This is a genomic window from Amphritea sp. (assembly GCF_016744155.1).
In the GTDB taxonomy this organism is placed as follows: Bacteria; Pseudomonadota; Gammaproteobacteria; order Pseudomonadales; family Balneatricaceae; genus Amphritea.
On sequence record NZ_JADGEW010000006.1, the window covers coordinates 57020 to 114690 of the forward strand.

Consider the following 57671-nt stretch of genomic DNA (forward strand, 5'->3'; position numbering starts at 1 on the left):
AGCTAGGTTAGCGTTATACCGGGTGAACAGTGTAATCAGGCTTTTCTGATGGCATAAGCGGGAATACAACATTACATTGCCCGGTGCCCGAGCTTGGGAAGTACTCGGTCATGATCTCAGCTTCACCTTCATACTTATCCCAGCCCAGCAGGCCAAATAGCATAGCGGTGTCATGCATACCGCCTTCTCCGGAACAGTCTTCAGCGTATTTAGGCATGATATCAAGGAAGTCTTTAGTGCGACCCTGCTTCCACATATCCAATACCATCAGGTCGATCTCTTGATTCAGAGGACGGCTGATTTTGAACAAGTAGTCGCCGACAACTTTATTCGGTGGGATTCTGTGCGAGAGCGATCCACTCGCCAGAAAGGCAACCCGCTTGCCGGACTTCTTCACCGCATTTAGGATAGCTTCACCCACAACCTTAGACTCTTCCAGATCTGCGTCGTACATCCAGCCTGCGATAGAAACGACTTTTATATCTTTGTCGATCCCCATGTAGCGCAGTGGAACCAGAGTTCCGTACTGTATTTCCAGGGTGTCAATTTCATGATGGCAAAGGGTGGTGACACCGCTTTTGGTAGCCGTTTCAGCGATCAGTTGCCCTAGTTCAGGGTCGCCGGTATAGCTGTATTCCATATTGTTCAGGAAGTGAGGGAACTCAGTACTGGTGAATACACCGGACATGTCAGGCTTGGCGTTGATATGGAATCCAGCGTTTACCAGCCAATGGGTATCGGCAATAACAATGGTATCTACTTTACGCTCACGGCACAGATCACCAATCTTACGCAGACCTTCGATCGCGGCATCACGGATACCCTTTAGAGGGCCTTCCTGTTCAGAAATAAACATAGAAGGAACATGTGTCACTTTTGCTGCCAGTACTACTTCGCCCATAACTCACCTCAATTACTTGTTTTTTTGTTATTCGATTGTGCCGCTCCAAAAGCAAAGCCGTTTCGATATGAAGCGAGTATACGGAGGGTTGGCTGAGTGCCTTTGCCATTTAAAGCAAAGCTTTTACCATTTAAGACATTAGAGAGCGTTTCACCACAGAGGACACAGAGAGCACAGAGGAAGGGCTTCAGGAAAGAGCCAATGATTTACCTCGGTATTCTAGGTTGTGATATATGTGAGTAAGAGGTTTTCACCACGGAGAACATAGAGGAAGGGCTTGGATAAGAGTTAATGCTTTATCTCGGTGTCCTCAGTGTCCTCAGTGTCCTCTGTGGTTAATGATTTTTTATAGATAACGTGTTCTGAAAGCAGTGGGCGTCTCTCCGGTCCAGCGCTTGAAGGCCCGGTTGAGATGGGCCGGGTCGGAGAACCCTAGTGAGTAAGCGATCTGGGTAATGTTCTGCCGGGAATGTTGCAGGTACTTGCGGGCCAATTCTTCACGGATCTGGTCACGTAGTTTTTGAATCGTTGTGCCAGATTGGGTGAGTTTATATTGCAGGGTACGGGGCACGATATTTAACTCAGTAGCGACCGCGTCTAAAGTGGTTAGTCCCAGCGGCATCAGATCGATCAGTGTATTGCGTACCTGGCCGGCCAGGTCAGCCATCTGTAATCGTTGCAGATAGTCTTCTACCAGCTTGTCATTTTGTTCAGCCAGCAGACTATTACCCGTCGGCAGATGTTCATTGAGTTGCGCAGCACTTAACTCAAGGCCGTTATTGGGTTCACCAAAACTGACGGGGCATTGAAAATAATTTTCCCACAACTCAGGATTAGCCGGCGCTATGCGTGAGAATTTCACCGAGAGGGGAGAAAAGCTTTGATCAGACATATCGCGGAACATTTTGACTATCGCGCCGAGAAAATAATCGATTCCCTCAGCAACAACCAACGGCTGGTGGTCAGACTCTTTTATCTCCATCGAGAAAGCAAAACTATCCGGGCCTGACTTACTGAGTGACAGACTACAACCATCATTGAGTAACAGATCAAAACGAACCATTCGCTGCAGGGCATCGAACAAGCTGTTACTGGCCCATAGCGAAAAGCCCAGTGCATGAAACGTAGTCGGGCAGACATACCGGGCCACCTGTAAACCGATATCTTCCTGGCCTGTTTCGTTTAATGCCAATGCCCAAAGGGTACGGGTGTGGTCAGAACTGAAGCGCACATCGGTATCGCGCTTTTGCGAGATATCCACACCGGCAGCATGTAAGAGTTGAGCGCCGTTGTAGCCCAGCGAATCCAGAGCACGTCCGACAGCGACAGACCAGCCACCAACGACGGTTGATGATTGCTTACTATCGACTGCTGCAGATTGTTTCTGTCGGGTATTTTCGTCCATGCTCACTCTGTACCAAAAGGCCTTGAAACTGAGAGACTCAGTGTACCCCTAAGTTCAGATGAACCAAAGGATGGAAGCTGACGTTGAATGGTTAAAAATCAGCTGCGTTTATTGCCAGTTGCTCCGGAGTGAAGCGATAGATTGTCATCTCATCCACGCTATAAGCCCCCATGTTCCGATAGAAACTGATGGCGGGTTCGTTCCAGTCCAGGCAGCCCCATTCTAGTCGTTGGCATCCCCGCTGTAGTGCCAGTTTTGACAGATAGGCGATCATTGTTTTGCCAAGCCCTTTTGACTGAACAGGTTGATCGATAAAGAAACCATCAATATACAGCCCTGACTGCCCAGTGAAGGCCGAAGAGGTTTGGTAGAAATAGATAAATCCGACGGTCTCACCCTTAAGTTCGGCAAAAACCACTTCACCCTTTTTATCGGTCAGTAACCGATGAATGTCAGCTTCAGTGGCGGTTATTTTATCCAGCATCTTCTGATAAGCACCGAGTTTTCTCATGTACTCGACAACCAGACCTGCATCATCGGGCGTTCCTGGTCGTAATCGGCATTCACAATTCTTGGTTTGAATGAAATCCATATCGTTTTTCCTTAGTTAGAAATGTTGCCGAAAAACCCTTTAGATAAATCTGCTTGGCTCAGTCTGTTCCGGGGTGTCAATCCAGACGGGTTATAGCGAATAAACGATAGTGTTTCTAAACGATCGTTTTAATTGCTACAAATAGAGACAAGAGGTCCGGATAGTGTCGGGCCTCTTGTTTTATGGACTGCAAAAAAAGCAGCAATTTACCAGCGCAAAGGAGTGACAATTTTATGGAAACTTTTATAGCAAACAACGCCCAGCAAAACCACCTGCAAATTCCACCACAGCCAATAGCTCAACAGGCAATTCAGCAACGTCAAAGGCGTTATTGGGATGCCCGGGTGTATGAAGAAGTCCGTGGTGATAACTGGAGCAGAACAAGTGTTGATAACCGCATAGATTTACAGGGCTGGCTACCCTATCTGGATCAGCTCCCCCGTGATCCCTATGTAGATACCCGCTGGAAACGGATGTCCTGGTTCTATCTGGATCAGTCAGGTGAGCCCCGCGTGTTAGCCGGTTGTCCTATGGCGCAGGGTGGAGCCTTCAATGACGCTGATACTATGGCCGATAAAGTTCGCCATTACGCGCCCCTGGAAGATCAGTTTATTCAGCGGGATGATGTGAGTAGTTTTATCAAAGGCTGGGCCGATCTGTGGGATATTCAACCGGGTGAACCGATTCTGATGCAGATAAATGGCGTACGGGGAGATGAATTAACCGACCCATTACAGGGGCAGGGTATCCATAAGGATGGCAGTCAGTTTCTCAGTGTACTGGTGATCAATCGTGAAAACGTCAACGGTGCGACCAGCTCGCTATCGTTTGATAAGCAGGGTCGGCAAGAGATCATCTCGGCAGATCTGGCCCCGGGAGAGATTTTGCATATTAAGGACGATCAGATCTATCACAGTGTTAGCAGTCTGAAACCCCTGGATACCAGTCAGCCATTCGAGCGGTTTATCATCATTATCAATTGTCGTTTCAATGATCAGTTTCAGAACCGAATTCTAAGGGAGCATTTTCCTGGGGCGGTGTTGAATGAGTGGTAGGGCAGTAAGGAAAACAGGTCGGTAGAAAAATTGGTGTAAAAGGTGAATCTTGTGTTCGCCTTTTTTATCCTGGTAAACCACGGGTCAGTTGACCCGCTGTTTAAAGCTTAACGAGGCTCAGCTCTTTCGATACATATTCGGTAATTTAATATGGAACTGAATGGCCAGCGCTCGAAGAATAAACGCGACCAGAAAGCCCCCCATCAGGTCATAGCTGTAGGGCAGGTTTAAGGTATTGAGTATCAGATAGGTAACCGATCCGACCAGCATAGGGGTGATATATAGCTCTTCATTCATCAGTGTCAGGTTGCTGCCACAGAGCAAGTCTCGGGCGATACCGCCAAAGCTACCGGTCATAACCCCCATGCAGACCGCAATCAGGGGCGATGTGCCAAACTTCAGCGCGATCTCTGTGCCCACGACAGCAAACAGGGCAAGACCAACCGCATCCATCCAGATTAGTGCGCGTGTTCGCGAAGCCAGTTTAGGTGCAATAAAGTAGGTAATAGCTGAGGCGAGCAGGCAGATGATGATCCAGATAGGTTCACGGATCCAGAATACCGGTAGTTTACCTAGCAGCACATCGCGCAGAGTGCCACCGCCCAGCCCGGTTGCGGTGCCGATCAACATCAAGCCCAGAATATCCATTTTCTGACGTGCGGCATCCAATGCGCCTGAAACGGCGAAAACACCTACGGCAGATAGCCCCATGATGCTGATAACCGCAGTAATATCGAAAGGCATTAATTCGTTTCCTAAAGTGTGATTGGTGAGGCATAAAGGTTATGAAAGATGCGCTATATGTGGAGGCTGAATTATTTAGCATCAGGTTGTTATTTTAAGGGAGAAATCGATCAAGTGGGAGTGATCATTGTGATAGTCTAGCTGTATTTTTATGGTTACGGACGATCTGAATGAAACTCCTACATACGTCTGACTGGCATCTGGGTCAGAGTTTTTTTACCAAAAGTCGCAAAGCTGAACATCAGGCATTTCTTGCCTGGTTGCTGGAGCAGGTCGCTGCCCATGATATCGATGCTGTCATTGTCGCGGGCGATATCTTTGATACTGGCACGCCTCCGAGCTATGCACGGGAGATGTATAACCAGTTCATCGTAGCGATCAGTCAGCTGAATTGCACGCTGGTGGTATTGGGTGGTAATCACGACTCAGTATCGACCTTGAATGAATCAAAACAGCTGGTGGCCTGTCTTAATACTCATGTCGTCGCTAACGTTGTCCCGAGTGCCGTTACCGCCGAAGTAACAGACGACACTGCCAGATCTGCACCGGATCATAATCAAATTATTGAGCTAAAAAACAGTACGGGTGAAACCGGTGTTATTCTCTGTGCGATTCCCTTTATCCGCCCCCGTGATGTTATACAGAGTCGTGCCGGCGAATCGGGCCTTGAAAAGCGTCAGGCATTGGGCGAGGCGATTAAGCAGCATTATCATCAGCTGTATCAGGCAGCGCTGGCTGTCAGAGAAGAGAAACAATTGAATGTTCCTATCATCGCTACCGGCCATCTAACGGCTTTGGGCGTGAGTCAGTCAGACTCCGTACGCGATATCTATATCGGTAGCCTGGATGGTTTTGCGGCGGATGGATTTCCCCCGGCAGACTATATTGCTCTGGGACATATCCACAGGCCACAGGTTGTCGCCAAATCAGAGCATATCCGTTATAGCGGCTCGCCCATTCCACTGAGCTTTGATGAACTTAAAACCACAAAGCAGGTGGTGATAGTGGAGTTTGATCAGGCTGATCGGGTGGCTATTTCTCCCCTTGAAGTGCCACGGTTTCAGCCGATGGCCGTGATCAAAGGTGACCTCAGTAGCATCGAATCTCAGCTGAAAGCGTTTGACGCTAATACCAATGAAAGTGCGCCGCAGGCTAAGCCGGTTTGGCTCTGTATAGAGGTCGAACTTCAGGACTATCTTGCGGATCTACCCCAACGTATCCAGACACTGATCGAAGGCTTGAGCGTCGAGCAGACAGTCGATCAATCAGTAAGCCCGTCGGTTGGCTTGTCCTTTGAAGTATTGCAGCTGCGGCGTTCACGTAACACCGCTAAGCAATCGTTAACCCAGACAGCGCGTGAAACTCTGGCGGAGTTAACGCCCGATGATGTCTTTGCTAAGCGACTGGAGCTGGAGAACTTCGAAGGTGAAATAGAAACGTTGCGATTAGGCAGAATAAAGCAGCAATTTAAACAGATACTGTCGGAAGTTGAGAATCCGGAGCAGGGCGCATGAAGATATTAAGCCTGCAGTTCAAAAATCTGAACTCTCTGAAAGGCGAGTGGAAGATCGACTTCACTCAATCGCCCTTTGTGGATAACGGCCTGTTTGCGATTACCGGGCCGACCGGGGCGGGCAAAACCACCCTGCTCGATGCGATCTGTCTGGCGCTATACCATCAGACGCCCCGCTTAGGCCAGATCTCGGCGTCAACCAATGAGATTATGACCCGGGGCACCGCCGAGTGCTCCGCTGAAGTGCAGTTTGAAGTGAAAGGCAAAGCCTATCGTGCCCACTGGAGCATGCGTCGTTCCCGAGGTAAGGCCGATGGTAATCTGCAACAGGCGGATGTCGAATTGGCTGAAGTCGCTACGGGCAATGTGCTGGCGACCCAGATAAAGCAAAAAAACGAGACGATTGAACGTATCACCGGTCTGGATTTCTCCCGTTTTACCAAATCGATGCTGCTCTCCCAGGGGGAGTTTGCTGCTTTTCTGAATGCCAAAGAAGCCGAACGAGCAGAGTTGTTAGAAGAGCTAACCGGCACCGAGATCTATGGGCAGATCTCTGAGCGGGTGCACCTGCACTTTGCTGAGGCTAAGCAAAAGCTGGCAGAGCTGAACTCTCAGGCCAAAGGTGTGCAACTGCTCACTGATGAGGCTAAACAGCTACTCCAGGAAGAGTTAACCCAGCTTCAACAGCAACAGACTGAGCATAAGGCCAAAGTTACAGCTTCCAGTGCCCATTTAAGCTGGTGGCAACAGCAAGAGCGCGGGTTACAAGAGGTAGCCGCTAACACTGAGCGCTTACAAAAAGTTAAAGAACAGCAAACCCTGGCACAACCGGATCTGCTGCGCTTACAGCAGAGTGAACCGGCGGAACAACTGCGAACCCCTTTTACGTTACTGCAGGATGCTCAGCTACAGCGTGATAATAGCGAAAAGCTCTATAGCGAAAAGCAGGCATCAGAGCAGGGGGGCAAAGCGCAAATGGAGACCGCTGCGGCAACCTTCGATCAGCAGCGTGCATTGCTCGAAAAAACCAAGCAGCAGCATGAACATCAAGAGCGTCTGATCAATGATCAGGTGGTTCCGCTGGATCAAAAAATCTCTGCCGAGCAGGAAAAGCTGAGCGAAAAAAATAACGGGATGAAAGAGACCGTTTCGAAAAGAGATGCCAGTCAACAGCAGCTAATCTCGCTTAACGAGCAGATCAACACTCAAGCTCAAGAGCTCGAAGCGATTGATCAGTATCTGCTGCAGCACAAGGCAGACAGGTCGTTAAAACAGTACCTGGGTCAGTGGCAAATACAGGCTGAACAGATTCTGTCAGAAGAGGCTGGGTTAAACCAACTGATCAACAAAGAAGCAGGCCAGCAGGCAATGCTGACTCAGCAACAGGACGCACATGAAGCAGATGAAAAACTGTATCAAATGGCGGTGGCGGATACAGGCAAGCTAGAGCAGGTCTGGCAGCAGGCAAACGGTGCTTCTGTTGCAGCATGCGAGCAGGGAGATATCGAAGTATTAGAACAGCAACGGGAGCGGTTGAATACTGACTACACCCAGTTGCTTAAACTGCAGCCGCTCAGTCACCGCTGGCAGCAGCTTGATACAGAACGGCAGGAAAAGCAGGCAACCGAAAAGAGCGAGCAGGCCCGACAAGTAACAGTCAAGCAGACACGAGATCAGTTACGAGCCCAGTATAAAAAACAGGAGCAATTGGTCAGCGCTCTGAGCAAACTCGTTACTCAGGATGAACAGTTAGCTCAGTTCCGGGCCGACCTTCAGGCCGGAGAGGAGTGCCCTCTGTGTGGCTCCCATGATCATCCAAAGCTGACTGGCGATGTATCAGATCTGTCTCAGGCCATTAAAGACAGAGAGATAGCCGAGCAGGAACTCAGCGAGATTAAAGGGCAGGGGCAGGATACCGCTGCCGCACTGACCTCAGTTGAGCGTCATCTGCAGGAATTAGTGCAACGGTTAAGTGCGATAAAGACTGATCAGTCTGGTTTGGAACAGCAGTGGCAGCAAATCACAAGAGTTTTGAACCTCGGTTTTCCAATTAGTGATAGTCAAAGTCTGCAGCAGTATGAAGCAGCGGAACAGGTAAAACGGCAGCAATCTGCAGATGCGATTCAGCAGCTTAAAAAGCTGAATAAGCAAAGAGACGATGCCAAGCAGCAATGGGACAACGCACAGCGCAGTGCAGAACAACTGAAAAACAGGTTTGAGTTGAGTGAGCAGGCGATAACTAACCTCTCCAGGAGTCTGCTTGAAGTCCAACAAGATAAAGCCAAACGATCAGAGCAGATCATCACCCAGCGCGAGGCGTTTACTGCACAGCTAACTGAACAAGGCTATCACCCCCCTGAGGCAGAACAGCTACATGAATGGCTGAAAGCCAAACAGCTGGATGCGCAGCAATGGGAGGCGTTTAGCGGTAAGAAAGAACAGCTCTCTAGCCATTTTAGTCGCTTAAGTATTGAACAGACGCACTGCCAGAATCAGCTAAACGATCTTGAAAAACAGCTGACTCAGTTACAAGAGGAATGGGAGCTGCTGAGCCAGTCACTTCAACTGTTGAAAACTCAGCGTAGTGAGCTTTTTGGTGAGAGGGTTGTGAGCCAAGCGCGCGCAGAGAGCCAAATTCAAATGCAGTCTGCCGAGGCAACTCATAAGACAGCGCAGGAGAGCAGTCACCAGTTATCCAGTGCGCATAAAGCCCAGCTCGCAGAGCTGAACAACCAGCAACAAGCGCTTAAAACGTCACAAACCCGTCTGGAGGCGCGAAAGTCCAGCTGGTTAACCGCATTGTCAGAAAGCCCGTTCAGCACCGAAGAGGCATTCCAGCAGGCACTCTTGTCAGAGCCAGAACGCAAAACGTTACAAGATAAAAAGCAGCAATTGGATAGCGAACTCGCACAAGCTAAAGCATTGCTGGATAACGCAGGGCAAGCGCTGAAAGCCGTACAGGAAAATCCACTCGCAGCGGAATATCAGAAGACCCCCAAGGTGGATATCGAAGCGCAGATCAGTGAACTGAATAACACTGTTGAGCAGCTGGCAAGACGGGTTGGAGAGATTAGTAACGAGCTAACCTCAGACCAGAGCCGTCGAAAAGATCAGCAGGCGTTGTTCGATGAGATTGAAGCGTACACCGAGCATTACGATGATATTCAATACCTGCACTCACTGATAGGCTCACAGAAAGGCGATAAATTCCGTAAGTTTGCTCAAGGCCTGACTCTGGATAATCTGGTCCACCTGGCGAACCAACAGCTGGAACGTCTGCATGATCGCTACTTGCTGAAACGTAAACAAGATGCCGGGTTAGAACTCAGTGTATTGGATACCTGGCAGGGTGATATCGAACGGGATACCAAAACCCTCTCCGGTGGCGAGAGCTTTCTAGTGAGTCTGGCTCTGGCCCTGGCGCTCTCTGATCTGGTCAGCCACAAAACCAGCATCGACTCCCTGTTCCTGGATGAAGGCTTTGGCACATTAGATAGTGAAACACTGGATATCGCCCTCGATGCGTTGGATAACCTCAACGCCTCCGGCAAGATGATCGGTGTCATCAGTCATATCGAAGCGATGAAAGAGCGAATTCCAGTTCAGCTCAGAGTGGTTAAAAAGAGTGGATTGGGGATTAGTGAGTTGGGTACGGAGTATCGGGTAGCGTAGAGGGTTGTGGTTACTGTAGGAGCTGCTTTAGCATGCCCTCTGGGTACCAGCAGCGATTTTGGTATGACGATATACATTTGTTGATCATTCTTTATCGCGGTACTTCTAATCTTCTTTTTCCGCTCTCGCCGATCGGGTCAAGACCTTTCAACAGCTAAAGGTCTTAACAATCTAAAGCCGCACCACTGCTGGGTCGCTTCGCGACTTACCTGCGCGTTTCATTTTTCAATGGACGCGGGAAAAACTTGGTCGCTTCGCACCCTCAGGCAGTTCCCCGCTTTAGCCCATTGAAAAACTGCAATGCTCGGCTGCACAGAGGGAAATTGGGGCCGTGCTAAATTCTGATTTTGATTTCTAAGAGGTATATGAGCGCTAACTTAATAGCGAATTGTCTGTGAAGAAAAGCTATGCAATGATTAGGTCAACTAGCCAGGGAGATCAAATGGCGACCACAGGCTTAAGGATAGATGCTGAAACGTTGCAACTTCTTTACCAGTTCTTCAAACGATTAAGTGTCAGTGTTCACGCTTTAATATCGTATATTTTGTTGTTATATATTGAGGATAATTCAGAAAATGAGCTTTGTTTTAGAAAGATTTATCGCTGATTGTAAGTCAGCTGTAGAAGGGGATAAGCCGCAAGAGGTGATTGCTGAGTTAGTGCAAGGTGCTGTGCAAGATTATAAAGGGGTTATGGCGGCTATAGGGGAACCAAAGCGAGCTATGATTGAGAAACTGTATGTCTCGGATAGCCTGACAATTGTTAATGTGGTTTGGGCACCTAAGATGACATTAATGCCTCACAACCATAACACATGGGCAATTATTGGCGTTTATTCAGGGCGAGAAGATAATATTTTTTGGCGGCGTATAAAGGACGATAAGAATGGAAAAATCGAAGCGGCAGGTGCCCAATCGATAGCGGCGTGTGAAGTCGCAAAGTTAGGCAAAAATATTGTTCACTCAGTGACTAATCCTACGTCTGAATTTACCGGTGCTATTCACGTCTACGGCGGTAACTTCTTTGAAGTTGAGAGGAGTGAGTGGGATCCCATGAGTCTGAATGAAGCAGCTTATGATGTGGAGAAGGCGCTTGCGTTATTCGAGGCAGAGAACGCAGCACTGATTTAAGACCAGAGTAATGGGTTTCAGAGTACATCTATCGAAAGATTCGACAATCAAATGAATCAGAGCTTTTGAATTTTTCCTCCATTAGTTTTGCTGATTGGTCTTCATAGGCTGCGAAAAACTTAAAGGCCGCTCAATAGCGGCCTTTAACGTGTCTAACTTGGCCCAAATTACCAACGCCCTGTCGCTAAACTTCTGGGTGAGTATTCACCGAACTCAAATTGAAAAGGGAGTGCGTTTTCTATTCGCACGCCGTGTTCTAGTGTGAAGGTCCAGCCCCGTTCGGCGCCCTGTATATTTTTTATTTCCGGGTCATCCTCTGCGAGTATGGTTACGCTGCCGGTCAGCATCATCAGGTCACCGCTCTGGAAGTCGATAAATAACAGTCCGGCTTTGGGGTTGACGACAAAGTTGCCCAGCGTCATAAACAGGAAGTTACCCGAGAAATCCGGAATGGTGAGGGTGTCTCCCTGCACCTTGATAAAACCCGCTTGTCCGCCGCGATGAGAGACATCAACACCTTCAGTGTCAGGGTTGTCGTCTGAGGGGACGTAACTGGAGACAAAAAACGTATCGGCATCGGCGATCCAGCGCCGCGCGCTATCATCTAAGGTTGAGAAGTGAGTAATGTTTTTGTCGTTGATGACCGGCTGTTGGCGCTGAGTGTAGGTAACCGAGCGGGTCTGTATATATTGAGGGCAATTACCAAATGACTGATCAACGGATATTGAGAAACCGCTATCCGATGCGTGGCTGATATGGGCGTTCATCCGATTACGGCGGCGGGTAGGCAGTTCTATCCCTAACAGGCCTAATGGGGCACCCACCTGCAAATTGTTCTGTAGTGGATCACCTGTTATAGCCTGAGTCATAAATTCAAGTGCAGTCGGGCTGGGGGATGCGATAAATCCGGGTTTGCCTGCGATAACAGACGCCCATGGCCGGCCCTGTTGGTCAACACTACCGATGATCATAAAGGGCAGTTGTGAAAAAAACTGTCGATGCTGGTCCGGCATATATGAGCGGATAATCTGCCCACCGATACTGTCCATCCGTTCGCTCATGCCAGTACGGGCTTGCATCACCTTCTCACCGGTATGAAAAGGTGTTTGTGTTGCGTATCGGTTATCTGGAGTATGCATAGTGTCACCTGAGATACTGCTAGTGGCTGTTGTTAAGCGATTGGGCATTTCATAAGACCAGAGCCAACCTGGCTCAGATTCATCACTTTACATATGAACCTGAGACCGGCTAGAGCAGGGGATGCCAGTCGTAAGCGGTTAGGCACGCAATCCTACGTTCGTTGTTGGCATCGGTATAAAACCATCTTGTGCTTCAATGTTTTTAAGTAGCCGCTGCACATTGGGGTAAGCGTCCAGTGAAACATTGCCTTCGGGTGCGTGGGCCACATAGCTATAAATCGCAACATCCGCGATGCTGATGTTGTCGCCTACTAAGAACTCCCGGTTGTTCAGATGCGCTTCCAGCTTATTCAATACCTTTGTCGCCGTTGCCTGGGCAAAGTCGGGATCTATCGGCGCGTTAAAAACGGTAACCAGCCTGGCAGCAGCGGGGCCAAAAGCTATCTCACCGGCTGCTAAGGTTAGAAACTTCTGCACTTCAGCTTCCAGTACATAATCTTGCGGAAGGTAAGCGGGGGCGAACTTTCGCGCCAGATAGACCAGAATCGCATTTGAATCAGATATCACCACATCGGCATCTTTAATGACCGGTACCTGACCGGCGGGATTTAGCTTAAGAAACTCGGCTTGTTTGTGTTCGCCGGCGGGCAGGTCGACATTGATAACCTCATGGGGAATGCCTGCGAGACTCGCAAACAGAGTAGCCCTGTGTGCGTGGCCTGATAATGGGAAAGCGTAAATCTTAACTGTGTTAGACATTTTGTAACCTATCCGATGTGTTTGATGATGGAGTTAGTCTAGATAGGGTTCGCTTAATGGACAATATCCGATATTATTGAATCTTTATCTACAAAATGTAGATAGTGGGTCTGGTTTACTTGCCAGAGCTGTTTTAAGTGAAGGGGTTTTGAATTGGATACCATTGTTGGCATGCGTACCTTTGTTGCGGTAGCCCGGCAGCGCTCTTTCACCGCCGGGGCAAAGCAGCTCGAGATAAGCACTAAGCTGGCCAGTAAGTATGTCCGCCAGCTTGAGGAAAAGTTGGGGGCTCAGCTATTTCACCGGACTACCCGAAGTGTCACGCTGACTGAAACCGGAGAAGCTTACTTTACCCGTTGTGTGCCCCTGCTAGAGCAGTTTGATGAGCTGGAAGGCGTCGTGCAGACCCGACAGTCCACGTTGGCCGGGTCAATCAGGATAACGGCCCCGACAGGCTTTGGTAGCACGCATCTGGTCGATGCGGTAAGTCATTTTCAACCCTTGCACCCTGATGTCACCATTCAATTACAGCTGGCAGATCACTATGTACCTGTCGTGGAGGAGGGCTTTGATCTGGCCATTCGATTTGGCCCCTTGAATGATTCCAGTCTGGTCGCACGCAAGCTCATGGATATGCGTATGGTGGTCGCCGCATCGCCTGACTATCTCTCCAGAGTGGGAGAGCCACAGCATCCGGAAGATCTGTCACAGCACAATTGCTTACTGATGCGCATTAATGCGGACCAGAGTCGCTGGCCATTTAATATTGAAGGTGAGCCGGTATCGGTACGGGTGAGTGGCTCATTCCATGCGAACAGCCCGAAAGCGATCGCTCAGATGGGTGCAACCGGCCTGGGGATAATTTTTTGTCCACACTATGCGATTAAACCCTATGTCGAGACCGGTGAACTGAAAATTCTCTTCGAAGAGCAGGAAGCTAGCGTTATTTCGCTCTATGCGGTTTATCCTCAAAGTCGTCATCTTTCAGCCCGGGTGCGGGCGCTGATCGATCACCTTGTAGAAACCTTTAAAGCCGGGATTTGAAGCAGGCTAGCTGGAGTTGTCTGCGCAAAACACCAAGTTATCCCGCGCTCCTATGTGGCTTAGCCCGGTAATCTGAGCCATAAGGCCTGATGCCCGAAGGTTGGTAAAAGTCACTGAACCGAAAAGCATGAATTTTACTAAGGGTTAACCCTATCTTATTGGTTGAGTCAGTCTTACAATCTAGTGAATACGAAAAGATAGAGGCCTCCGGTGATTATTCGAAATCAGGACAAAATTAACTCCCCCGATACCATCAAACAACAGTTTGAGTCCCTGGGCTATATTTGTAGTGATGCTATTGCCACCTCGGTATATCTGGCGTGTCATCTTCAGAAACCTATATTGGTTGAAGGCCCCCCGGGTGTTGGTAAAACAGAACTGGCTAAGAAGACCTCTGATCTGTTGTCTGCCCCACTAATTCGCATGCAATGTTATGAAGGTCTTGATGAAGCCAAGGCGCTTTACGAGTGGAAGTACGGCAAGCAGTTGCTCTATACCCAGCTATTGAAAGACCAGCTAGGTGATGTCATGCGGGGTGCGAAAGGCCTGGATGAATCGGTTTCCCGTTTGCATCAGTTTGGTGACATCTTCTATTCCGATGAATTCCTTGAACCCCGTCCGCTGCTGGAAGCATTAAGAACGGAAGACGGCGCCGTTCTGCTGATCGATGAAATAGATAAAGCCGATCAGGAATTTGAAGCGTTTCTACTGGAGCTTCTGTCGGACTACCAAATATCTATTCCCGAGCTGGGCACGATAAAAGCGAAGTCTAAGCCACTGGTATTCTTAACCAGTAATAACACCCGAGAGCTCAGCGATGCATTGAAGCGACGCTGCCTGCATCTCTATATTCCCTTTCCGTCGAAAGCGATTGAGCAAAAGATTATTACCGCTCAGGTGCCTGAACTGAATGACAAGCTTAAGCATCAGTTAGTGGAGTTTATTAGTGAACTTCGGGATATGTCTTTGAAAAAGGCTCCTGCTGTGAGTGAAACAATTGATTGGGCCCGTGCGCTTTTACTCCTCAATGTCGACAGTCTGGATCATGAGTGGGTAAAGACGACGCTTAATCTGTTGCTGAAATTCCAAGACGATATCGAAGCAGTTGAACCCGAGATTCATAATCTTCTTAAAGTCGCGACAAAGGAAAATTAATCGACCCAAGGGTCGAGATTGATTATGCAAAAAGTATTAGGCGATTTCATACACGCACTGCGACAAGCCGGTTTGCCGATATCATCGGCGGAAACGCTGGACGGCTTAAATGCAGCTCAATTAGTCGGCATTGATAACGCGCCTCTGCTTAAACAGTCGCTGGGGACGACGCTGACCAAATGTCTGGAGCATCGACTGATCTTTGATCAGATTTTTGATCAGTTCTTCAACAGTCATAATCAATTCAACGCTGACTACGGGCATACTCCTCAAACTGCTGAGCATACAGACATAGCGTTACCCCCAATACCGATGCTTAGCCTGGAATCGTCTCTGGCGCAGCAGTTGATGAGCGGTGATGTCTCAGCGATGCAGGTAATGATTGCCAGTGCTGCCGCTGCGTCCGGTGCTCAGGAAGTTACCTTTATGACCCAGGTGCCGATGGTGACTTATCGGCTTATGCAGGCGCTGGGGGATGGAGCGCTACAACAGGAATTGGCTGAAATGGCCGATCGTGATGAGAGCAGTGCTGAACTACAGTTGCTGCGCCAGCGAAGAATCCGGTTGCAGCAGCATGTCCGTGACTACGTTGAACAGCAGTACCTGGCCTTTAATCAAAATGAGCCGAGCAAGCGACGCGAAGGCAATTTACAAAAAATTAGCCTGACCAGTATCGATCACCGAAACTATAAGCTTATGGGTGAACTGGTGCGTAAGGCAGCTAAAAGATTAGCGAGCATGCACAGTCGCAGGCGACGTATCACTAAGCGTGGTTTACTGGATGTCCGGCGGACTATCACTGCTAATGCCGCCTATGATGGCTTTCTGTTTCACACTAAGTGGAAATCAACCCGGGTTGAGCGACCTAAGGTGATGGTGATATGCGATGTCAGCGGCTCGGTAAGCAAAGTGGCGAGGTTTCTCCTGCTGTTTTTATACTCTCTGCAAGATGTACTGCCGAATGTTAGGTCTTTCGTGTTTTCTGCGAATATGGGCGAAGTTACCAGGCTTTTTGAACAGCATGATATGGACCAGGCACTGGCAGAAGTGATTCATAATTGGGGTAATAAGCCCACTCACTATGGCCAGGCTCTGGGCGACTTTGAAGAGATGGCGCTTGGCGATATCGATAATCGAACCACCGTTATTATGCTGGGCGATGCCCGAAATAATAATGAAGATGGCAATGTCGCTGTTTGGGAAGAGATCTACCGCCGTAGCCAGCGAGTACTCTGGCTCAACCCGGAAGGGCAGGTTAATTGGGATAGTGGTGACTCTATCATGCGCAAGTACGCGCCATTCTGTTCCCATGTCGAAACCTGTAACTCACTTCGAGATCTCAATAGAATTCTAGGGTCTGTTTTAAAACATGAGGCCTGAGCCTATCTTTAGGGCTGAATAAAGTTGGCTGGCAGGCCCATGCTTTACGTCATCTACAACTACTAAAATCATTCTTTGAAGCGTTGTCTAAGACTATTTTTTGTGACGAATACCCTTTTTGGGGTCTTATGGATGGCTGCTTCAGGTTATCTATCGACCTAAAGTGGAGATAGTTTCAAGTCAAACACGTAGATGTAGTGGAGTCATGAGTGAACTCAATACGAATCTTCCCCATGTGCTCTTTGGATAGTCAGTTATCATCCCTTGCAGTGACCAACTTCATGATAAGCACATGAATATCTTTTCTTTCACATTCAGACAGAGGCGATAAAAACTCTTCATTGCACTCCCTAGCTACTTCTGTAGCCGCAACCTCTAACTCCCGGCCTTTATCTGTTAAGAAAATCTGATAAGCCCTTCTACTAGTCGGGTGTTTTTTTCTCTCTACCAAACCTAAGGCTTCTAAAGAATCGAGCACCCTAGTAGTTGTGTAATTTGCGGTGTTGCAACGGGCTGCAAGCTCTACCTGAGTTAGTCCTTCCTCTTCCCACAGGGCAAAAAGGGATGGCCAAAGGCCGAGATTTAGCCCTACCTTTTTCAACTTTTGATCAAAAGAAGATGCCATCTGCCCTCCCAACACTGCAACCAGCCAACCAAAACTCTGATCTCTGGGTAACCGAGCTTCTTTCTTACCTTCCATTACTCACATCTCCACAGTAACCGTATCCAAATCGAGCTGCCTGCATCATACGTTCAAAATATTAGAGTGTCTAAAATGCATCTGTTGCATTTGCAACTATTGCGAACGCATGATAGTTTGCACTAATTGATAGCGCAGTACAAATTGATGAGGCTGCTCTGGAAAGAGAGATGTCCGATGACATCAGACATTTAGCCACACAGGAGATGAACCATGAAAAAATCAATAAGCTATCTGCACCGCATAGCGGGTGTGTTTGCTTTTCTTATTATCTTGAGTTTTTTTAGCAGCACACTGATTACTGAATTGATGGGTGATCAGGCAATGATCCTGACAGTTAAAACAGTTATTTCGTATGGTGTCTGGATTCTTATTCCTTTGATGATGATCACAGGCATATCTGGAATCAAGATGGCCCCAAAAGCTAACGCCGGCCCTATTGGAAATAAGAAAAAAAGGATGCCTTTCATCGCGTTAAACGGACTGCTGATTTTATTGCCTTGTGCGATATATCTACAGCATCTGGCAAGTTCTGGCAGCTTTGATACGACTTTCTACACTGTCCAGGCAGCAGAGCTTATTGCTGGCTTTATCAACTTAGTACTAATGTCTCTCAATATCAGAGATGGTATTCGGGTCGTAAGAGCCAAAAAATAATGCAGGGTCATAAAAGTAAGCTTCCCCAGAACCCATTAACAACCTACATAAACAGTGAAGAAACTAGAGCGTCCAAAGCTCTTCAGCATATGTAATAGGAAATAACACCATTAGAGGAATGAACAAAATGCCACACTTTAAAGAGCTAGATAAGATGGTAACCCTTGCGGATCAGATGGAAACCGAGGAAGGCCCGATAGTCCTAGTCAACGTATTTACCGTGGATGCGGTAGACGAAGATGCGTTGATTAAGGCGTGGTCACATGATGCGGATTTCATGAAGGCTCAACCTGGTTATATTTCAACCCAACTTCATAAAGGTATTGGTGGTAGCACTACCTATATTAACTATGCCATATGGGAAAGCGTTGCAGCATTTCGTAATGCTTTCACACATCCTGAATTTCAAAGTCGTATTGGCGATTATCCTGAAAGTGCAGTGGCATCCCCACATTTATTCAAGAAGCTTTCAGTTGAAAACCACTGTACTGCGTAATCCTAAAAAGCCTTACTAAGGACTGGGAGTCTGCTTGACAAGTGTAAGGCTTCTGATAGATTTAACTGCGTAAACGACCAATACCACACTGGAGGGTAAAGATGATTGTAGTTAAAACCTTCCGGGCAGTTCGCTGAAATCCGTATAACCTGATTTCTCTGCCCGGTTTATAAACCGGGGCAATTTAGCCCCCGATGATTATTTATCGGACGCTACTTATGTAAGCGTCAGGGGTTTCTATGACTACAATTTATTCACTGTCCCAACTGGGGTGGTCTCCTTTTTTTCAGCAACAACTCTCATTAGAAGAATGTACTCAATACCTGCCGGCCAGAGTTGTCGCGCAGCATCGTTCACATCTGGAACTGTATAGCGAGCAAGGCCAGCGGCGCTTGCCTCATACGCCCAAAATGCCCGCTCTAACGGTGGGGGACTGGGTGCTTTTACATGAGGATGGAGCCTTTTACCGTCTGCTGGAGCGTCTGTCTCGCTTCTCGCGTAAGGCGTCTGGCAGTAAAGTATCTGAGCAACTGATTGCCAGTAATATTGATACCGTCTTTATCACCACCTCACTGAATCAGGATTTCTCCCTTAATCGGATTGAGCGCTATATGGTGTTAATTAAAGAGGCGGGCGCAGATGCTGTGGTGGTTTTAACCAAGCCTGACCTCTGTGATGATCCAGACAGTTATTTGCAGCAGGTACAGGCCCTCGATCCATTACTTATGGTTGAAGTGGTCAATGGGCTTGATGCCAGCAGTGTAAAGGTTTTGCTTCCCTGGTGTCGGTCTGGCAATAGTGTTGCGGTGTTAGGTTCATCCGGTGTGGGCAAGTCTACGCTAGTGAATGCTTTGCTGGGGGAGTCGACCCAACAAACCGCCGAAGCTCGGGATGCAGATGATAAAGGTCGGCATACTACGACTTCCCGCACATTACATCTGATGTCCGGTGGTGGTGTGTTGCTGGATACTCCGGGTATGCGGGAATTACAGCTGACCGATTGTGAAACAGGACTGGAAGAGGCGTTTGCTGATATTAGTGCCTTGATTGAACAATGTCGTTACAACGACTGCCAGCATAATTCGGAGCCCGGCTGCGCGGTACAGAGAGCGCTTAAGGCGTCGCAGATAGATCAGCGTCGATTGTCGAACTATCTCAAATTGATGCGTGAACAGGCCCATAATAGTGCCAGTCTCGCAGAGAAACGGGAAAAAGACAGGGCGCTGGGGCGTTTTTACAGATCTGTACAAAAGGAATCAAGGAAGCTGAAAAAAGGCCGTTAGTCTGTGATAAAAAAGGCCGCTCAATGAGCGGCCTTTCATATTTATAATTACCTGTAATCAAAAGAGGCTATGAAATTAAGTTGGTTAATTTAATGAGAAGACCTCGGTAGGCGACATTTACATATTGCCCCAATCGAAATCAGTGTTGTTTTGACAAAATTTCTTCAAATAATACCTGCATCAGTTTTTGGCCATTTTCTGTACTCCAGTCTTGAGCAAGCTCTGCTATCAACTGGTTAGTCGTTGTTAATGTCACGCCATTGCTTTCCATGCGGCGCAACGCTGTTTCATCGGCGGTCTGAGTCGGTGAGCCTGAACCATCAACTACAACCTGTACATTGTAGCCCTCTGATACGGCAGTGATTGCGGGATACACCACGCAAACATCTGTAGTAATACCGGCGATAATAAGATTTTTACGTTTGGTATCTTTTACTGCTTTGGCAAACCCCTCATCTTTCATTGAGTCGACAACTCCTCCTCGCAATACACGATTCGCGTAAGCGTCTGGCACTGCCAGTTGCAACTCCTCAAACAGAGGTCCCTGTGCCTGGTCTTCCATGCTGGAAGTTAGGATCAAAGGCATACCTACCGCATCAGCAGCAAGTGCCAGCGCAATCGTATTCATTTTAATCTCTTCCAGACTTGCGGAGCCGACCCACCCCATAGTGCCTACCTGATGATCGATCAATAACATGGCGGAATTTTCAGGTGTGAATAGTGGTGATTTCATAATAGACCTCGATAGTTGATTAAGTGCTGAGCCATTTTTAGGCTTTGTCAGACTTAAATTACTCTGCTTGGTGTTGCATAAAGCGCTTCGGTTAAGCGCTGAATGTTATGGGAGCCTGAGTTCAAGCGTTCCTGACTCGAATGCATCGATGAGCCAGAGCTGATAATGGGTTGGTCAAGGGGCTGCCCTAAAGCAACCATAATGACGGCACCCGAGTCACCCGCTGTTAGGCTAAGATCAGCGTCTGATTGATTAAGCACCCCTAGATGGTTTGCTTTAAGTAAACTGTTATTGAGGGAGATTTCGCCTGAGCGAACATAAATAAAGCCGCTGGTCTGGCCCTTCTCAACAGCATGTTGCCATGTGCCATTGGATGTAATCTCGACCTCAAGATAGGTAATATCGACACTGTGTTTGGCAGGACTGAACACACCAGAATGCTGTCCGACCAGGATCTTCGTCTTGCTGACCGGTGTCGTAACAACCGGAGCCTGCTCTTTCTGCGCCAGTGAATAGGACACTGGACCCATCTCGACCTCGTCCTGGGGTAACAGAGTCCACAGTTGGAATGCATCGGTTACACCCCGATTGGGATAAACGGTTTCTTTATGTAAAACACCGGCACCAGACGCCATCAACTGCACACCACCGGCTTCTAGCTTGCCTTTGTTGCCATCAGTATCTTCGTGGACGATGTCGCCGATCACGGGGTAAGAAATAGTGGCTACCCCTGAATGACCATGAAAGCCAAACCCTGTGGTACCTGTCAGACCTTCTGTCTGGAAGTGATCCCAGAGCACAAAAGGGTTGAGTTGCTTAACATTCTTCTGGTTAATAAAACTGGTAACTGGACCATGCTGGTGACCGTTTCTGGTTTCTATTATTGAGCGGCTCATTTGTTGATCCTCCTGAACATTAGCGATGGACCCATGGTATTTGATACTCGACTACTTGATTAGATGGTATAGTTGGTTTTATCTATCCCATATTTATAAGTAGTTGGTGAATGATTGATTTCAATGAGGTTTATGTCTTTGTAAAAGTTGTAGAGGCGGGAAGTTTTGTCGGAGCCAGCAAGCAACTGAATATGCCTTCAACGACGGTGAGCCGAAAAGTACAAAAGCTTGAAGATGCACTTGGGGTGAGGCTACTGCAAAGATCAACGCGAAAACTGCATCTGACCGACATTGGTCAGCAGTACTTTGAAGATTGCCAGCAGAGTCTGGCAAGTATTGAAGAAGCAACTACGCTGGCAAGTGAATCCAGATCGATGCCCACGGGTCTGTTAAGGGTTACCTCGCCTACGGATTTTGCCGTGAACTATTTGCAGCCCTGGATCAATGACTTTCTACGGCTGTACCCAGATGTGCAGATAGAGTTGGAAGTAACAGACCGTTATGTGGACCTTATCGAAGAGCGCATTGATATAGCGTTTCGCAGCGGCGAGCTAAAGGACTCCAGCCTTATTGCCCGTCGTATTGGTCCTAAACAGAGTATATTCTGTGTCAGTCCTGAATATCTCGACAAAGCTGGCAGGCCGAACTCTCTTGATGATTTGAGTCAGCATGACTGCGTCATCATGGGCAGAAGCTTAAAAAATCAATACTGGCGGTTTATGACTGATGAAGGAGAAATTTCGATTCCCGTCAGAGGGCGATATGCAGTAGATAATATGAAATTAGTTGTTGAAGCAGCCCATAACGGTATGGGAATCGCTCAGGTACCTCATCCATTGGTCATGAACTTGTTAAAAAACGGGGAGTTAATTCAGGTATTAGCTGACCACTCAGCTCCTCAACAAAGCATCTATATTATTTATCCTTCCCACAAGCATTTAGCCCGGAATGTCAGAACCTTTATCGATCATGTGGTTGAGTCAACGACTCCTGATGCCCCCTGGGAAATTAAATAGCAAAAAGAAAGAGAGGGTATCCACCCGATAAGTTTTTAGCTTATATCGAAGTACAAAAAAGGCGAGCATAGCGCTCGCCTTTTTTTATATTGAGGTTATTTAACCAACTTTTTAAGCTAACTAACTTAGTTAAATCGTTAGTCACTATAATTGCTTAATCATTTCTTGAAGCGTTGCCAAAGACTAGTTTCTTGTGGTGAGTATCACTTCTCGGGTCTTATGGCTGCTTCAGGCTATTTATCGATTGAAACCAAAAGCAGACAAAGGCCGTTGCTGAGGATTAATTTAATTGGCTTCATCCGCACAGCACTCCTCCTGTAAAAAACCGATCACCGAGTCTAGCTGTTCATATTGGGCTACACAAAACAGGGTTCGGCCTTCCCGGCGCTGAGTGATTAGCCCCGCTGATTCCAGGCTTTTTAAGTGGTGTGACAGTGTTGACCCAGGTATCTCCAGCTTCTCTTGAACCTCACCAACAGCAATGCCTTTTCTCCCGGATTTAATCAGCTGTCTGTAGACGGCAAGCCGAGTGGGATGGCCTAACTCTTTGAGTGCTTTTGCTGCCTGATCAATGTTCATCTATAGATCTCTCATAAAATATATTTCCATATTACTAGAAATATATTGTTAGTAAAGTTCATATCCTTTATATTTCGACTATTCCAGAAATATAGAGAAAGAAGTCAATGAGCATTACCCTTGAAATGGCGCAAGAAAGTCTCGGAATCTTTGCTTTCCTAACTGTCGAATTGACAGTGCTATTCCTATTGATTAGCTATGCGGTTGGCGTACTGCAAGAATATATCCCGCCCGCTAAAGTACAGGCAATATTGGGCGGAAAGAACGGTAAGGGGTATTTTGTCGCAGGCTTATTAGGGGCTATCACTCCTTTTTGCTCATGCTCAACCATCCCTTTCTTGAAAGGGCTGCTGCGGGCAAAAGCCGGATTTGGAGCGATGATGGTGTTTCTATTTGCCAGCCCTCTGCTGAATCCAATTATTATCGGCTTATTTATCGTAACTTTTGGTCCGAAGGTTGCCGCGTTCTATTTTGTGATGGCTATGGGGGTGTCAGTCATTGCCGGTTATAGTCTTGAAAAGCTTGGGTTTGAACGATTCATCAAGGCTGAAGCTTACATCGACCCCAAAACAACGGGTTGTGCTAGTGCTTGTGGTGGCAGTAATACGCCCATAAACAAATGGAAATCAATTTGGTTTGTTACCTGGTCTGATTTTAAGAAAGTATTACCGTATTTGATGGGAGGAATTACTTTAGGGTCTCTAATCTATGGTTTTATGCCGACTGAGTTTGTATCTTCTATGGCTAGTGATGACAATTCTTTTGCGGTGCCTGTAGCAGCAATCATTGGTATTCCTTTGTATATTCGAGCTGAGGCTGTCATTCCATTGAGTGCTGCTTTAGCAGCCAAAGGGATGAGCTTAGGGGCTGTGATGGCTCTTATTATAGGCAGTGCGGGCGCTAGTCTCACTGAAGTGATCTTGCTGAAGTCCATCTTCAAGAGTCAAATGATAGTCGCTTTTCTATCGGTGATTATTTCTATGGCCGTCGGCGCGGGGTATCTTTACGGGTATCTATTTTAACCGGAGAATCAGGCTATCTATCGGCTCAGAACTGGCATAGGGAATACTCTACTACTGCTTTAACGGGCGGAGCATACAAACCCAATACTACAGTGCTTATTATCACAACACTGGGTCAGCGGCTCCAGAGAGAAAAATAGGCGGCATTCTGGACGTATTCCATGAAGAGCGACTATTCTGAACTTGTGACTAAGTAATTTAAGTCCGAATACGAGAGGGCTACCTCCATGACTAAGACCGTAACCGGAACGTATGAGTCCGCTACTCAAATTAAGAACGCAAAAAATGATCTGATTGCAATCGGAATTCCGCAGGAACAAATTTTTGTTGATGATGAAAACCAACAAATCAAGGTGATGATAGCGGATGAAACCGAGCCGGAGATTGAAGATATTCTCAAGCAACATGACGCTACTTCGACGAGTGTAACGACGAGTTAACACCTAGAGTGATAATGAGTCGAATTTTACTCTTCAGCTTAATGCTTGTTTTTGGGTTAGTTTCAGCTTTCGGAGATATCAGCTTGTAGAGCCGTAATGCCGCCCCATGGCACAGAACCGAAGTTCAACTAATAGGTCTGCTTTGGGTTGGCAGCAGGTATCCTGGTTGCTTGGAGATGATCTTTATACTTCTGTTTCTTCCACCATACTGTAGCGAGGCGTGCTAGCATGCCCTCTGGGTACCCCACGCCGATAAGGCTATCAGCAGGCACTAAGCTAAATGAATCGCTGTGAGGGCACAGTTCCTACAAAGTACGAACTCGTTTTTTCGGACCTCAGCCAAGCGAAGCGGTCGGGTAACGGACCTCGGGGTTATCGTTTGAATATTCCCTCGGCGCTTAACAGAGTATGATACATTTCGAGATTCAGGCTCTGTTATTTATATGATGGTAAGGGTGTAACTAAACCCATCCGGATACTGCAAAAGTGACAGGTGACTAAAGCACTGAAAGATACCCTGGAAATATCTTTTTAATTCAATCTAATCCAAGAGACACCCTATGAACCTGCTTGATCCCTTTGGGCGTACGAAGGCCCGCCGCCAGAAAGAGTATGAGTCTCTACGGGCTTCATTAGTTAAGGCGGAGATTACCAGTTCGGCTCAGGCTGAAGCTTTGCAACTCAATGTCCAGCAACGAGGAAGATGGGCGATTTTGGGTGCGATAGTGCTGACTATTCTACTGTCAGTATTTTTCCCTGAATACAGAATCATCTTTATAGCCGTGGGCGCACTATTTTGTTTTTGGGTTAATAAAATAACCCGCAACGGGAAGAAATATATTCGACGCTATATTGAGGAGGAACTAAACGAGGACTCAAGCAGTAATTCGGAAGAAGAGTAGTTTTTTCGTATTTAGGATCTTTCACTGACTTATACAGCATGTTGCCAAATGGTATTGTAGTGATCATCTTTGATCCACAGTTCCGTCGGAGTTGCTGGGTCGCTGACGACACAAGCCATCCCTTTAAACCAATGTGTATAGGTTTGTTCAAGAAAAGATCTAACTCTGAATGAGCCAATTGTTTGTATAACTTCAGATAACAAATACCAAGCTGATCGAGATCAATGAAGTGTCACCATATAGCCCGAACAGTCTGGCGGCTTCTCAATTCCGTTCTACACTTGATGTTCTGTTAACTGAAAAGGGATGGTGCAGCATGAACTTGGCTAATCAGCAATTACTAGACACCAGCAGACTTCAACAGCGGGCTAAACAACTGAAAATTCAGCAAGCCATGACGGAGAATCAGTCTCTCAATTTAGCCGCCCATGAAAGCGGCTTCAGTGATTACCAAGCCTACCTAGATGCAGTGCGTAAACAAGCTATCCAGATGATGCTCAATCAAAACCACCAGGCACAGCGTTCCTTTTCCTAAGTCTGTTTTGAAATCTACATCGGCTCTTTAAGTCCGTTCTTGGCTCAGCCCTGAGTAAATGTGTTGTATAACATTGTGTCTTAGGCAGATAAACGCTCAGCTAAAAAATCAATCAATATCCTTACCCGCCGGGGCAGATTACGGCTGAGCGGGTAGAGTGCCGATATAGTGGTCGGTTGTTGGTAATATTGGGTGAGCAATAACTGTAAAGCGCCTTCATCAACTTGTTTCTTGAACAAAAAGCTGGGGCCAAAACCGATGCCCAGGCCATTTAACATTCCATCGACAACTAATGTCCCGTCATTACTGGTTAGATTGCCTTTCACTTTTACCGTGATTGATTCACCACTAGGCATTCGAAAAGGCCAGGCACGATTCGATTTTGAATCACCATAGATTAGGCAGTTGTGTTGTGTCAGATCAGCCGGTTGAGTTGGCTCTCCCCACTTTTCTATATATTGGGGAGAGGCTACCACCTGGAAAGTGCACTCTGCCAACCGGCGGGATAACAGACTGGAATCTTCCAGTTGACCGACTCGCAGAGCGATGTCGATACCTTCTTCCACTAGATCCTCAACCCGACCACTGGCAATGACATTCAGGTCAATATCGGGGTATTGATGTTGAAACTGAATCAACAGCTGACTGACGCCCGAGATTATGAGGCTTTGAGGAACCGTTATGCGAATCTTTCCCCGTGGAGCGCTTTGGCTGTCCATTATTTCGGCACGGGCATTCTCCGCCTCTGCCATGATGAGTTTGCAGTGATTGTAAAACTGAGAACCTTCCTCTGAAAGGCTTAGCTTACGCGTGGTACGGTAAAGCAAGCGAGCGCCCAGGTCTTGCTCTAACAGAGATACCTGTTTACTGACGAAGGATTTGGATAGTCCTAGTCGTTCTGCCGCCGCTGTAAAGCTGCCTGCTTCCACAACAACTGCAAAAGTTTCCATCAACGTTAAAGTATTCACATTAGTGCCTGTCAGAGAACAATGAGTTCACCCATAGACTATATATCAATCTATAAGAACACAATAAGCTTGACTCATATGGTTTTCACCAAGCTTTAGGTGCTAACAAAATTCTTATGGAGGTGACTTATGAATACAGTACAGGTTGACGAGCAGAGCTATGGAAAATTAGCGAAATGGCTTCACTGGGGAATGGCCCTGATGTTGATAGTACTTGTGTCAGTCGGTACTTATATGACGGGGTTGGATAAGGCAGATCCCAGTCGTTTACAGATTATGGGGGTGCATAAATCTTTTGGTGTCATCTTCATGCAGCTTGCCATTCTTCGTTTGATCTGGAGCCGTATTAACCGTTCACCTTCGTTGCCGGAGGTTCTATCCGGTTGGGAGCGGGCACTCTCGCGCATCGTCACTGCTTCTCTTTATATATTAATGCTCGTGATTCCCTTTAGCGGATTTGCCATGACTAACTTTGCAGGCTTTCCCGTCAGCCTGTTTGGTCTGGTCGAGCTGCCACAGCTGTTTGATAAAAATATAGAGATGGCAGGGCTGGCTAAGCAAGCCCATTGGATTTTAGTTTACACATTGATGGCGGCGATCTTCATGCATGTTGCCGGGGCGCTTAAGCACCGCTTTCTGGATGCGCCCGAAGCAGATGTTCTTCCCCGAATGGTGCCGTTAAAGCCACGCGTCTAAGTACTTTAGAGAACTATTCTTTATCAACTTTTTAGATATTTGAGGTTAACGCGATGTCTTCATTAACGCTGCATCACCATCCACTGTCGGTTTGTTCAATGAAAGTTCGCCTTGCATTAGAAGAGAAGGGCTTAGATTGGTCTTCAAATGTAATCGATATTGTACGAGAGCAAGAACAGCTTGAACCATGGTATGTAAAATTGAACCCTAATGGTGTTATCCCCACCCTGGAATGTCACGACGCCGAAACAAAAGTTGTCACTAATTCAGCCAGTATCATTCGGTTTATCGCGGCATTGCCAGAAGGTAACTCACTGTTGCCAACCAATAAGAGTGATATCCAGCTAATGGATAAACTCATCGATCTGGCTGACGAGGTTGACCTTCAGATTCTCAGTTATGCACGCCATCCCTCCATGGAAAAGTCTGAGAAAATTCTGGATGCCCGCATCAATAAATCGTTGTTACTTGCTGAACAGAACCCAGAGCTTAAGAATAACTATCTTGCTTGTGCTGCCAGATCGGAGAAAAGCAAAACGTTCAGGGTAGACGTAAAACATATCAAGGACATTGAGCAAAGCGCTGTTGAGTCCCTCTCTTTTGCTGAAAAACAGATGAACGGCAACACATTCCTACTGGGCGACATCTATTCCCTGGCTGACGTTATATGGACAGTGGTGCTATCGAGGCTCGATCTGCTGGGCTATACCGACTGGATTGATGGTAATGATTTTCCACTATTGGCAAGTTATTACCAACGTGCCCAAGACCGTAAAAGTTTCACTCTCGCTCAGATTCAAAATGAGTGGTGGGATAAATAATTCTTAATAAAACAACGGAGAAAAAAGCCAAAGAAGGCTAAAGAAAAAACTAATCTACTTTTATTTCAAAAACGATAATCAACCTGAGAGAGTCATCATGAGAAAAAAATTACTTACTTATATCTGTTCAATTATGCTACTTGGTTTCTTTTCAATATCTACAGCCTTTGCAGAAGGTACAGATGCAAGAACGACTTATGCTGTTGTATGGTCCATAGATACGAATGATGCCGAACTTTTCAATAATACGATCGCCGTTCATTCTAAAAAAATACTAGAGTTATGGAAAGATGGCGTTATAGAAAATGTATATATTGACAGTGAAAAATCACATGACGTTGTACGTAAAGGTGACACTGCAAAAGTAATGTTTTTTATTAAGGCAAAAACAAACAAAGAAGCTAAAGCAATATTGGATGAAACGCCTCTAGTTCAAAAGAAAGTAGCAACATATACCTTGCACACTGTTGGTACTCTCTGGTTAAAGCAATTTTAATCTTGGGCTAACGACAATAAATAGGTATAAAAATTGACACCCTTCCTCCACTAAATCAAAAGGTTTAGTGGAGGATTTCTACTGTAAGGGAGTCTCCGGATAAAGCTCGAATTCAAGTAAAGGTCTTAGATTTTATAGGGCTTTCAGATGTTTTCGTTTCACTTGTTAGCTTCTTTACTGGGCTATACCGACTGGGTCGACGGTAATGATTTCCCGTTATTGGCAAGTTATTACCAACGCGCTCAAGACCGTAAAAGTTTCACTCTCGCTCAGATTCAAAATGAGTGGTGGGATAAATGATTTCTACTACAACAACGGAGAGCAGCATTATGAAGAAGACAATCCGGCAGGCCATATTAATATTTGGCCTGATACTATCTACATTTACAGTGGCTTCGCCGCAGTTTCCGACCCAAGAGCCGATGGGTGGCCAGGAATTTGGCCACAGTGTTAAACATTTGGGCAATGGATTATATGTATTTCGTTGGTGGGTTTACCGTAATATTTTCGTCGTTACCGATGACGGCGTTATTGTGACTGATCCGCTGAACCCGAAAGCAGCCAAACTATTGCAGAGCGAAATTCGTAAGGTAACAGACAAACCTGTTAAGTATGTAGTCTATAGCCACAATCACCATGACCACATTTCAGGCGGTAATATCTTCAAAGCAGAAGGTGCGCAGTTTATCGGCCATGCAAACTTGGTTAAAGAGCTGGGCGATCATCCAAGCCCCGTCATTCCAATGCCCGATATCACCTTCGAAGATAGCTACACAGTTGAACTAGGTGGGCGCACATTGGAGTTGTCGTACTTTGGCCCCAACCACGGTGATAGCCTTGCTGTCATGCGTTTGCCTGAAGAGAAGGCTTTGTTTGTTGTTGATATCGTTACCCCTCGCAGAGTGGCCTTTAGAGACATGCCTGACTTCTCGCCTGATGAGTGGATTCGCTCTTTAAAAGAGATCGAAAAAATGGATATTGAATATGTAATATCTGCTCATGGGCCACAGAACCAACCGGCCATTGACCCCGCTTCAGTTGTGACTGAACAGCGTGTCTATCTTGAAGATCTGATGGCTGCGGTGAAAGACGCAATGGACTCAGGTACTCATAGTCCTGATGCGTTACGCGCGAAAGTGAAACTGCCAAAGTACCAGGACTGGCAGTACTATGAAGAATGGCTACCGATGAATATCGAACGTATCTGGGCCTATTATCATATGGGCTGGTAAGCAACGAAGGACAATTCCAATAAAATGGTTGTCCGTTTGGTTATCGATATCTATTCGAGATAAATAAAAAGCCCCGCTTGGTTGCGGGGCTTTTTTTATCTTAACCGTCGGTTTCTAGCTTAAATTACCCTGGTTAAGCAATTTTACTCTTCTGAATAACTCTCAATCGAAGGACAAGCACAGAACAGGTTACGGTCGCCGTAAACGTTGTCGATACGATTGACGGTTGGCCAGAACTTATTGGCTTTGACTGAATCCAGTGGGAAGGCTCCCAGTACTGCAGAGTATGACCGATCCCAGTTTGGATCGATCAGATCTTCCAGTGTGTGTGGTGCACCTTTCAGTGGGTTGCTTTCTGCATCCAGAGTGCCTGCTTCAACACCCGCGATCTCCTGACGGATAGCGGCCATCGCGTCGATGAAACGGTCGAGTTCTGCCAATGGTTCAGACTCGGTCGGTTCGATCATCAGGGTTCCAGCCACCGGGAAGGACATCGTCGGAGCATGGAAACCATAGTCCATCAGGCGCTTGGCAACGTCTTCTTCAGAGATGCCAGAGGAATCTTTTAAGGGACGCAGGTCGATGATGCACTCGTGCGCTACCTTGTCATTACGACCGGTGTAAAGAATCGGGTAGTGTTCGCCCAGTTTCTTCGCCAGATAGTTAGCACTTAGAATAGCGACTTCAGTTGCCTTACGCAGCCCCGGTTGGCCCATTAAAGCGATATAAACCCAGGTGATCGGCAAGATGCTAGCGCTACCCCATGGGGCTGCGGAGACCGCACCATTTTCAGCGTTAGGTCCATCAATTTTCTGCACTGGATGGTTCGCCACAAAGGGGGCCAGGTGAGCTTTAACACCGATAGGTCCCATACCCGGACCGCCGCCACCGTGTGGGATGCAGAAGGTCTTGTGTAGGTTAAGGTGAGAAACATCAGCGCCGATTTCGCCCGGCTGACTGATTGCTACCTGTGCGTTCATGTTGGCGCCATCCATATACACCTGACCACCGTGCTGATGGATGATTTCGCAGATTTCGCGGATGCTCTCTTCGTATACGCCGTGGGTAGACGGGTAGGTGATCATCAGGCAGGAGAGGTTGTCGGCATGCAGTTCTGCTTTCGCCCGCATATCCGCCATATCGACGTTGCCTTTGTCATCACAGCCGACGATAACCACTTTCATATCTGCTAGTGCGGCAGAGGCAGGGTTAGTGCCGTGGGCTGAACTAGGAATCAGACAGATGTTTCGATGATCATCACCGTTCGCCATATGGAAGTGACGAATCGCTAGCAGACCAGCGTATTCACCCTGAGCACCGGAATTAGGTTGCATGCAGATGGCATCGAAACCGGTAATCTCTATTAGCATCTGTTCCAGAGAGTTGATCATCTCGGTGTAACCGGCGGCCTGATCAATCGGCGCAAATGGGTGCATATCGCCAAATTCTGGCCAGCTGACCGGAATCATTTCGGCGGTGGCGTTCAGCTTCATGGTGCAGGAACCCAATGCGATCATCGAATGGGTTAGTGAGATATCTTTATTTTCCAGATGCTTCAGATAACGCAGCATCTCAGTTTCACTGTGGTGGGTGTTGAACACCGGATGGCTCAGAATTGCAGAAGTACGCACCAGCTCAGCAGGGATAGAACCGGAACCGTTAGTTACCAGCTCAGTATCGATAGCATCCAGATCCAGGTCGTGATCGGCCCCCAGAATGGCAAGCCAAAGATCAGCAACATCCTGACGGTTAGTTTTCTCATCACAGGTGATACCCAGTTGATCGGCACCGACCTTACGCAGATTAATACCCAGTGTCAGAGCTGCTTCGTACGCTGCATCGCGTTGCTCACCCAGCGCTAGAGTGACGGTATCGAACCAGGTGTTATTAACCAGTTGAATACCTTTACTCGCCAGACCGGTAGCCAGAATATCGGCCATACGATGGATGCGACCCGCGATCGTCTTCAGGCCTACAGGGCCATGATAGGTGGCATAGAAACCTGCCATATTGGCCAGCAATACCTGGGCCGTACAGATGTTGGACGTCGCTTTCTCGCGGCGGATATGTTGCTCACGGGTTTGCATCGCCATCCGCAGAGCCTGATTGCCACGAGAATCGACAGAGACACCGATGATACGGCCAGGAACCGAGCGTTTATAAGCATCACGGGTGGCAAAGAAGGCCGCGTGTGGGCCACCAAAGCCCATAGGAACACCAAAACGCTGAGCAGAACCGAAGACAACATCGGCGCCCAGCTCGCCCGGTGATTTCAGCATCACCAGACTCATAATATCGGCAGCGGCACAGAAGAGGGCTTTCTTAGCGTGGGTTTTCTCGATCAGTTCAGACAGATCTTTTACGTGACCATATGTGCCGGGGTACTGGGCGATAACACCGAAAGGTTCATGCTGATCGATCAAGGTGTCCAAGTCACCGACAATGACCTCGTAGCCCAGCGGTTCAGCACGGGTTTCAATAACGCTGATGTTTTGTGGGTGCAGGTTTTCATCCACCAGGAAGATATTAGCTTTTCGCGCTTTAGACATCCGCTTACACAGGGTCATCGCTTCTGCAGCAGCGGTAGCTTCATCCAGCAGGGAGGCGTTGGCAAGATCGAGACCGGTGAGGTCGAGTACCATCTGCTGGTAGTTCAGCAGGGCTTCAAGACGGCCTTGGGCGACCTCTGGCTGGTAAGGGGTGTAGGCGGTATACCAGCCCGGATTTTCCAGCACATTGCGTAGGATAACATTCGGCACGATGGTATCGGTGTAGCCCATACCTATCATGGAGCGATTAACAACGTTCTTCGATGAGATCTGCTTTAGTTCGTTCAGCACATCCGCTTCGGTGCGGCTTTCACCCAGGTTGATCGGTTTATCCAGCTGGATACTGCCCGGTACGGTCTGTTCGATTAGCTGATCAAGGGACTCCAGTCCCAGTTCGGTCAGCATCGTCTGTTGTTCAGTTGCGTTTGGGCCGATATGACGGCCGATAAATGCATCAGTCTGTTCCAGCTGTGCCAGGGATAGGGTGCTATCTGCGCTCATGGTGTGTGTCCTGCGAAGATCAAAATTGAAAGTGGTATGTAAGTAAGCAAGTAGTACGTGATGCATCTGGAGGCTTATCGGTCTAGCGTCTTAGCTAGCTTAAATGCCTCTCTAATTTGGTCGCGTATCATACCGCTTTTTAGTGGACGGCTGTATTAAAAAATAGTCGATGATCCACTATCGGAAACAAGTTTTCTGATAGTGGGAGTGATAGCGGTAATGAGGATGATAACGAGTGCGAAAGAGCACTGTGACAGAGGACTGCGACATTATGCCACGCCCGGTGCGGCATCCTGTCACACCCCAGCAGCAGAGGGAGTAATTACAATGGCTCTAAGCTTATGTCTGTTACTGCTAAGGAACGCTGTATGATTAAAACAACCCTGTCGCTGGCGATTGCTGCCATTATTTCCGCTCCGGCGTTCGCCGGCCATGATGATAAAAACCTGGTTATTGAGATAACGTCTGGCTTACCGCAGGTAGAAAATACCCTGCAGAGTGAGACTGGCGCGGTACAGGCATCGCCAACCACCGATGGTGGTGAATTGCTGCAAAGTCTGAGCGGCGTTTCAGGTATTCGTATGGGGGGGCGCTCTATCGATCCGATTATCCGAGGGCAAAACCAGACACAGCTAAATATCCTGCTGGATGGTGCTTATATTCATGGGGGCTGCCCTAACCGAATGGACCCGCCAACTTCGTATACCTCTGTAGATAGTTATGACAGTGTCACCGTAATTAAAGGCAATCGTACCGTTGTTTATGGGGGTGGTGGCTCCGGCGGCACCGTACTGTTTGAGCGTGAGTGGCCGCAGTTTGATGAAAAGAGTTACGGCGGCAAGTTGAGTGCCAGCTATCACGGCAATGGTGATCGTTATGAGCTGGGCGCTGATCTGGCTGCCGGGTCGGACGATGGCTATATCCGAGTAATAGGCCACAAGTCAGAAGGGGATAACTACGAAGATGGCGATGGTAATGAGATCCGCTCATCGTTTGAAAGTCTGTCTAAATCACTATTGGTCGGTTATCGCCTGTCAGACCTGACAACGCTTGAAGCTAGTTATGAAAAACAAGAAGAGGACGATGTGCTCTTTGCCGGTGCAGGTATGGACTCTCCCTACGCGGATGCTGATACTGCACGTCTGAAACTGACCCATGAATTTGAGCAGGGTGCTCTGCAGCAGGTGCAGCTTGAGCTGTATAAGTCTGACGTTAAGCACAATATGGATAATTACAGCCTACGCCCGGCTGGAATGATGCAGATGCAGGCGCCTTCCACTTCTGATACTGAAGGGTTCCGGCTGATTTTTGATGCGCGGTTGGCTGATATTGACTGGACCTTCGGTGCGGATATGCAGAACAATGAGCGGGATGCAGAGCTGCAGACACGCACAGGTGTTGTAACTCGTCTGTTATGGCCTGGTGTTGAGATTAATCAAACCGGCCTGTTTGCTGAAGGCGAAAAGGTGTTGGGTAAAGATGATATTGTCCGGGCCGGACTGCGTTATGACCATGTTACTGCAGAAGCGACTCGCCGGGATGAGGTTGCTGGTGGTCTGACGCCACAGGCCATTTGGGCAATGACCGGAACGCCGGCTGGTGCTGGTGAGCAGCGTAGTGAAGATAATGTGGGAGGCTTTGCTAGCTGGACCCACCGTTTGAATGATCAATATAGCGTAGAGACTAATCTGTCTCGCAGTGTAAGAACCGCAGATGCGACTGAGCGCTATATGGCACGCATGACTATGACCGGTGACTGGATTGGTAATCCTGAACTAGAGCCAGAAAAACATCATCAGTTAGAGGTTAGTCTGCAAGGGAATCTAGATACTATGAGCTGGTCGGCAACCGGTTGGTATAACCGAGTGGATGATTACATCCTGCGTAATACGGTTGCAGCGGGTATGAAGAGCCGTGATATCTATAGCAATGTGTCTGCTGAGCTTTATGGTGCTGAGTTAGATGTCGGCTATCAGTTAGATGATAACTGGCAGTTGGGTAGCGCGCTGGCCTGGACAGTGGGTAATAACCTGGATGACGACACATCGCTGTCGCGTATCGCTCCAGTGGAACTGAATACCTCGCTGGACTATCAGAAAGATCGTTTGCAAGTGGGTGTTGAGTGGCAATTAGTGGCGAGTCAGCAAGATATTTGCCTCAGTGGTAGTGCAAATTGCGGTGGTCAGGATGTACGTAAAACACCCGGTTATGGCGTTGTTAACGTGCATGCACAATATGAATTTGAAACGGGCTTAAGGCTGTTGGCGGGTGTGGATAACCTGGCTGATAAGGCGTATACCGTGCATGAAAGCCGTGATGACTCAGTGAGCCCTGATCCTTTCCAGGTAGCTGAGCCGGGCCGCAGCGCTTGGATCAGAGTGACTCAGTCGTTCTGATTGCTTTGAACGTTTTTCTTTAGTATTGCCGGATCATTTGATCCGGCTTTTTTATGTCTGAAACGTTGGATTAGGGGGGGGTACCACTGAGGGCACGGAGAGCACAGAGGAAAGATAAAATGAATACTTTATCTCTGAACCCTCGGTGTACTTTGTGGTGACTTACTAGACGTTTTTAAAAGCTATAAGAAGCAGAGAACGAGCCGAAGCTATGGGTTTCGCCCTGGGTATCAAACTCTTTACTACGGAAGACCCGTGAGTAGGATAGCTTCCAGTCTTCGATCAGCATGCTGGCACCGACGCTGAGATCACCTACCAGATTTTTCTTATTCACAGAGTGGCTGTTGCTGAAGGTATTACCGTCGAGGAAGATATCCCGCAGTACCCAGCGACCATCCAAAGCGATGAACCCATGTAGGCCAAAGTTTTGATCACGGCTGTAACCGGTGGTGCTTTGGGTGCGCGGGTCGTTACTACCCGGAGCACTATTATCTCCGCCAGGGCGTAGGGAAGAGGTGCCAAAATCATCCGGCAGGTGCCAGCCGAATCGGATCTCGGTACCGGCATTTACATAAGTGGCAACGTTGCCCAGACTGGCGCCGCCGTGCCAGATGATGTCATATTCTAATGCGCCTTTGATGTTTTGCGCCGGAGTCCGGTATTTTCGTTCATAGACGACCTGAACGCCTAACTCGTTATTCAGCTGATTATCCCAGCCATCAAACTTGTCGATGCCGCGCAGGTCATGAACAGCGTCCTGAGCCTCTTGTGCCATCGCTGCTGGGCCAATCATACCAATATTGAGGATCGCTGAGTCCATTCGCTGTTTATGTTTCAGGTTATAGCCCATTCCGAGGTAGAGCCAACCCGCGTAGGGGCGATCGTCAGGATCAATGGTGGTTCGGAGGTTGTCTTTTGGGGTGTACATCTGTTGCCCTAGAGTGATCACCAGGTTTCGTACAATCTCATCCTGCTTCGGTGGAGTATCGTCAAATAGCCCCAACGGAGAGGTAATAAACCGGTTATACCGGCGGGACCATACGGGCAGGCTTTTGTCATCCAGGTAGCTGCTTAAGTCCGGAGAGGTCCAGGAGATACGGATACCGTTGGTGTATTGCTGGTCTGTATCGGCGAACAGATCGTTTTCCAGATAGAAGGTCAGGGTGCCCGGGTTATCGGTATCGCCGTAAAGTGCCACAGGTGCGGCTAGCAATGATGGAGAGAGGGTTAGCCCCGCAGCTAATAGAACGGCAATTTTTGTCATCAGAAGAACAGGTTTCTCTGCTGTTTTTTAATAAGTATTTTCCATACAACGACGAGCATGATCAGCATCAGAACCAGTGACAGGTGGGCCACATTCAGTTGATAAATTTGCCAGGCCGGATAGGGGCAATTGGCTGCATTATCCAGTGTCGTCCATAGGGCATTGAAACTACCTTGTTCGAATAGGCTAGCACTGCTTAAGTTGCAGGCAGATGACAGATCACCCGGGTCAGCGAACAGGCTACGCACAGAGGTGATTATACCTGAAGTGATCAGCAGCAGATGTATGACTGCTGCTGATCGTTGAAAGATCATGCTTCGATTCAGTAAAAAACTGACCAGAAACAGACCGGCCATAACCACCAGTATCAACCTGATAATGGTGCACAGGGCGCAATTCTGCTCCGTTATATAGGGCTCGATATAGAGCTCTGTTGCCGTGAGGCTCAGTACGCAGAGTAGAAAACCCAGCGCATTGTTTGAACGATATGAGGGCTTACCTGATACTCCAAAGGTGCTCACATGGCTGTCCTGATTTATTAAGTTACTTTTGCTTCCACTGCCCATTCGGACTTTTTACATACTGACCTGTCGGAGCTCGCTGAATCAGACGTTCACCGATTCGCAATTCCATAATATTAACATCGACACCCGCTTTACGAGCCTTTGCGGCATAAGCTGCCCGGCGTTTGCTGTTGATTGATTTCACCAGCGCACTGATCTCGGGAGAGCTTTTCACCTCACCCAGATAACCGTTTAGCTGTTCGCCAACTAATCCCTGGCTTTTAGCATCACTCAGACTTATTGCCCAGGCAGGTGTGAAAACCAGACTGAGTAACAGGGTCGCGAAGGTCAGAATTGTTTTTAACTGTTTCATGTTACCGCTCCTCAGAATAATTCGCTGTTTTCTTCTAACAGGCTATCAATCTCTTTATCGACCTTAATCAGTATCTCGTGTTCAATTTTCACATTGAGATTGATCGTAATCGGTTCATTAGGAACAGCGACCTGAACAGTCGGCGCACAGGCCGTCACCGTCAGTATCAGGCTGCACAATGTCAGCGATTGTAGTGTTTTTGGCATATACATATGCTGTTCTCCGTCAATAGTAGCGCAAGTTAGTAATGCCGTTGTGAAATCCCGGTTGTCGGGTATAGGGTCAACGGTAGCGCTTCTCAAGTGTTTCCGTCAATTTATCAGTAAATTGAAGGGCTTGTAACAGTTTGGGGATGTTTTCCTCAATATTGATTGTTAAGTCAACCGGTTGGCTGTTGTTCCAGTCCGGGTTGTGTCCTTTAAAATGAGTTTTCAGCAGAGCCGTTCCTTCCGGCTGGTAGTCCAGCTTAATCCCCAGGCTCCGATATTTCATATTACGCATAGCATCAAAGGCGATCCCCAGCGCTGGAGTGGTTTGGGTCATCGCCATAAACGCTGGTGGCGGAATGAATCTTATCCAGCCACCCTCCGGTGTACTATTTATCTGTCCATCCGTAATGGTCAGCTGTCCCTGTTTAAAGCTGATCGGCATCTGCCCATTCAACGTGCCGCTACCGGTAAGTCCCTCTTGTTGTTCCAATGCCATCAGCTGCTCCAGATGGATTCCGGTGACCGCTATTGCGGTGTCAAAGTCAGGCTCCTTCGGGTCCATACTGATCGGAAGGGTGGTGATCCTTCCACCCAACAGATCTACATTACTGCTATAGAGCTGCAGCTGTTGTTTCCCTGTCGAGCTTTGTTCGAAGCGATAGCTGCCGGAAAAATTTTCGAGTGGCACACCCGCATCGATAAAGGTGATCTTCAGCTGTCCAGTATCACTGAGCTTACCTCTGTGGCTCTTAACAGTTTCTGAACTGCCATTGATATCGTAGAGGTGGGTCTGGTCGTAACTGAGACTGGTGTTTTCGGCTCGATTTAAAAATCTTAAGGCGATACCGGAGCTATTCAGATCGAGCCATCCCTGGTGTCGCAGGGTTCCGTCAGTGAAAACCAGTTCAGGGGGGAGTTGTGGAACATAACGTAACGCCAGCCTTTCGATACCGGTGAGTGGCACAGATGTTTTCCAGTAGGCGGTGCTGTGATTAGCTTTTGGGTCGGTTTTGCTGGAGCCGGAAATCTCGATACCTCTGCTAAGCAGAGGGTCCTGTAAGCGAATAGTGAAGCGGTTAGTGATCTTATCCGGTGTAATCGTTGCGCTGTTATTCAGATTGATCAGTGGTAATAGAAGTTGGCCAGAGCGTACCTCAATATTGTTGGCTATTAGCCTCGCTTTAACGCTGTTTTCGGCCAAAATTAGTTCTGATAATTTAAGGCTGACAGGCGGTGTTGTGATTAGGGTATCTGGTTGCCCCTGCGCTTCGATAGTGACCGGTTGTAAGCGCAGTAGGAATTCAGTGTCAGGCAATGAGATGTTGTTAAGGCCCGATTGATTGAGTTGATCCAGTGAGCTGGTTAGCTCTATCGGTTGCTGTAGATCAATCTGAACCTTGTCTGAGCTGATCGGCTGAGTACCACCGGTGTTAAGACTTTCTGCGATGGCCGAGAGATGTTGAATACTGAGAATAAGTTCGCCGTTATCCAGCGTTAGCCTGCTGTCCTGTTGCACATTCAATCGACTGATTTGGGTTATCAGTTCCTGAACAGTTGCTTTGCTGGTTATCTGGTATTGGTGACTGGCGGAAGACGGCTTGCCACTCAGCGGGATTAAACTGTTGCCCTGGATGGTGACGGTGCCGGAGATGTTCGGCAGGCTGGTCGTGTCTGGAAGCTCTGCAAGCTGAGTTAACAAAGGCTGTTGCAGCAGAGGTTTAAGTTGTTCAAGGAGCAGGGTGCTTTGGTTATGCGCTTTAAGCTGATTGTCTTCAACGGTCAGCTTAAAATCACTCTGTATCAGGGGGGCTTGATCGACAGAAACGGTCAGCTTTCCGCTGTCCTGGTTGTTTATGATGAGTTGCAGCTGGGTTTCGGGCGCATTCTCGATTCGTTCAATTTTAAACGTTAACTGTTCTTGATTGGCGGTGACACTGCCGGAAAAAGTGATGCTTTTGTCGGGTGTCTTGCCGGTAGCCACTATATTAATGGTGGCATCTGACAGGGTGATATTGTCAGCGGGAATCTGACTGAGCAAATAGGAGGGCAGGGGTGGGAATGGCAATTGGGACAGGTCTTTATCTTGAGCTGCCGCCTCTTTATTGACTGTTGAGTCTAGTGTCAGATCAAATTTAAGCGTTTCGACGTTCAGGGTTTTGATACGCTGTGCGTTGAATAACTGCCAGGGATTAAAGTTGATGCTGATGGATTCGGCGGTGAGTATGAAAGACTCAGCGGCAGTCTCTTTTTGTAGTTTAAGCTTGCTGATTTCAATGCGATTCAGATCCGGTCGTTTTAGATCAAAACTGGCGCTGATCTGATGATCTGTGAGTACCTGGCGGACGCTGTATTCGGCAATGGCGGGTAATGCCGCATAAAAGCTGCCGATGAAGATAAGCAGGAGAACTGTCGCGATTAGCAGTTTGCGCATTGAGTCCTCCCTGTTTTTGATAATCGCTAGTGTTACAGGTCGTCCAGTTCCATCTCGTAGAGCCGGTCTACCGCATCCTTCAGGTGAAAGATGATATCTGTATACTGGTCGCTGTCGGACTCAATATCAATATCACTGAGGCGGTCGGCGGTCTCTTCCAACGAAGCCCCTTCTGCACGGATGCCGTTATCACTCAGTAACCAATGTATCAGACCATAGATCTCTGCCTGGATTGCAACTTCATCCAGATCCTCTAAAAATGCGTCACGTAAGGTTTGTAAAGTTGTGAACAGAGGGGTATCTCGGTCGGTATCAACGTAGAGCCTTAGCAGGGTATCGGCATTCTCTATGAGGTACTCTTCGGCTGCGATATCAGGTGTTGTCTGGCTATCACAAGGTTCAATAGGCTCAATAGTAAAGATGTTATCGCAGGCACGAATGATAAAGCGCATGGTGAAATAACCCTGTGTTAAGTCGGTTGGCGACGCTGGTTTTCTGAGCTTAGTTTCCTAATATCAGTTGCCTAATATCAGTTTCCTGATCTCAGTTATCTAAGCTTTCTGACGACGTTCAGGCCATCTCGCACGGTCAGGAAGACGTTTTCTACATCTGGGTCCTGGGCAATAATGCGGTTGGTTTCAACTAGGATGTCATCGATTTCTGATTCTGGCTGAACGACTTTACCGGACCAGAGCACGTTATCCAGAACGATCAATCCACCGGGGCGGGTCATCTCTTTCACCCGGTTGTAGTAGTTCAGGTAGTTACGCTTATCGGCATCGATAAAGGTGAAGTCTAATTCAATGTCGAGTTTTTCCATGGTCTCCAGTGCCTTGCCAAAGATCACTTCAATCTTGTGACCATGTTCGCTTCGGTCATAGAAAGTTTGGGCAAACTCGATTGCACGGGGGTTGGTTTCACAGCAGATGAGTCGTCCATCATCTGGCATCCCTTCAGCGATGGATAGCGCGGAATAACCGGTAAACATACCGATTTCAAGCGCATTCTTAGGCTGGTGGATCGCGCTGAGCAGTTTCAACGTACGGCCAACCAGACGGCCAGATAGCTTCTGTGGCCAGCCCATGTTTTCGTTGGTTTTATCGATCAGTTCCTGCAGCAGGGGGGGCTCTTCGCCGGTATGAATAAAGGCGTAATCTTCAATGGCTTCATCAACCAGATACTGGGTCATTCTATCTCTCTCAACATCACTTTACTGGCCCAGACCTCGATAGCATCAGTACCATCAGACTCCAGGCGAAATTGGCAGAGGATAATATCACTTTCCGGGCACTGAAGGATAATCGCTTTTGCACCAGCCGAGGCGTTGAAACAGCCTTGCGTGGGTGGTTTGCCGACGCCATAGAGCGAAAAGTTAAGTAACTGTCTATATAAGGGTTCAGTGAGACAGACCTGATAGCTATTATCGATCACCTCATATTGGGTGGGTTCCGCTATCAGGGGCGTCGATTGAAACAGAAATAGCGCTACTGGCAGAGCAAGGTGTTTCATCTGCGGTACCTTGTTAAGGGTTAAACCTGAGTATATGGCGCGACTAAAGAGAAATATATTTTTAATCAAGATCGCCGTCTATACCATAGGTTGAGGCGGAAAAATCCCTTACAATATCCGTTCTAATATCTACGTAATTTGGAGTATCACCTTGGAACCGCTGATTCTGTTTATTTTTTCCGGTTTTGTTTCCATGTCTGTGGCGCTGAGTGCCGGGCAACTGAATAAACTGGCCGATGAAGATAAGCCCGCTTTTCTGCAGAGCAGAAATGGTATGGTGATGGTGATTATGGCGGGCAATGTAGGTGCACTGACGCTCATTGGTTCATTGGCTTACGGGTTTCGTTTGCTGGAGTGGTGGATCCCGCTGAGTAGTATATTTCTTACATTCCCTGCGCTATCTGTCGGTATTACCCAGCGTATGTTTGGTAACAAAGTGAACCTCTTCATCATGCTGCCACTGACACTCATTTCTGCCGGACTGTTGTACCATTTCTGGTAAACAAACATATATGACACCCTCTGTTGGGAATGCCGATGACCTCTGCTCAGCTGACTGAATTACTCAATGATCCTCTTGTAAGCGCAATCATCGGTGCTGGGCTGGGCTTATTGTTTGGGCTGATGTTGATGCAGCTGGTTAAGCTGAAACTTAAAGGCCGGTACGAAACCGCTCGCCAGCATCAGGAAAGCGAGGTTCTGAAGCTACAGGACCAGCTTGAGCGTTTTCAGGCTGAACAGAGTATAGCGAGCGATAAGCATCAGTATCTTGAGCAGGAGATGCAACAGGTCAGCGTTCAGGTGCGTGAACTCGAGCTGGATCAGGTGCGGTTGCAACAGGTTGAGTCCCAGAAGTTAAGCCAGGATGAGCAGTTGGCAGAACTTCAGGAACAACTGGATAACTTGCAGCGATTGCTAAGCCAACGGCAGGCGCGCGTTGCCGAACTGGAAAGCCGATTGGAAAGTGAACGTGAATCGCAGTCAGAGAAATTACAATTGCTGACAGAAGCGCGGGATCAGCTGAAATCTGAGTTTCAGAACCTGGCGAACAAAATTTTTGAAGAGAAATCCGCCAAGTTTACTGCCGCTAATAAAGACTCGCTGGGCTCGCTGTTGACTCCTCTGAAAGATCAACTGGGTGAGTTCAAGCGCAAGGTTGAAGATGTTTACGATAAAGAAGCGAAAGATCGCCGCTCTCTATATGAGCAGATCACCCACCTGAAAGAGCTGAATCAACAGATGAGTGTTGATGCGGTTAACCTGACTAACGCGCTGAAAGGCGAAAGTAAGACGCAGGGTAACTGGGGTGAGGTGATACTCGAGCGGGTGCTGGAACAGTCGGGTCTGCGAAAGGGTTATGAGTATGAAACCCAGGTCTCTCTGAATGAAGAGGGGCAGCGCTATATGCCAGATGTAATCATTCGTCTGCCGGATGATAAAGATGTCATCGTCGATGCAAAAGTCTCGCTGACCGCCTATGAACAGTATTGCTCTACCGATGAAACAGTATTGCAAGACCGGGCGCTAACGGAACATCTGCAATCGATTCGTAACCATATCCGCGGGTTGAGTGAGAAAGCCTATCAAAACCTGGAGGGGGTTCGTTCACTGGATTTCGTGTTGATGTTCATCCCGGTGGAAGGGGCGTTTCTGTTAGCGCTACAACAGGATAAAGAGCTGTTTAGCTCTGCTTATGAACGCAATATTATTCTGGTGAGCCCATCCACCCTGTTAGTTACTTTGCGTACGATCAATAATATCTGGCGCTACGAGCGGCAGAATCGTTTTGCTCAGGAGATCGCCCATCGTGGTGGTGAGCTACATGATAAATTTGTCGGCTTTGTCGAATCGCTTGATGATGTGGGTCGCCATCTTGGGCGGACTCAGAACGCCTTTGATACCGCGCATAAGCGACTCAGCAGTGGTCGGGGCAATCTGGTCAATCAGGCGGCTTCGCTGCATAAATTAGGCGTTAAGAATAAGAAAGAGTTGGATAAAACGCTGGCCCAGAGTGCCTCTGAGTCGGACCCTGATGCCGAACAACTTGAGATCCTCGACAGATGATCTCGGTGGTTGGTTACGGTTCGCTATTATCTGAGGCTTCCGCCAGACAGACCGTGCCAGCACTGCAAAATTTTCGTTTAGTCCGTGTCCCCGGTTATCGTCGTATCTTTAATAAAGTGGGTGTTGTTTTTCTCAGTCGCCATGGTGCAGACCCGAGTAGCCGGGAGTTGGCTTCCTGCTCCACCGAACCCGACGATCATTGTGAGATTATCTGTAGCCAGTTCGAATGCACACCGGAAGATTTTGTCGAGCTTTATGAGCGGGAACATCGGTTTCGCTGGGTAGAGGTCGAAACTTTACGCTGTAATAGCCTAGGTAGCGATTCATCGCAGCGGCGGGGGGCTAAAACATCTGGGCGGATGTGCACCGGTTATGATGATATGGAGTACCGCCTGAATAAGTGTATAACCCCGGCGGAGTATGAGTTGAGGGTTGGGCGTTATTATACGGGTGCGCTCTGGCGCGATGATATTCTGCCTTTCCCTCGCTATCTTGCGTTCTGCCTTCAGGCAGCGTCCTCGCAGGGTGAAGAGGTGCTGGATAATTTCCTCGATAGCAGTTATCTGGCAGATGGTGTGACGAACATCAGAACTTACTTGCAGCAGTCTGTAGAGCTACAAAACTGGCGTAGTTTTGATACCGGCTATAGCTATCGTTCCGGTCGCTGAATTCTTTTTCTCTGTATTTACTTGTCTTTTTTATTCATCAGAAACTACAAATTATTTATATCAATATGATCTTTTGATTTTTAATGAAAAATCAAAACTGCCTTTTGAAATTTCTTAAAATCATCAAGATTAAATATTGAAAATTCTTAAAAACGTCAAGATTAAATATTGAAGTGTATATTATTAATCAAAACTTAATGTTGATTTTTGTATATTTTTTGTACAAAAAAGTTGCGATATATGATAAAAATAGAGGGGTAAGTAAATAAATGGTATATTTGCCGCAAAGGCAGAAGCGGCAAGGGTATTTAGCGCTAAAGATGGCAGATATTTGCCGATATAGTTAAATAGAGCATTTTTTTATAAATTATTTAATTGCTAAAGCGTTGTCTTTAAAGAAATACCCATTTTTATTATTTTTTTGGTTTATTTTTTGCTTTAGTTGTAAATAATATCGGTAGCGGCAAAAAGAGCGCGCTGATCGGATGAAAATATCCGCAATTGACCAAGTAATGTGCAGAGCTGGGTAGAAGAGGTCTGCTAATGCCGCTTTAGTTAGCATGAAGCGGATATTAAGAGTGAAACTGACTGGATATGGCAATGACGAGCAATATGATCGTAGCACTGGATATCGGCACCTCTAAGGTGGTGTGTCTGGTGGGCGAAGTTGGCCTGGATGGCACGATCGATATCGTTGGCATTGGCTCCCATGAGTCACGCGGTTTAAAGCGGGGCGTGGTGGTCAATATTGAATCCACCGTGCATTCGATTCAACGGGCAGTGGAAGAGGCCGAGCTGATGGCCGGCTGCAAGATTCACTCGGTCACCGTTGGCGTTGCTGGCAGTCATATCAACAGCATGAACTCCCACGGTATTGTCGCGGTTCGCGATGGTGAAGTGATGGAACACGATCTGGAACGGGTGATTGATGCCGCCCGTGCGGTGGCTATTCCCGCAGATCAAAAAATCCTGCACATACTGCCGCAGGAATATGTGATCGACAATCAAGAAGGTATTCGCGAACCGTTAGGAATGTCAGGTGTACGGCTCGAAGCCAAAGTTCATCTGGTAACCGGCGCAGTTAACGCGGTACAGAATATTGAAAAGTGCGTACGGCGTTGTGGTTTGGCAGTGGATGACTCAGTACTTGAACAGCTGGCTTCCAGTTACTCGGTACTGACGGAAGATGAGAAAGAGCTGGGTGTTTGTATGGTCGATATGGGTGGCGGTACCACTGATATCGCCATCTTTACCGGTGGCGCGATTCGGCATACAGCGGTGATCCCTATTGCGGGTGATCAGGTAACCAATGATATCGCCATGGCATTACGGACACCGACGCCTCACGCTGAAGATATCAAAATTAAATATGCTTGCGCATTGGCTCAACTGGCCAGTGCGGAAGATACCATTAAGGTCCCCAGTGTTGGTGACCGACCGGCCAGAGATCTGTCACGACAAGCACTGGCTGAAGTGGTTGAGCCTCGTTATGACGAGTTATTTACCCTGGTTCAGGCAGAGTTGCGCCGCAGTGGGTTTGAAGACTTAGCCGCCGCAGGCATTGTACTAACCGGTGGTACGGCGAAGATGGAAGGGGCTGTAGAGCTGGCGGAAGAGATCTTCCATATGCCGGTGCGACTGGCGCTACCGAAAGGGGTTCGGGGGATGGAAGACATCCTCTGTAGCCCTATCTACGCAACCGGCGTTGGCTTACTGCAATATGCTAAACAAGATAATCAACATCTGGGCGAAGCGGTCGCGGTTGAAGACAGCGTAGAGCGTCCAAATGTATTGAACCGGATGAAATCCTGGTTCCAGGGGAATTTTTAAAAGCTCTTTTTATAAAGAGACCCCGAGAGAAAAATAAATAGTTCTGACGAGCCTGCGAGTGTTGAATTCGCAGGGTGTGACAGAAAACAGATGAATTAAACGCAATGCAACAGGTGCGGGTTGGGCACGAACCTGGAGGAATGGGACATGTTTGAATTAGTCAATAATATAGCGCAGAACGCGGTCATCAAGGTGATTGGCGTTGGTGGTGGCGGCGGTAACGCTGTGCAGCACATGGTATCCAGTGAAGTAGACGGAGTTGAGTTTCTCTGTGCGAACACGGATGCTCAGGCACTGAATCATATGGATTCCCGTAACGTCCTGCAACTCGGTGGCGAGATCACTAAGGGGTTGGGTGCAGGCGCGAATCCAGATATTGGTCGTCAGGCGGCAATAGAAGATCGTGATCAGATCGTTGAGATGCTCAACGGTGCTGATATGGTTTTCATTACAGCAGGCATGGGTGGTGGTACCGGTACGGGTGCAGCACCAATTGTTGCTGAAGTTGCTAAAGAGTTAGGCATCCTGACTGTTGCCGTAGTCACTAAGCCTTTCCCGTTTGAAGGCAAGAAGCGGATGCTGATCGCCGAAGAGGGGATCAAAGAACTATCTGAGAATGTAGACTCTCTGATAATCGTGCCCAACGAGAAACTCCTCCAGGTGCTGGGTAAAAACTGCACCCTGATGAAAGCCTTCGATGAAGCTAACGATGTATTAAAAGGTGCGGTACAGGGTATCTCTGACCTGATTATTCGCCCGGGTATGATCAACGTTGACTTCGCCGACGTACGTACTGTGATGTCTGAGATGGGTACCTCTATGATGGGTACCGGTTCAGCCCGTGGTGATAATCGTGCGGTTGAAGCAGCAGAAGCAGCTGTGCGCAGCCCACTGCTGGAAGATGTCGATCTGATGGGGGCTCGCGGTATTCTGGTGAACATCACTGCAGGCTTGGATCTGGGTCTGGGTGAATTCAGCGATGTAGGTCAGGTGATCGAAGAGTTCGCTTCTGACAATGCGACCGTTGTAGTGGGTACGGTTATCGACCCTGAAATGACTGAAGAAATTAAAGTGACGGTTGTTGCGACCGGTTTGGGTGGTGTTGTAGAGCAGGATATTCGAGTGGTGAGTAATTCCGCTTCTGCTGCTGCAGGATCCCGTCGGGCCGCCAGCGCTGTGAGCGACTACAGCCAGTTGGAACTACCAACCGTTATGCGTAATCGTAACGAATCTGTACGCGCTAAGGATAATCCGGTAGTAGAGCCGGAGCCTATTGTTGAAACACAGAAAACTGGTACCGATGACATGGAATTCCTGGATATTCCAGCGTTCTTGCGTCGTCAGGCTGACTAAAAGGTAGCCCATTGGGGTATGTCCCACCCCTTATCTTTTAAAAGCCAAACTTGCCCCGCCTGTGGAGTTATCCCGGGCGGGGTTTTCTTTTTTCAGCCTCTATATTCCGTACTAAGTTAACGTTTTTAACGAATCCTAAAAAAGTCGTTAAAAAGCTTTCCATATGTTTGATTTCAACCCTGAATTCCATTAAAGTACGCGGCCTCTGATATCGGCATCAGAGAATGTCGGAGTTTACACGACGGTAACCAGCACGCTAGCGTGCAGTTATAAATCTGAAAAGATATCGTAAATAAATACGTGGTGAGGTGTCCGAGTGGCCGAAGGAGCACGCCTGGAAAGTGTGTATACCGCAAGGTATCGAGGGTTCGAATCCCTCCCTCACCGCCATCTTTCTGATTTATTATTTTAAATCAATTAGTTATCTTCTATTTATACGTTCAATGATGCGCAAGTGTGACACTTAACTCTGACAGTTGAGAGGTTTCACCATGCCCACTCGCATTCCTCATACTTACCGTACATCTTCAGGCACATATTACCTTCGCTTGCTTTGGCCCAAAGCCCTTCGAGAACGAATTCCCGATTTAGGGCGTGAAACTCGATTGTCGCTTCATACAAAGGATAGAGCAACTGCAAGGCGAAAAGTTTACAACAGTCTGAATAAAATCAATTTCTTACTTGAAAAATATTCTGTGCGTCTTTATGATAATTATTCAGACGTTGGGCAAGGTCTTGCCTTATGTGTGCAAAATATAGCACACAGCGTTTTAGATAAGCCTTCGAGTTTATCAAATTTGCATAGCTGCAAAGATAGGGACATCTCCTTAGACAAAAATGGAGATTTAGCTATGTTAAAATTACTACAACACCGTCATCCTGATGGTGGTCTTACTATTTTCGACGGAAATAGGACAGACGAGGTTGAGGCGCTTGCCATGTTATTGGCTAGGCGGAACTTTTATGAGCAAAAATTTGCTCAAGAAGACCTTAACCAATTACTTCCTCAACGATCTCATACCTTCTCTCGTGAAACACAATCTGAAGTTACTTTAGAGGGTGTAGAGGGCTCGACTCATGTCGATGAAGATAATGCCGATGCTTCTGAACAGTTAGTCAACAATTCGATAGATCATGGAAAGGCGCAGCATGAACGCTCACCAATGATCGTAAAAGAGTTGATCGATGACTATATTCAAGAACGGAAAAAAGAAGGGCGATGGGACAATCCGAGTACATGTACCAAATACATGTCCCAATTACGTGTATTAGCTGAATTGTTTGGTGAAAGCACTCCAGTCACAAGTCTATCCACTTTATCAATCGTTGACGTTAAAAAGAAACTCCAAGAATATCCTGATCGTAGATTTGTGGGAAAGCGTGAAAATATTCCTATTTCCGAGCTTCTAAACGATGAATCACTGAAGCGAATATGCCTGAAAACAGCAAAAGGCTATTTTGAAGTACTGAAAAGCGTGTTCAAGCATGCTACTTCTTCAGGCTATATCAAGCACGATGTGGCCGCTAGTATTGATTTTAATGCGCCTCAGAAGTCTAGAAGTCTCCGGGGAGTCGTCGGCGGTAAGCAGAAAAAAAATAAGCGGAAAGTTTTTCAAGATAAAGACCTGATTCGACTTTTTAGCGGCTATATTTATGGTGGAAGTTATACAGGTAACAAGAGAAAGTTGTTGCCTGCTCATTTCTGGGTCCCTTTGATCGCTTTGTATACTGGTGCGCGGATTAATGAAATTTGCCAGCTAATGATTTCTGATATCAGCTCTGCGCCGGTGGAATGGCAAGGGAAGGTAACTGAGATTCCTCGTTTTATTATTACTGATGAGCATCCAGATCAAGTACTAAAGACTGAGAACTCTGAACGTAAGCTGCCTATACATACAAAATTAATTGAAATGGGTTTTATGGATTTTGTTTGTAAGAGAAAGGAGCAGTCAGTTGATCACAGAAATGAACGATTATTTGAGGGTATGCATTGGGAAGAATCCTCTCGTTGGGGGCGAGTAATTGGGCGTTGGTTTAATGGGGAATCAGCTCGTCCAGGCTATATCACTGAAAGGCTAGGTGCTGAGCGAGATAAGAAAGTATTTCACAGTTTTAGGCACACAGTTACAGATATGTTGAGAAATGCTGGTGTAGGGAAGTCATTGCGAACAGCTATTTTAGGACATGAAGGAGAGACAGTAAATGATGACTACGGGGAAGGGTACTGGTTAGAAGTAATGAAAAAGGCTATTGATGCCATTCAGTATTCACCTCAACTTGAAGCCATGCTGTCAGAAATTAGATTCGGAGATTTTGAAAGATTTGCCGCATCTATAAAGCCTAGGTCTAATCGAAGATCAGGAATATTATTTGCCCAAACCCAATCCGGTTTGAAGGAGGGGCAGTGATGACTTATGTCTTTGATGAAAGGAGCTTAGCCTACTTAATTGAGCATTGTAATGTTTGTATAAATCATGAAGAGCTAAAGCTTGTTATCGCATTAGCTTTTCCTGAAAGCTCTGTTTTTCATACCCATGTAGAGTCTTCTGGTTTGTTTGATGGCTCAGGGAAAAAGATAAATACATCTTTTTTGCATTACTTTGCTGTAAAGGTGGGGGAGAAAGAAACTGATTATTATCAGTTGGTTATAGAAGACATTCCTGAAGAAAAGAATGTTAATACTGAAGGTCTTTTATTAAGAGACTTATCTGATTCAATAAATATTTCGTTGCAACAACTAAGAAGAGACAGGCAGTTAAGTTCTAGCTCGTATCAAAATCGCAGGTATGAGCTGCACTCTAAAGTTCAAATAGGAAGTGAGCTAGAACATGAGCTAATGTTGGAGAGATATGTTGTAGAGAATATGACCGCTGAGGAGGAAGAGTACTGCCGTAGTGAAGGCCTTTCAAAACAGCGATATGCTGCAGGTCTCCAGAAAGCAACCTATCTACAGTGTTGGTTTGAGTATTGGTCAGAGTTGAACGAGGGTAAGACGAACTGTTTTGGTCATTGGAAAGCTAATTTTACTGAAGCTGTCGATGGTGATCAGCATTTTATAATGATGTATTTTTTACCGATTGGGGAAAGTGTCGAAGTTCAATTGGATACTAATCCATCTGCTTGTGGTCAAGAGCTTTTGAGGAAATTGGCTGCCTTTGATAAAGCTGCGGGATATTCACTGGCATGGTTCTTTTACATGCTTCAGAAGCAAAATGTATCCATCGATGTTGGGCTTCATGTGTGCTCATTGTATGAGCGTGGTGGAATTTCATTGCCTGAACGACATGCTTCTGTATTAATGAAGTGGTTTGATTATCCGTTTCTTCTTTAAATACTTGATATAGAAACGTGGCAAACAAAGTGGGCTTTCGTGATGATCGTATCAGTGTTTGGGGGAGTTACTAATTTCTACCAAAATTTCTTTACTTTCAGTTATGTAGCCGCCTTTCGGCTGTCTCGCACCCTGTACGCGCTTCTTAGATCGTCGTAAATTTTTAATATTGATCTACTAGCCTCATATTGAAGGTAAAGATATTTTACTGGAGCAGGTGATTGAATGGCAGTCACAGCCTACATAGTGATATCACAGCATCTAGAGTTGCCCCCAATTCCTGTGGATAACCATGTTCGTAAGATGAATACGGATACTTTAGATGTAAGGATCTAAAGGCTCTGAGTTCATTGTATGATTTGTAATCAGGTATTTAGGCTGAGATTAGACTTTAAATTCGGTAGTAACAAACTATCGGTAATTGTTATTCTCGTTAGTTAGCTATACGTGAATTCAGCTATGGGGGGGGGGGTGCAATACAGTATTTGTGCTTTTCTGAGTGTGCTTCTATGAACTGTGGGTTCATAAGCAGACGAACCAAGAGAAATATACCACCAAAGGTTGGCCATATTTAAGGTGTTTTGGGGTTGTGATATTTGGCTAAGCCAAGCCTTTTCTGTATTTCGACAGTGAGCCCCCCAAAAGTTGTTCTTTTGGGCGATCTACTTTGGAGGCGATGCTTGTTGATTCTTTCTACATGCTTCACTATTTCGCGTGTCGGTGTGAGATAGCTTCGTGAGCTTCTAGCGCTTCGGCGGTTACCGTATACATTAATACTCTCTATAGACCTGTGGCCCATGATGGCGGCAATCTCTGCTGAATTCATATCGCTGGCTTTGAGGTCAGAACCCATTTGGTGGCGCCATGAATAAAGAGAAGGGCGGACTTTTCTTTGAGGCCAAAGACGTTGGGTTAGTGTATCTAATCTTCGCTGAACATAGCGTGTTGGGTCTGTATAGGGCGCTTTAGTGAAAATATCATGACTTTTTTTCAGACTATTAAAAAGGGATTTTCTTTCAATGAACACAATTCGATCGAGACCTCGATCATCATTCGCTGTCTGCTTAGCTGAAGGAATCAGGATTGTCTGATCATCCAGAAAGACAAGGCTCTTTAATTCAGCAGGACGGCAGCCGAGATAACTGACAAGCGTAACGGCTGCAAACGTCACTCCCTCTTTATTATCAAGCAGGTAATCCAGAAGCTGCTTTTCATCAGCCCGATTTACAGATTTTTGTCGGTTCTGTTTTTTCTTAATTTCAGAGCGCCGACCTGCATCGGATGTGATTGGGTTTTTAGTTGCAGCAATATGGTCTGATGCTTTGTAAAATCCGTCCTCCTTTGCCACAAAAGCTAATGCTATTCTAAGAGAGCGCCAGTAGTCAGGCCGATACTCTGAAGCGCAATGCTTCAGTGCATCTGAGACTCTCTTTCCGGTAGGAATACCGTTAATGCGGGTCTTATAAAAGTGCGCTGCGATGCTGCGGCATCGATTTTGAGTATCTTCGTTCATCTATATCATCCTTGATAACTGATTGATTTTGCTCATCCATGAGCAGTTGTAAGGAGTATAGACTAGGTGTGTGTTATCTATGGAATATTTTTAATGAGCTCGTCTGGTGTGCATTTCAAAGCTTTTGATATCTTATATAAATTCAAAATAGTAAGGTTTTGTATCCCTCGTTCAACCCTACCGTAGTAGGCTCTTTCAAAGCCTGCGATCAATGCGAATGCTTCTTGTGTGAATCCCTGCTCTTTTCTTTTCTGGCGAATTCTATCGCCAATGCTTTTAAGAATTAAGTCATCTTTCATGTATAGCCTCCTTGCCATACGATGATCTTATGGTATCTTTAAGTACACGTCTTATAAGTACCATTTTGTGAGGTTATGATGAATAGAAATAAAACTTCAGTTATTGATTTGCTTGACGAAGTTCTAATAAGGACTGTATTTGAAAATGAAGAAAGCGAGGAGGTAGCGTTATCTAAACTCCTTGGGATACAGATAGTCCCCAAGCCTTTTTTAGGCATGGAGCTTCTTGATAGGCTCCGAGATCGAGAGCTAATTGAGATGCCACCATATGATGCTGACTTTTTTGAGCGGGGCGATGTAGATGGCGTTGTGCGGCTAACACATGATAATTTAGGCCTGAACTCGCTAATCTTGGCTGAGCGTAAAGAGGTTTGGAAATCATTGAAATGGAAGGGCTATGAGTGTTGTGTTGTAACCCATGGTACATACACTGAGCTGGTGATTTCAGAGCTATGGAACTCAGCCCGATATCACGCAGGGATCTGCGGTATACACCTTGAAGAAATATACCCGTCTTATTCTGTTTTGGACGATATTAGTAATGATCTGACTATCGGGAAAATAGTTCTTGGAATTAAAAATGCTTTGGGAATATTGAAATATTCTGGATACGAATACATTTCATTTGATGTTCTTATTAATCTAGCAATAAAAAGCATCCAGGCCATGAAAGAGGAGGGGCGTGTCCGTCTAGGTGTTGTCGAAAAATGTACGCCAAACAGCATGCTGTCGCATCTCTTTTTTGTCGACTTGTTGGGGCTAAGTGACTGGGCTTTAGAAGCGATTCTTCCATGGCCTTTTTCATATTGGGGAAATAAGCAAATCAAGGGGAAAGAGTGGTGAGTGTGAGGGTTTCATTACGGATGTTTTGGAATGCTGGACTTTACATATAGTCACTAATTTCATTGACGGTCAAGAACTGAGACCTAGTTACCCATGGGTGATACCTATGTTCATGACAGGGATGATTATTGAAGAGAATCCAACACGCTTATGTCCTGGCTCTGCCATGCAGACTAGCTGCCTGATGGGCTTTGATCTCCAGAATAGTATGCTATAACTCTAAATAGCGTATGTCCGTTGAAGGGCTTGGCTTCTTTGCTTTGAGCCAGCCGAAAACTGTGATTTTTAGGCAGGTAAAGCAATAATACGGGTAGCTGAATTAAAGAATGAAAAAGTCATTTTTCGGCACCAAATCTATGGACGAATCATGATGAATTAGTGCTGTGCTTTGCCCATTATATTAACTCGTTTACTCATGCCTAAATGAAAATTAAGGAGTAGTACGATGCCAGTCACATTACATTTTTTCAAAAGGCTTAATGATCGTGGGCCGGTGTATGTCATTGATCGTATTGTCAGCTTTCAAGGTGATGTTATTCGTATCGTATCACCTCCTGATGAAGGGTTGTCTGAAGCTAAGCGTGTCTTGGAAGCACGAGGGTTTTCCGTTGAGGCAATGGCTAACCAGTGTGCTGCGGCAGAAGCGTGGGAAGATGCGATGTATGACCGCTAGGGAAGGAGTGCTGAGTCTAGGTATGGCTAAATATTTACAGAGTAGAATATGTCTGCTTAAGAAAGCATGACAGTTAGACAGAATGACTTAAAGGGGCGATTTACTACGATAAATTTTTTGCACTCAATCAACATCTTTTCAAGATGCGCCTGTCATTCCAATAACTGCTCCAAGCGTCAAGCTCTACTCAAAATTACTGCGTAATTTTTCCGTTCCAGCTTGACTCTTTCCACAGTCATTTCCATTAAGGGCAGGGGTTCTCACCCCTCTCCGCTCCTTCGTCGCTACGGGGGATTCCATCGTCAGTACCTGCCGAACACCCCCATACTTGCAATGGCAAGTATGGGTAAAAGGTTGGGTGCAAGTATGTCTATAAAAAGTTGGTTGATTTGCAGTTGAAGCTTTAAATTAGAGGTATCAAAGAGCGCTACGAAGGTAAATTACATCAAAAATTGACTATTCAATTCATTATATGTAAATTAGTTTACAAATAATAAATATTGAAGTGTCTGTGATGTTTAATGAAATACTGAAATCGAGTGCTATATACAAGGCGCAAGACCCACAAACTATTTCCGATTACGTCAATAAGCATATAGGACCTCATAGGATATCTGTTAAGGGTGAATGCGATCAAAAAGCATCAATTTGGCATCGTGATTTTTCCGATGTAGCGCTTTCACGGTTAACTTATGGTGGTAACGTCAGAGTTCAGTCCGCTGACCTTGAAGATATCTACCATCTACAGATAGTGACCCGTGGAGTATGCGACTGGAGCCTGGGAGATAAAGCTCTAAGAGCTAGTGCTGGTGAAGTTTTGTTACTTAATCCGCATGATAAGGTAGACCTGAATTACTCTGCAGATTGTGAGAAAGTTATAGTTAAAATCCCCAAAAGCGTAATGATATCTGCGCTTTCAGATAAGGTTGCCTATCTTCCGAAGGAGGGTGTAAAGTTCGATCATGCAGTTCGCAAAACATCTGACTACCGATCTCTGATCCATCTACTGGAGCTGATTTTTATGGAAGCGGAAGCTTTTCAATCAGACTTTTCCAAGCTCGCTCCTTATAGCAGTCTGCTAGCAGTTAAACTGCTAGACTGTTTTTCAAATAATATCCAGCTTCCGTGTGAGCAGCAGGCTCCTCAGTGCTTTTCTGCAATCGATAGTTACATAAAGGACCATATTAAAGATGATTTATCGGTTGATGATTTAGCGATTCTGAGTAGGGTGAGCCAGCGTACACTCTATAATATATTCGCCCGACATAAGTCAGTTACGCCGATGCACTATATAAAACAGCAGAAGCTGATGCATGTTCATAAAATGTTGCAGGATAGCGAGGGTGGTTGTCGAAATGTGACAGAGGTTGCGTTAGATTTTGGTTTTATGCACCTGGGACGTTTCTCAAGTGAATACCGTAAAATGTTTGGTGAGCTACCTTCTGCAACGCTTAAAAAAAGAAGCCATTAACTTAGGAAATCTGCTATTAATGACTTGACTTTACCTATTAGGCGCCTTGGGCGCCTAAATTTTATCTGTTTAAGAGTAGCCTCTTAACTTTTGTGTTGCAGACTGGCAGGCGTTAAGTATTGCCTGTTCATAAACGCTGCCCTTTTTGACCGGAGTATCGCTGGTTTGACCGAGTAAGTTTATGATTGAGCTTATATTATTATCAGCATCAAAAATCGGAGCGCTGACGACATTAATATCGGGAAGGTAGTCCTGTTGAAAGCGACATATTTTCTCCTTTTTGATCTCTTCAAGCAAAGATATAAAACGCTCTTTATTTAATGGCTGACCGTTGAGTCGTGGAAGAGCAGGTGGGGATGAGAAGAATGCATCGAGGATGTCTTTTCGTCTCTGTTCAGGTAAAAAGGCTAGAAAAATACGCCCTGATGCTGAGGTAAAGGGGGAAAGTTGTGAGCCAAGCCGAATGTTAACGTTGACTGATCTACTGGAATCGAGCCATTTAATAACCAGGGGGTAGTTTCCGTTCCAGATCGCAACGGTTATGGTTCGGTCATATTCCTGGTGTAGCTTTTCTGCCTGTTCGAACGCTATCTGAATCGGATCGATCAGACGCAGCGCTGTAACACCGATTTTTAAGCTGCTGGTTGAAAGTGAATATTTTGAGTCACTTTTCTGGCTGATATAGCCTAATTTAACCAGGCTGACTAGATATTTGTGTAGTCTGCTGGGCGACATCTCTGCAAGTTCAGCCAGCGCCTTTAAGGTAATGGGTTTTCCATATTCAGAGATATGTTCTAGGATTTTCAAACCCAGTTCTAATGAGTTGATACCCTGTTTCTGATCTTTTTGTATTGTAATATTAGTATCGATCATACAGTGCTCATTTTCTTATAGCAGGAGGCCGCTATTTTGTGGTGGACCTCCTGTTATCCTATTAGACTGCCAGACTTTGTTCAATGAACTCTTTGTTTTCATTGAGTGTTTCAGAGTCGCCGTTAAACACAACTTTTCCTTTTACGATAAGAATATGCATTTCGCAGAGTTCATTAAGGACTTTAATGTTTTTATCAACGATGATGGTTGAGACACCGGAGTCTTTAATCTTTCGGATTACCTGCCAGATTTCTTTACGAATTAAAGGTGCTAGCCCTTCCGTTGCTTCATCAAGAATAAGTAAATCCGGATTGGTTAATAGAGCACGACCTATCGCCAGCATCTGCTGTTCACCTCCAGATAGTTGGGTTCCCTTATTCGTAAGGCGCTCTATCAGTCGGGGAAATACCTCCAGTACCTGGTCATAGGTCCAGTTAGCTTCGCCTCTGGAGTTCTTGCGTGCAGCCATTAGAAGGTGTTCTTTCACTGTTAGATTATGGAACATCCCGCGACCTTCTGGAACATACGCGATATCCTGCCGCATCCGTTTCCAGGTAGGTAAGCGGGTTATATCTTCCCCTTTGTAAATGACCGAGCCACTGCGTGGCGGCGCGATTCCCAAGATCGATTTAAGGGTGGTAGACTTCCCCATCCCATTTCGACCCATGATGCTAACCGTTTCGCCCGCTTTTATATCAAATGATACACCGTGGAGGATATGGCTTGCGCCATACAGTGTTTGCAGACCGTGAACCTCAAGAATATTGCTCATGGTTAAAATACCTCGTCATCGTTTCCGAGATAAGCATCCTGAACAAGGGGATTGTTACGGATATTTTCAACGGTATCGGTTATTAAGTGCTGCCCATCAACCATCACAGTCATCAAGTCAGATAGCTCGAAAACAGCATCCATATCGTGCTCAACAAGGACAATGCAGTAGTGCTTTTTCAGCTCTTTTAACAGGCTAATAATAATTTGTGATTCTTCGTGACCCATGCCAGCCATAGGTTCATCAAGTAGTAATACCTTAGGATCAGTGGCTAACACCATGGCA

Annotated in this window: 56 protein-coding genes and 1 tRNA gene (1 of these 57 cut by a window edge); 32 read left to right on the forward strand and 25 right to left on the reverse strand. The window is 46.7% G+C overall.

Translation table 11 applies throughout. The features are described 5' to 3' along the window. Positions 1–13: 13 nt before the first annotated feature. From hpaD to QZZ54_RS07115, 3 genes are all read right to left on the reverse strand, one after another. Complete coding sequence (gene hpaD, locus QZZ54_RS07105) at positions 14–901, reverse strand: 3,4-dihydroxyphenylacetate 2,3-dioxygenase (RefSeq protein WP_290700798.1); 888 nt, start codon at positions 899–901, stop codon at positions 14–16. Positions 902–1247: 346 nt separating this feature from the next. Beyond that, positions 1248–2306 carry an AraC family transcriptional regulator gene (locus tag QZZ54_RS07110; protein ID WP_290700801.1) on the reverse strand — a complete coding sequence of 353 codons (1059 nt, stop codon included), beginning with the start codon at positions 2304–2306 and terminating at the stop codon, positions 1248–1250. A 91-nt stretch (positions 2307–2397) separates the two neighbouring features. Then, on the reverse strand, positions 2398–2898 hold the full coding sequence (locus QZZ54_RS07115; protein WP_290700804.1) for a GNAT family N-acetyltransferase: 501 nt from the start codon (positions 2896–2898) through the stop codon (positions 2398–2400). Between the two features lie 233 nt (positions 2899–3131). Between QZZ54_RS07115 and QZZ54_RS07120 the strand changes: the two genes are divergently transcribed. Next, a complete protein-coding gene (locus QZZ54_RS07120; RefSeq protein ID WP_290700807.1) occupies positions 3132–3953 on the forward strand; it encodes a 2OG-Fe dioxygenase family protein in 822 nt (273 codons plus the stop codon). A 117-nt stretch (positions 3954–4070) separates the two neighbouring features. Here QZZ54_RS07120 and QZZ54_RS07125 read toward each other — a convergent pair whose 3' ends face one another. Continuing rightward, positions 4071–4697, reverse strand: a complete 627-nt coding sequence (locus QZZ54_RS07125) for a trimeric intracellular cation channel family protein (RefSeq protein WP_290700810.1) — start codon at positions 4695–4697, stop codon at positions 4071–4073. A gap of 170 nt (positions 4698–4867) precedes the next feature. On the opposite strand from QZZ54_RS07125, the gene sbcD reads away from it, so the two are divergent. From sbcD to QZZ54_RS07140, 3 genes are all read left to right on the forward strand, one after another. Next, positions 4868–6211 carry an exonuclease subunit SbcD gene (gene sbcD / locus QZZ54_RS07130; protein ID WP_290700812.1) on the forward strand — a complete coding sequence of 448 codons (1344 nt, stop codon included), beginning with the start codon at positions 4868–4870 and terminating at the stop codon, positions 6209–6211. After that, positions 6208–9882: an AAA family ATPase gene (locus QZZ54_RS07135; protein WP_290700815.1), complete on the forward strand. Its 3675-nt coding sequence runs from the start codon at positions 6208–6210 to the stop codon at positions 9880–9882. Before sbcD ends, QZZ54_RS07135 begins: the two co-directional genes overlap by 4 nt. Before the next feature lie 575 nt (positions 9883–10457). Further along, positions 10458–11012, forward strand: a complete 555-nt coding sequence (locus tag QZZ54_RS07140; protein ID WP_290700818.1) for a hypothetical protein — start codon at positions 10458–10460, stop codon at positions 11010–11012. A 167-nt stretch (positions 11013–11179) separates the two neighbouring features. Here QZZ54_RS07140 and QZZ54_RS07145 read toward each other — a convergent pair whose 3' ends face one another. Beyond that, entirely contained in the window at positions 11180–12151 is a 972-nt protein-coding gene (locus QZZ54_RS07145; protein ID WP_290700820.1) for a pyridoxamine 5'-phosphate oxidase family protein, read from the reverse strand. 138 nt (positions 12152–12289) lie between these two features. Further along, complete coding sequence (locus QZZ54_RS07150) at positions 12290–12910, reverse strand: glutathione S-transferase family protein (RefSeq protein WP_290700823.1); 621 nt, start codon at positions 12908–12910, stop codon at positions 12290–12292. 153 nt (positions 12911–13063) lie between these two features. Between QZZ54_RS07150 and QZZ54_RS07155 the strand changes: the two genes are divergently transcribed. From QZZ54_RS07155 to QZZ54_RS07165, 3 genes are all read left to right on the forward strand, one after another. Beyond that, complete coding sequence (locus QZZ54_RS07155; protein WP_290700826.1) at positions 13064–13954, forward strand: LysR family transcriptional regulator; 891 nt, start codon at positions 13064–13066, stop codon at positions 13952–13954. A 216-nt stretch (positions 13955–14170) separates the two neighbouring features. After that, a complete protein-coding gene (locus QZZ54_RS07160; protein ID WP_366645269.1) occupies positions 14171–15109 on the forward strand; it encodes a MoxR family ATPase in 939 nt (312 codons plus the stop codon). Positions 15110–15133: 24 nt separating this feature from the next. Beyond that, positions 15134–16489, forward strand: coding sequence for a VWA domain-containing protein (locus tag QZZ54_RS07165; RefSeq protein ID WP_290700832.1), 1356 nt, complete (start codon positions 15134–15136; stop codon positions 16487–16489). A gap of 250 nt (positions 16490–16739) precedes the next feature. On the opposite strand, the gene QZZ54_RS07170 is transcribed toward QZZ54_RS07165, so the two are convergent. Then, the gene (locus QZZ54_RS07170; RefSeq protein ID WP_290700835.1) at positions 16740–17189 is read right to left on the reverse strand and encodes a MarR family transcriptional regulator; all 450 of its coding nucleotides are present in this window, start codon (positions 17187–17189) and stop codon (positions 16740–16742) included. Between the two features lie 213 nt (positions 17190–17402). Here QZZ54_RS07170 and QZZ54_RS07175 point away from each other — a divergent pair, with 213 nt between their 5' ends. From QZZ54_RS07175 to rsgA, 3 genes are all read left to right on the forward strand, one after another. Further along, entirely contained in the window at positions 17403–17846 is a 444-nt protein-coding gene (locus QZZ54_RS07175; protein WP_290700838.1) for a hypothetical protein, read from the forward strand. 127 nt (positions 17847–17973) lie between these two features. Further along, entirely contained in the window at positions 17974–18342 is a 369-nt protein-coding gene (locus QZZ54_RS07180; RefSeq protein ID WP_290700841.1) for an antibiotic biosynthesis monooxygenase family protein, read from the forward strand. 239 nt (positions 18343–18581) lie between these two features. Beyond that, positions 18582–19625, forward strand: coding sequence for a ribosome small subunit-dependent GTPase A (gene rsgA, locus QZZ54_RS07185; RefSeq protein WP_290700844.1), 1044 nt, complete (start codon positions 18582–18584; stop codon positions 19623–19625). A gap of 139 nt (positions 19626–19764) precedes the next feature. On the opposite strand, the gene QZZ54_RS07190 is transcribed toward rsgA, so the two are convergent. Then, on the reverse strand, positions 19765–20358 hold the full coding sequence (locus tag QZZ54_RS07190; RefSeq protein WP_290700847.1) for an isochorismatase family protein: 594 nt from the start codon (positions 20356–20358) through the stop codon (positions 19765–19767). A gap of 53 nt (positions 20359–20411) precedes the next feature. Then, positions 20412–21254 carry a pirin family protein gene (locus tag QZZ54_RS07195; RefSeq protein ID WP_290700849.1) on the reverse strand — a complete coding sequence of 281 codons (843 nt, stop codon included), beginning with the start codon at positions 21252–21254 and terminating at the stop codon, positions 20412–20414. A 110-nt stretch (positions 21255–21364) separates the two neighbouring features. Between QZZ54_RS07195 and QZZ54_RS07200 the strand changes: the two genes are divergently transcribed. Next, a complete protein-coding gene (locus QZZ54_RS07200; RefSeq protein ID WP_290700852.1) occupies positions 21365–22270 on the forward strand; it encodes a LysR family transcriptional regulator in 906 nt (301 codons plus the stop codon). A 285-nt stretch (positions 22271–22555) separates the two neighbouring features. On the opposite strand, the gene QZZ54_RS07205 is transcribed toward QZZ54_RS07200, so the two are convergent. Next, positions 22556–22849: a metalloregulator ArsR/SmtB family transcription factor gene (locus QZZ54_RS07205; RefSeq protein WP_290700855.1), complete on the reverse strand. Its 294-nt coding sequence runs from the start codon at positions 22847–22849 to the stop codon at positions 22556–22558. Positions 22850–22956: 107 nt separating this feature from the next. Here QZZ54_RS07205 and QZZ54_RS07210 point away from each other — a divergent pair, with 107 nt between their 5' ends. The 4 genes from QZZ54_RS07210 (at position 22957) to QZZ54_RS07225 (ending at position 25748) form a co-directional block, all read left to right on the forward strand. After that, a complete protein-coding gene (locus tag QZZ54_RS07210) occupies positions 22957–23871 on the forward strand; it encodes a permease (RefSeq protein ID WP_290700856.1) in 915 nt (304 codons plus the stop codon). 227 nt (positions 23872–24098) lie between these two features. Beyond that, positions 24099–24311 (forward strand): hypothetical protein, encoded by a 213-nt coding sequence (locus tag QZZ54_RS07215; RefSeq protein ID WP_290700858.1) that lies wholly within the window; start codon positions 24099–24101, stop codon positions 24309–24311. Between the two features lie 560 nt (positions 24312–24871). Next, a complete protein-coding gene (locus tag QZZ54_RS07220; protein WP_290700861.1) occupies positions 24872–25213 on the forward strand; it encodes a hypothetical protein in 342 nt (113 codons plus the stop codon). 316 nt (positions 25214–25529) lie between these two features. Then, on the forward strand, positions 25530–25748 hold the full coding sequence (locus tag QZZ54_RS07225) for a hypothetical protein (RefSeq protein WP_290700864.1): 219 nt from the start codon (positions 25530–25532) through the stop codon (positions 25746–25748). Between the two features lie 80 nt (positions 25749–25828). Here the strand turns inward: QZZ54_RS07225 and QZZ54_RS07230 are convergent, their stop codons facing one another. Then, positions 25829–26716 (reverse strand): LysR family transcriptional regulator, encoded by an 888-nt coding sequence (locus QZZ54_RS07230; protein ID WP_290700867.1) that lies wholly within the window; start codon positions 26714–26716, stop codon positions 25829–25831. A gap of 129 nt (positions 26717–26845) precedes the next feature. Here QZZ54_RS07230 and QZZ54_RS07235 point away from each other — a divergent pair, with 129 nt between their 5' ends. From QZZ54_RS07235 to QZZ54_RS07255, 5 genes are all read left to right on the forward strand, one after another. Beyond that, positions 26846–27412: a cytochrome b gene (locus QZZ54_RS07235; protein WP_290700870.1), complete on the forward strand. Its 567-nt coding sequence runs from the start codon at positions 26846–26848 to the stop codon at positions 27410–27412. A 53-nt stretch (positions 27413–27465) separates the two neighbouring features. Then, the gene (locus QZZ54_RS07240) at positions 27466–28233 is read left to right on the forward strand and encodes a glutathione S-transferase family protein (RefSeq protein ID WP_290700873.1); all 768 of its coding nucleotides are present in this window, start codon (positions 27466–27468) and stop codon (positions 28231–28233) included. A 97-nt stretch (positions 28234–28330) separates the two neighbouring features. Beyond that, a complete protein-coding gene (locus tag QZZ54_RS07245) occupies positions 28331–28729 on the forward strand; it encodes a hypothetical protein (RefSeq protein ID WP_290700876.1) in 399 nt (132 codons plus the stop codon). A 147-nt stretch (positions 28730–28876) separates the two neighbouring features. Continuing rightward, the gene (locus QZZ54_RS07250) at positions 28877–29029 is read left to right on the forward strand and encodes a hypothetical protein (RefSeq protein ID WP_290700879.1); all 153 of its coding nucleotides are present in this window, start codon (positions 28877–28879) and stop codon (positions 29027–29029) included. Positions 29030–29058: 29 nt separating this feature from the next. Next, positions 29059–29961: an MBL fold metallo-hydrolase gene (locus QZZ54_RS07255; protein ID WP_290700882.1), complete on the forward strand. Its 903-nt coding sequence runs from the start codon at positions 29059–29061 to the stop codon at positions 29959–29961. Between the two features lie 143 nt (positions 29962–30104). On the opposite strand, the gene gcvP is transcribed toward QZZ54_RS07255, so the two are convergent. After that, on the reverse strand, positions 30105–33011 hold the full coding sequence (gene gcvP, locus QZZ54_RS07260) for an aminomethyl-transferring glycine dehydrogenase (protein ID WP_290700885.1): 2907 nt from the start codon (positions 33009–33011) through the stop codon (positions 30105–30107). Between the two features lie 368 nt (positions 33012–33379). Here gcvP and QZZ54_RS07265 point away from each other — a divergent pair, with 368 nt between their 5' ends. Next, on the forward strand, positions 33380–35407 hold the full coding sequence (locus QZZ54_RS07265) for a TonB-dependent copper receptor (RefSeq protein ID WP_290700888.1): 2028 nt from the start codon (positions 33380–33382) through the stop codon (positions 35405–35407). A gap of 175 nt (positions 35408–35582) precedes the next feature. On the opposite strand, the gene QZZ54_RS07270 is transcribed toward QZZ54_RS07265, so the two are convergent. The 8 genes from QZZ54_RS07270 to QZZ54_RS07305 form a co-directional block, all read right to left on the reverse strand. Then, positions 35583–36671, reverse strand: a complete 1089-nt coding sequence (locus QZZ54_RS07270) for a lipid A deacylase LpxR family protein (protein ID WP_290700891.1) — start codon at positions 36669–36671, stop codon at positions 35583–35585. Beyond that, a complete protein-coding gene (locus tag QZZ54_RS07275; protein WP_290700894.1) occupies positions 36671–37192 on the reverse strand; it encodes a disulfide bond formation protein B in 522 nt (173 codons plus the stop codon). The genes QZZ54_RS07270 and QZZ54_RS07275 overlap by 1 nt, the downstream gene beginning before the upstream one ends. Before the next feature lie 22 nt (positions 37193–37214). After that, the gene (locus QZZ54_RS07280; protein WP_290700897.1) at positions 37215–37547 is read right to left on the reverse strand and encodes a YdbL family protein; all 333 of its coding nucleotides are present in this window, start codon (positions 37545–37547) and stop codon (positions 37215–37217) included. 11 nt (positions 37548–37558) lie between these two features. After that, complete coding sequence (locus tag QZZ54_RS07285) at positions 37559–37759, reverse strand: YnbE family lipoprotein (protein WP_366645245.1); 201 nt, start codon at positions 37757–37759, stop codon at positions 37559–37561. 70 nt (positions 37760–37829) lie between these two features. Further along, positions 37830–40187, reverse strand: coding sequence for a YdbH domain-containing protein (locus QZZ54_RS07290; RefSeq protein ID WP_290700899.1), 2358 nt, complete (start codon positions 40185–40187; stop codon positions 37830–37832). Positions 40188–40219: 32 nt separating this feature from the next. Then, positions 40220–40639 (reverse strand): hypothetical protein, encoded by a 420-nt coding sequence (locus tag QZZ54_RS07295; RefSeq protein WP_290700901.1) that lies wholly within the window; start codon positions 40637–40639, stop codon positions 40220–40222. A gap of 95 nt (positions 40640–40734) precedes the next feature. Then, positions 40735–41376 (reverse strand): class I SAM-dependent methyltransferase, encoded by a 642-nt coding sequence (locus tag QZZ54_RS07300; protein WP_290700903.1) that lies wholly within the window; start codon positions 41374–41376, stop codon positions 40735–40737. Beyond that, entirely contained in the window at positions 41373–41696 is a 324-nt protein-coding gene (locus tag QZZ54_RS07305) for a hypothetical protein (protein WP_290700905.1), read from the reverse strand. The genes QZZ54_RS07300 and QZZ54_RS07305 overlap by 4 nt, the downstream gene beginning before the upstream one ends. 151 nt (positions 41697–41847) lie before the next feature. On the opposite strand from QZZ54_RS07305, the gene QZZ54_RS07310 reads away from it, so the two are divergent. The 8 genes from QZZ54_RS07310 to QZZ54_RS07345 all read left to right on the forward strand — a co-directional run bounded on the left by QZZ54_RS07310 (position 41848) and on the right by QZZ54_RS07345 (position 50942). Further along, entirely contained in the window at positions 41848–42198 is a 351-nt protein-coding gene (locus tag QZZ54_RS07310; RefSeq protein WP_290700908.1) for a hypothetical protein, read from the forward strand. 35 nt (positions 42199–42233) lie between these two features. After that, positions 42234–43760, forward strand: coding sequence for a DNA recombination protein RmuC (gene rmuC / locus QZZ54_RS07315; RefSeq protein ID WP_290700911.1), 1527 nt, complete (start codon positions 42234–42236; stop codon positions 43758–43760). Next, positions 43757–44428, forward strand: a complete 672-nt coding sequence (locus QZZ54_RS07320) for a gamma-glutamylcyclotransferase (protein ID WP_290700914.1) — start codon at positions 43757–43759, stop codon at positions 44426–44428. The genes rmuC and QZZ54_RS07320 overlap by 4 nt, the downstream gene beginning before the upstream one ends. Positions 44429–45022: 594 nt before the next feature. Continuing rightward, positions 45023–46258 carry a cell division protein FtsA gene (gene ftsA, locus QZZ54_RS07325; protein WP_290700917.1) on the forward strand — a complete coding sequence of 412 codons (1236 nt, stop codon included), beginning with the start codon at positions 45023–45025 and terminating at the stop codon, positions 46256–46258. Between the two features lie 147 nt (positions 46259–46405). Then, on the forward strand, positions 46406–47611 hold the full coding sequence (gene ftsZ, locus QZZ54_RS07330) for a cell division protein FtsZ (RefSeq protein WP_290700919.1): 1206 nt from the start codon (positions 46406–46408) through the stop codon (positions 47609–47611). Positions 47612–47913: 302 nt separating this feature from the next. Continuing rightward, positions 47914–48001: transfer RNA gene (locus QZZ54_RS07335), tRNA-Ser, on the forward strand. 101 nt (positions 48002–48102) lie between these two features. After that, the gene (locus QZZ54_RS07340) at positions 48103–50019 is read left to right on the forward strand and encodes a site-specific integrase (protein ID WP_290700922.1); all 1917 of its coding nucleotides are present in this window, start codon (positions 48103–48105) and stop codon (positions 50017–50019) included. Then, the gene (locus tag QZZ54_RS07345; protein WP_290700925.1) at positions 50016–50942 is read left to right on the forward strand and encodes a hypothetical protein; all 927 of its coding nucleotides are present in this window, start codon (positions 50016–50018) and stop codon (positions 50940–50942) included. The genes QZZ54_RS07340 and QZZ54_RS07345 overlap by 4 nt, the downstream gene beginning before the upstream one ends. Positions 50943–51513: 571 nt before the next feature. Here QZZ54_RS07345 and QZZ54_RS07350 read toward each other — a convergent pair. Next, entirely contained in the window at positions 51514–52455 is a 942-nt protein-coding gene (locus tag QZZ54_RS07350) for a hypothetical protein (RefSeq protein ID WP_290700928.1), read from the reverse strand. 77 nt (positions 52456–52532) lie between these two features. Further along, entirely contained in the window at positions 52533–52754 is a 222-nt protein-coding gene (locus tag QZZ54_RS07355; RefSeq protein WP_290700931.1) for a helix-turn-helix transcriptional regulator, read from the reverse strand. Positions 52755–52829: 75 nt separating this feature from the next. On the opposite strand from QZZ54_RS07355, the gene QZZ54_RS07360 reads away from it, so the two are divergent. The 3 genes from QZZ54_RS07360 to QZZ54_RS07370 all read left to right on the forward strand — a co-directional run bounded on the left by QZZ54_RS07360 (position 52830) and on the right by QZZ54_RS07370 (position 55741). Further along, a complete protein-coding gene (locus QZZ54_RS07360) occupies positions 52830–53597 on the forward strand; it encodes a hypothetical protein (RefSeq protein WP_290700934.1) in 768 nt (255 codons plus the stop codon). A gap of 445 nt (positions 53598–54042) precedes the next feature. Then, a complete protein-coding gene (locus tag QZZ54_RS07365) occupies positions 54043–54270 on the forward strand; it encodes a hypothetical protein (protein ID WP_290700937.1) in 228 nt (75 codons plus the stop codon). A 514-nt stretch (positions 54271–54784) separates the two neighbouring features. Continuing rightward, positions 54785–55741, forward strand: coding sequence for an AraC family transcriptional regulator (locus QZZ54_RS07370; protein WP_290700940.1), 957 nt, complete (start codon positions 54785–54787; stop codon positions 55739–55741). Positions 55742–55810: 69 nt separating this feature from the next. Here the strand turns inward: QZZ54_RS07370 and QZZ54_RS07375 are convergent, their stop codons facing one another. From QZZ54_RS07375 to QZZ54_RS07385, 3 genes are all read right to left on the reverse strand, one after another. Beyond that, positions 55811–56614, reverse strand: coding sequence for an IclR family transcriptional regulator (locus tag QZZ54_RS07375; protein ID WP_290700943.1), 804 nt, complete (start codon positions 56612–56614; stop codon positions 55811–55813). Between the two features lie 61 nt (positions 56615–56675). Further along, complete coding sequence (locus QZZ54_RS07380) at positions 56676–57386, reverse strand: ABC transporter ATP-binding protein (RefSeq protein WP_290700947.1); 711 nt, start codon at positions 57384–57386, stop codon at positions 56676–56678. Positions 57387–57388: 2 nt separating this feature from the next. Further along, on the reverse strand, positions 57389–57671 hold the end of the coding sequence (locus QZZ54_RS07385) for an ABC transporter ATP-binding protein (RefSeq protein WP_290700950.1). The gene runs 476 nt beyond the window's last position; the window shows 283 of its 759 coding nt (coding positions 477–759); the start codon falls outside the window, past its right edge — the gene reads right to left on this strand; its stop codon occupies positions 57389–57391.

Excerpts from the sequence above, each read along its gene's own strand:
- rmuC (WP_290700911.1), top strand. The coding sequence starts at position 42,234 with ATGACCTCTGCTCAGCTGACTGAATTACTCAATGATCCTCTTGTAAGC.
- rsgA (WP_290700844.1), top strand. The coding sequence starts at position 18,582 with ATGACTACAATTTATTCACTGTCCCAACTGGGGTGGTCTCCTTTTTTT.
- QZZ54_RS07365 (WP_290700937.1), top strand. The coding sequence starts at position 54,043 with ATGCCAGTCACATTACATTTTTTCAAAAGGCTTAATGATCGTGGGCCG.
- QZZ54_RS07145 (WP_290700820.1), bottom strand. The coding sequence starts at position 12,151 with ATGCATACTCCAGATAACCGATACGCAACACAAACACCTTTTCATACC.
- QZZ54_RS07305 (WP_290700905.1), bottom strand. The coding sequence starts at position 41,696 with ATGAAACACCTTGCTCTGCCAGTAGCGCTATTTCTGTTTCAATCGACG.
- QZZ54_RS07370 (WP_290700940.1), top strand. The coding sequence starts at position 54,785 with ATGTTTAATGAAATACTGAAATCGAGTGCTATATACAAGGCGCAAGAC.
- QZZ54_RS07360 (WP_290700934.1), top strand. The coding sequence starts at position 52,830 with ATGATGAATAGAAATAAAACTTCAGTTATTGATTTGCTTGACGAAGTT.
- QZZ54_RS07295 (WP_290700901.1), bottom strand. The coding sequence starts at position 40,639 with ATGCGCTTTATCATTCGTGCCTGCGATAACATCTTTACTATTGAGCCT.
- QZZ54_RS07375 (WP_290700943.1), bottom strand. The coding sequence starts at position 56,614 with ATGATCGATACTAATATTACAATACAAAAAGATCAGAAACAGGGTATC.
- QZZ54_RS07215 (WP_290700858.1), top strand. The coding sequence starts at position 24,099 with ATGACTAAGACCGTAACCGGAACGTATGAGTCCGCTACTCAAATTAAG.
- QZZ54_RS07140 (WP_290700818.1), top strand. The coding sequence starts at position 10,458 with ATGAGCTTTGTTTTAGAAAGATTTATCGCTGATTGTAAGTCAGCTGTA.
- QZZ54_RS07110 (WP_290700801.1), bottom strand. The coding sequence starts at position 2,306 with ATGGACGAAAATACCCGACAGAAACAATCTGCAGCAGTCGATAGTAAG.
- QZZ54_RS07175 (WP_290700838.1), top strand. The coding sequence starts at position 17,403 with ATGAAAAAATCAATAAGCTATCTGCACCGCATAGCGGGTGTGTTTGCT.
- QZZ54_RS07225 (WP_290700864.1), top strand. The coding sequence starts at position 25,530 with ATGAACTTGGCTAATCAGCAATTACTAGACACCAGCAGACTTCAACAG.
- QZZ54_RS07240 (WP_290700873.1), top strand. The coding sequence starts at position 27,466 with ATGTCTTCATTAACGCTGCATCACCATCCACTGTCGGTTTGTTCAATG.
- QZZ54_RS07355 (WP_290700931.1), bottom strand. The coding sequence starts at position 52,754 with ATGAAAGATGACTTAATTCTTAAAAGCATTGGCGATAGAATTCGCCAG.
- QZZ54_RS07210 (WP_290700856.1), top strand. The coding sequence starts at position 22,957 with ATGAGCATTACCCTTGAAATGGCGCAAGAAAGTCTCGGAATCTTTGCT.
- QZZ54_RS07170 (WP_290700835.1), bottom strand. The coding sequence starts at position 17,189 with ATGGAAGGTAAGAAAGAAGCTCGGTTACCCAGAGATCAGAGTTTTGGT.
- QZZ54_RS07125 (WP_290700810.1), bottom strand. The coding sequence starts at position 4,697 with ATGCCTTTCGATATTACTGCGGTTATCAGCATCATGGGGCTATCTGCC.
- QZZ54_RS07380 (WP_290700947.1), bottom strand. The coding sequence starts at position 57,386 with ATGAGCAATATTCTTGAGGTTCACGGTCTGCAAACACTGTATGGCGCA.
- QZZ54_RS07180 (WP_290700841.1), top strand. The coding sequence starts at position 17,974 with ATGCCACACTTTAAAGAGCTAGATAAGATGGTAACCCTTGCGGATCAG.
- QZZ54_RS07190 (WP_290700847.1), bottom strand. The coding sequence starts at position 20,358 with ATGAAATCACCACTATTCACACCTGAAAATTCCGCCATGTTATTGATC.
- QZZ54_RS07220 (WP_290700861.1), top strand. The coding sequence starts at position 24,872 with ATGAACCTGCTTGATCCCTTTGGGCGTACGAAGGCCCGCCGCCAGAAA.
- QZZ54_RS07205 (WP_290700855.1), bottom strand. The coding sequence starts at position 22,849 with ATGAACATTGATCAGGCAGCAAAAGCACTCAAAGAGTTAGGCCATCCC.
- ftsZ (WP_290700919.1), top strand. The coding sequence starts at position 46,406 with ATGTTTGAATTAGTCAATAATATAGCGCAGAACGCGGTCATCAAGGTG.
- QZZ54_RS07235 (WP_290700870.1), top strand. The coding sequence starts at position 26,846 with ATGAATACAGTACAGGTTGACGAGCAGAGCTATGGAAAATTAGCGAAA.
- QZZ54_RS07200 (WP_290700852.1), top strand. The coding sequence starts at position 21,365 with ATGATTGATTTCAATGAGGTTTATGTCTTTGTAAAAGTTGTAGAGGCG.
- QZZ54_RS07120 (WP_290700807.1), top strand. The coding sequence starts at position 3,132 with ATGGAAACTTTTATAGCAAACAACGCCCAGCAAAACCACCTGCAAATT.
- QZZ54_RS07340 (WP_290700922.1), top strand. The coding sequence starts at position 48,103 with ATGCCCACTCGCATTCCTCATACTTACCGTACATCTTCAGGCACATAT.
- QZZ54_RS07150 (WP_290700823.1), bottom strand. The coding sequence starts at position 12,910 with ATGTCTAACACAGTTAAGATTTACGCTTTCCCATTATCAGGCCACGCA.
- ftsA (WP_290700917.1), top strand. The coding sequence starts at position 45,023 with ATGGCAATGACGAGCAATATGATCGTAGCACTGGATATCGGCACCTCT.
- QZZ54_RS07300 (WP_290700903.1), bottom strand. The coding sequence starts at position 41,376 with ATGACCCAGTATCTGGTTGATGAAGCCATTGAAGATTACGCCTTTATT.
- gcvP (WP_290700885.1), bottom strand. The coding sequence starts at position 33,011 with ATGAGCGCAGATAGCACCCTATCCCTGGCACAGCTGGAACAGACTGAT.
- QZZ54_RS07270 (WP_290700891.1), bottom strand. The coding sequence starts at position 36,671 with ATGACAAAAATTGCCGTTCTATTAGCTGCGGGGCTAACCCTCTCTCCA.
- QZZ54_RS07350 (WP_290700928.1), bottom strand. The coding sequence starts at position 52,455 with ATGAACGAAGATACTCAAAATCGATGCCGCAGCATCGCAGCGCACTTT.
- QZZ54_RS07265 (WP_290700888.1), top strand. The coding sequence starts at position 33,380 with ATGATTAAAACAACCCTGTCGCTGGCGATTGCTGCCATTATTTCCGCT.
- QZZ54_RS07250 (WP_290700879.1), top strand. The coding sequence starts at position 28,877 with ATGTTTTCGTTTCACTTGTTAGCTTCTTTACTGGGCTATACCGACTGG.
- QZZ54_RS07165 (WP_290700832.1), top strand. The coding sequence starts at position 15,134 with ATGCAAAAAGTATTAGGCGATTTCATACACGCACTGCGACAAGCCGGT.
- QZZ54_RS07290 (WP_290700899.1), bottom strand. The coding sequence starts at position 40,187 with ATGCGCAAACTGCTAATCGCGACAGTTCTCCTGCTTATCTTCATCGGC.
- hpaD (WP_290700798.1), bottom strand. The coding sequence starts at position 901 with ATGGGCGAAGTAGTACTGGCAGCAAAAGTGACACATGTTCCTTCTATG.
- QZZ54_RS07280 (WP_290700897.1), bottom strand. The coding sequence starts at position 37,547 with ATGAAACAGTTAAAAACAATTCTGACCTTCGCGACCCTGTTACTCAGT.
- QZZ54_RS07245 (WP_290700876.1), top strand. The coding sequence starts at position 28,331 with ATGAGAAAAAAATTACTTACTTATATCTGTTCAATTATGCTACTTGGT.
- QZZ54_RS07255 (WP_290700882.1), top strand. The coding sequence starts at position 29,059 with ATGAAGAAGACAATCCGGCAGGCCATATTAATATTTGGCCTGATACTA.
- QZZ54_RS07195 (WP_290700849.1), bottom strand. The coding sequence starts at position 21,254 with ATGAGCCGCTCAATAATAGAAACCAGAAACGGTCACCAGCATGGTCCA.
- QZZ54_RS07285 (WP_366645245.1), bottom strand. The coding sequence starts at position 37,759 with ATGTATATGCCAAAAACACTACAATCGCTGACATTGTGCAGCCTGATA.
- QZZ54_RS07115 (WP_290700804.1), bottom strand. The coding sequence starts at position 2,898 with ATGGATTTCATTCAAACCAAGAATTGTGAATGCCGATTACGACCAGGA.
- sbcD (WP_290700812.1), top strand. The coding sequence starts at position 4,868 with ATGAAACTCCTACATACGTCTGACTGGCATCTGGGTCAGAGTTTTTTT.
- QZZ54_RS07135 (WP_290700815.1), top strand. The coding sequence starts at position 6,208 with ATGAAGATATTAAGCCTGCAGTTCAAAAATCTGAACTCTCTGAAAGGC.
- QZZ54_RS07320 (WP_290700914.1), top strand. The coding sequence starts at position 43,757 with ATGATCTCGGTGGTTGGTTACGGTTCGCTATTATCTGAGGCTTCCGCC.